Here is a 57,671-nt window from a genome sequence, read left to right as displayed (position 1 = left end):
GAATTCGTCGATGCCGAAGTTGATGAGGGCGAGCGACATGCCCAGCAGGGCGATGCAGAGCCCGGCCGGGACGAACCACCACCACGCGCCCTGGGCCAGGGCCTGGTTGGACTGCGCCCAGAACAGGACGGTCCCCCAGTTCCAGTTGGAGATGTCGGCGACGCCGATGAAGGCGAGGGTGATCTCGGAGAGGATCGCGAAGATGACCGTGCCGACGAACCCCGAGGCAATGACGGCGGTCAGGTTCGGCATCACCTCGAAGAAGATGATCCGCCAGGTCGACTCACCGGTGGCGCGGGCCGCCTCGACGTAGTCCCGGCGGCGCAGCGAGAGCGTCTGGGCGCGCAGCACCCGGGCTCCCCAGGCCCAGGAGGTCAGGGCGATGACGCCGGCGATCAGCAGGTCGCCGGTGTCGGAGACGAAGCTGGCGATGATGATGATCAGCGGCAGTCCGGGGATGACCAGGAAGACGTTGGAGAGCAGGGAGAGCACCTCGTCGGCGGTGCCGCCGAGGAAGCCGGCGCTCACGCCGATCAGTACGGACAGGATCGTCGCGATGATGCCCGCGATGAATCCGACGACGAGGACGCCTCGGGTGCCGACGAGGATCTGCGAGAGCACGTCCTGGCCGGTCTGGGTGGTGCCGAACCAGTGGGCCCCGGACGGCGGCTGGAGCAGCTGATTGCTCATCGTGTCGGGGTCGTACGGGGCGATCCACGGGCCGATGACGGCGATGATCACGAAGAAGAGCAGGATGCAGAGTCCGACGACGGTCTTGCGGCCGCGCAGGAAGCGGAACCTGCGCTTGCTTGCGGCCGGGGTCTCGGTCGCGTCGAGCACGGCGACCTCTGTGGCGGTGACGGCCATGTGTCCTAGGCCTCCCTTCGGGTGCGGGGGTCGAGGATCATGTAGAGGACGTCGGCGAGGAGGTTCGCCGCCAGGACGGACAGCGTGATGATCAGGAAGACGCCCTGCATCAGGGGGTAGTCCTTGGCGCCCACGCCCTGGAAGAGCTGGTAGCCGATGCCCGGGTAGGAGAAGACCATCTCCACCAGCAGCGTGCCGCCGACGATGAAGCCGAGCGAGAGCGCGAAGCCGGAGATGTTGGGCAGGATCGCGTTGCGGGCGGCGTACCCGAACATCACCCGGCGCTCGGAGAGCCCCTTGGCCTGGGCGACCATGACGTAGTCCTCCGAGGAGACCGTCACCATCATGTTCCGCATGCCGAGGATCCAGCCGGCCACCGCGCTGAGCACGATGGTGAGGCCGGGCAGCACGCCGTGGTAGAGCGCACTGGAGATGAACGGCCAGTCGAAGGCGGGCACCAGCGAGTTGTCGTAGCCGCCGGCGGCCGGGAAGAGCGGCCACTTCACGGCGAACAGCGAGATGGCGATGAGGCCGAGCCAGAAGTACGGGATGGCGGAGATGAAGGTGGTGACGGGCAGCAGGCTGTCCAGCCAGGAGCCGCGCCGCCAGCCGGTGAACACCCCGATGCCGGTGCCGAGCACGAAGCTGATCAGCGTGGTGATGCCGACGAGCGCGAGCGTCCACGGCAGCGACTGGGCGATGACCTCGCTGACCGGCGTCGGGAAGAAGGTGAAGGAGAGGCCGAGGTCGCCGTCGAGCAGATGGCCCCAGTAGTCGGTGTACTGCTGCCACAGCGACTGGTGCTTGTCCAGGCCGAAGAGGGCCTTGAGGGAGTCGATGGCGCTGGTGTCCAGCTGTCCCTGGAAGCGGGCGATGAGGGCCTGCACCGGGTCGCCGGGCATCATCCGCGGGATGAGGAAGTTGATGGTGATCGCCGCCCATGCGGTGACCAGGTAGAAGGCGAGCCTCTGGAGCAGGTACTTCACTTCGCGGCCTCCTTCTCGTGGTCGCCGTCGGCGTACAGCCAGCAGGCCGCCCACTGGCCGTCGGCCAGGTCGAAGCGGGGCGGCAGCTCGGTGCGGCAGCGCTCCATCGCCTTGGGGCAGCGCGGATGGAAGCGGCAGCCGGCCGGGGGCGCGATGAGCGACGGTGGCTCGCCGCTGCCGGTCTCCTCCTGCTCCTCTTCGGCGACCACCCGGTCCGGGTCGGGCGCCGAGGCGATCAGCAGCTGGGTGTAGGGGTGCGCGGGGCGCTGCGTGACGGTCTCACTGTCCCCGCCCTCCACGATCCGGCCCGCGTACATCACCAGCGTGGAGTCCGCGAAGTAGCGGGCGGAGGCGATGTCGTGGGTGATGTAGAGGATCGCGAGGTGCATGCGGTCCTTGAGGTCCTTGAGCAGGTTGAGCACCCCGAGCCGGATGGAGACGTCCAGCATCGAGACGGGCTCGTCGGCAAGGAGTACCTGGGGGTCGGCGCCGAGCGCGCGGGCGATGGCCACGCGCTGGCGCTGACCTCCCGACAGCTCGTGCGGGAACTTGTCCAGGTACTGATGAGGAGGAGTCAGCTGGACGCGGTTCAGCAGAGCGGTCAGATTCTGTTCCAGTTCCTCCTCGCCGCTGCCCGCCCGGCCGTGGATCTTCAGGGCGCGGGTCAGGTGGTAGCGCACGGTGTGCACCGGGTTCAGCGAGGCGAACGGGTCCTGGAAGATGAGCTGGACCCGGCGTACGTAACTGCGGAAGGACCGGCCACGTCCGGCCTTCACCGGCTGCCCGCCCAGATGGATCTCGCCCTTGGTGAGCGGATACAGCTGGGCGAGCAGTCTGGCGACGGTGGACTTTCCGGAGCCCGACTCCCCCACCAGTGCCGTGACGGTGCCGCGCCGCAGTTGCAGCGAGACGTCGTCGACGGCATGGACGGTGCGGCGCTTGCCGGTGGCGAGATCGCGGCCGGTGCGCCGGACGGCGAAGTGCTTGGTGACTCCGCGTGCTTCGAGCACGACGTGGTTCTTTTCGAGCTGTTCAGACATGGCCGGTACCTGGATCCCTGGGTGCTACTTCGACGGCTTGAGCTTCAGCACGACTTCGAGCGCCGAGCGCTGGGTGTGCTGCGGGTCGGCGTACGGGTCGGCCTCGGTGGGCCAGCCCACCCAGTTCTTGGTGGAGTACTCGGCCCCGATGGGGGCGGCGGCGGTGGGGATCATCGGCGCCTGCTCGACCATGATCTTCTGCAGCGTGTTCATGGCCGTGGTGCGGGCGGTGTCGGTCTTGGCGTTGGCGAAGTCCTTGAGCGCCTCGGTCGCCTCGGTGTTCTTGAAGCGGCCGAAGTTGCCGAGCTGGGAGGGCTTGCCGATGGGCTGGAGCAGCGCGCCGTCCATGATGTTCTGGTACATGTCGTACGGGGTCGAGCCGCTGTTGGTCCAGTGGAGGGTGGCGTCGAAGTTGCCGTTGGCCACGTCCGCGTTCCAGGCGTCGGCGGTCTGCGTCTTGACCTTGGCGTCGATGCCGATCTTCTTGATGTTGTCCTTGATGATCGCGAGGCCGGTGATGTAGTCGTTCCAGCCGGCCGGGTCGGTGAAGGTCAGCTTCACCGCCTTGCCGCCCGGGTCCTTCAGCACGCCGCCGCTGAGCGTGAAGCCGGCCTTCTCCAGGACCTTCTTGGCCCCCTCGACGTCCGGCTCGGTGGTGGCGGCCTTGTAGTCGGGGGCGATGAAGGACTTGCCCGCGGGCAGCGGGATGCCGGTCGGGTTGGTGATCTCCGGGTAGAGGGTCGCCTCGGCCTGGGTGTAGATCGCGTTGCGGTCGACGACCATCGCCATGGCCTTGCGCAGCGCCGGGTTGTCGAACGGCTTGCGGGCGGTGTTGAACCACAGGCCGTGGATGCCGAGCCCGGACGGGAACCACAGCTTGTGGTTCTTCGGGTCCTTGGCGATGTACAGCTGCTTGTAGTTCGGCATGAAGACGAACGACCACTCCAGCTTGCCGCTGGCCAGCGCGGTGGTGGCCGCGCTGTTGTCGTTGTAGGTGCTGTAGCGCAGCTCCTTGACCTTCGTCGCGCCCTTCCAGTAGGTGGGCGTGGCGGTCAGCGTCGTGGTCTGCGGGGTGAACGTCTTCAGCTTGTACGGGCCCGAGCCGACCGGCGTGCGGTTGGGCCAGGTCTCCGGGTTCTTGACGCCTTCCCAGATGTGCTTGGGCACGATGAACTGCTGGAGGATCTTGTTCTGGTTGACGTACTGCGAATCGTCGAAGGTCAGGACGACCTTCTTGCCCTGGACCTCGACGCCGCCGAACGCGATGCCGTCGCCGTTGAGCGCCGGGTGCTTCTTCAGCAGGTTGAAGGTGAACGCGACGTCCTCGGCGGTCAGCGGCTTTCCGTCGGCCCACTTGGCCTTGTCGTTCAGGGTGAAGGTGACCTTGGTGTAGTTGAGGTCCCACTTCCAGTCCGTCGCCAGCCACGGGTCGGCCTTGTCGGCGGGCCGGATCTGGCTCACCATCGCCAGCGGCTCGTAGATCATGAAGCGGTATCCGAGGGTGGCGCCCGCCGAGGTCGCCAGGAACGGGTTGCTGTTGTTCGTCTGCGGCCCGTCCGGCTTGCCGATGTTCAGGACGCCCGACGCGGCGCCGCCGCCCTTGTTGGCGTTCGAGTTGGCTGACGAGCATCCGGCGGCGAGCGCGACCACCGCGGTGGCGAGCGCGACCGCTCTGAACGTGTGCTGACGGCGTGCGGACATGGCGACTCCAGGAGGGACTGGCGGGTCTGGGAGATCCGGGAACGGGCAGCGCTCGGCGCGCCGGGTACGGGCGGTGCGGGTGCGCGCAGCCGGCTGCTGCACGGATTACGGGGAGCGGCGGGCCTGGCCGGCCCGGCCGCTAGGGCGCCGAGTGGCGCACGACCAGTTCGGTGGGCAGCACGAGTGGTGCGTCGGGTACGGCGGTGCCGCCGAGGTGGGAGAGCAGCATCCGAGCGGCCGTCTCACCCATCTGCCGGGTGGGCTGGCGCACGGTGGTCAAGGGCGGTTCGGTGTGCTCGGCCATCGGGATGTCGTCGAAGCCGACCACGGCGATGTCGCCGGGAACGGACCGTCCCGCGGCGCGCAGCGCCCGCAGCACGCCTGCCGCGGTGATGTCGTTGTGCGCGAAGACCGAGTCGAACTCCGTGCCGGAGGCGAGGAGTCGCTCCACGGCCAGCCGGCCGCAGATCTCGGTGAAGTCCCCGCGGACGACGAGGTCGGTGGGCAGGACGGAGACGAATCCCGCAAGCCGGTCGCGTACGCAGCCGAAGTCCTGGGGGCCCGTGATGACCAGGGGCCTGGTGCGGCCGGCAGCCTGCAGATGGCGGGCGGCCGACGCGCCTCCTTCGTGGTTGGTGGTCACGACGGAGGGGAACTCGGGATGGTGGCCGCGATCGTCGATCAGCACGATCGGCAGGCCCGCGCGGTGGAGTGCGGTGAGGTGGTCGAGGGTGTTCTCGGGTTCGACCACGACCAGTCCGTCGAAGGCCCGCGCCGACACCTGGCTGGTGAAGCGCTCCACGGACTCGGCCCCGCGGTTGCAGGTGAAGAGCAGCAGCCCGTAGTCGGCGGCCTCGACGGTGTCGACGACGCCCTGAAGCACCTCGCCCATCCACGGCCAGGTCAGCGAGGGCACCAGCATGCCGACCGTACGGCTGCTGCCGCGGGCCAGACCGACGGCGCCCGAACTGGGCACATAACCGAGCTGTGCGATCACTTCACGAACACGGGCAGCCGTTGAACCGTCCACTTCGCCCTTGGTGTTGATGACCCGGGAGACGGTCGTCTTGCTGACGCCGGCCTCACGGGCGACATCAGCGATGGTGACACGCATCGAGGGCCTCCAGGACACAACAGGACAGAGCGTGCGGCCGGTTGTGGAACCGGTACCGCAACCGGTTCCGGAACCGGTACCGGCGTTGGTGGCGTGAGTTAACCCCGCTGGAACAGAGGCGTCAATACTTCACACCGAGATTGGTCCGTACCCATTCCGCGAGCAGCGGGAGAGCCTCTTGCGTTCAAGTTTTGAACGCACATACCTCTTGACGTGGGCACGTAATAGCAGTTCACTCACGCCCCATTCGACGGCAAGTTCCCCACACTCCCGCCGAGGAAGGCATCAGCCATGATCCGAACAGGAAGAGCCGTACGGGTGCTGCTCGCCGCAGCGCTCGCGACCGCGGGCCTCACCGGGCTCTCGTCCCCCACCGCCCAGGCCGCGGGCGAGACGGTCAACATCGCCCTGACCACCACCGACGACTCCGGCGGCCGGCATGTCACCCGCGGCCTGGAGGCCCAGACCCCGGTCGCCTTCGAGGCCGGGAACGGCGGCGGCGGTACGAGCATCACGGTCGACGAGGACACCAGCTACCAGACGTTCACCGGCGGCGGCGCCTCGTTCACCGACACGGCCGCGTACCTGATGAAGAGCAGCGGGGCGCTGAGCCGGGCGACCCTGGACGCCACGATGAAGAAGCTGTTCTCCCCCACGGACGGCATCGGGCTCTCGTTCGTACGCAACCCGATGGGCGGCTCGGACCTGGCCAGGACCGGGTACACCTACGACGACGTCCCCGCCGGCCAGACGGACCCGACGCTCGCGGAATTCTCGATCGCACACGATCTTCAGGACGTGCTGCCGCTCACCGAGCAGGCCAAGGAGCTGAACCCGGCCCTGACGACGGTGGCGTCCCCGTGGACGGCACCGGCGTGGATGAAGGACAACGGTCAGCTCAACGGCGGCTGGCTGAAGGCGGAGAACTACGGCACCTACGCCGACTACTTCGTGAAGTACCTCCAGGCCTACCGGGACCAGGGTGTTCCGGTCGACTACGTCACCGCGCAGAACGAGCCGACCTGCTGCTCCGGCTACCCCTCCATGAGCTGGAACGGATCGGGGCTCGCCTACTTCACCAAGAGCGAGCTGCTCCCCAAGCTCCAGTCGGCCGGTCTGGCCACCAAGGTGCTGGCGCACGACTGGAACTGGGACACCTACGACGAGTACGCCGCGGAGACGGTGAACGACGCGGAGGTGCGCAACCACCCCAACTTCGGCGGGATCGCGTGGCACGGGTACGGCGGTGACGTGGCCGAACAGACGGCGGTGCACGACCAGTACCCGTCGGTGGACGCCTTCCAGACCGAGCACTCGGGCGGCACCTGGATCGCCGACCAGCAGCGCGAGGACATGCTGAACATCATCGACTACACCCGCAACTGGGCGAAGTCGGTGACCAAGTGGTCCCTGGCGGTGGACCAGAACCGCGGCCCGCACAACGGCGGCTGCGGCACCTGCGACGGGCTGATCACCGTGCACAACGGGGACGGCAGCAGCGGGCAGGTGGACTACAACGTCGAGTACTACACGATGGGCCACCTGACCAAGTTCGTCCGCCCCGGCGCCTCCCGGATCGCCTCAACGGCCAGCGCCACCGTGCCCAATGTCGCCTGGCGCAACCCGGACGGCTCGAAGGCGCTGATCGCGTACAACGGCAGCGACTCCGCACAGGAGATCACCGTCAACTGGAGCAGCCAGAAGTTCACTTACTCCCTGCCGGCCCGCACATCGGCGACCTTCACCTGGTAGACCCACCGCCGGAGCAAAGCGCGTGCTGTACATCTGCAACGTCCTCTCCGTCGCCGGACGCGGGTACGTCCCGGCGGCGGAGAGGCGCTCGCCCGTTACTCCGTCGGCTCGATCCCCGCCCGCAGCAGACCGAAGGTGTACGCGTCCTCCAGAGCCTGCCAGGAGGCCGCGATGATGTTCTCCGCGACGCCCACGGTCGACCAGTCGGCGGTGCCGTCGCCGGTGGTGATGAGGACACGGGTGGTGGAGTCGGTGCCGGTGCGGCCCTCCAGGATGCGGACCTTGTAGTCCACCAGCTCCAGCTTGGCGAGCTGGGGGTAGATCCGCTCCAGGGCGACCCGCAGCGCCCGGTCCAGTGCGTTGACCGGGCCGTTGCCCTCCGCGGTGGCGACGATGCGCTCGCCCTTGGCCCAGAGCTTCACGGTCGCCTCGTTGGCGTGCGTACCGTCGGGACGGTCCTCCACGATGGCGCGCCAGGACTCGGTACGGAAGTAGCGGCGTACCCGGCCCTCGGCCTCGGCCCGCAGCAGCAGCTCGAACGAGGCGTCGGCCGCCTCGTAGGTGTAGCCCTTGAGCTCACGCTCCTTGACCCGCTCGACGACGCGCCCCACGAGCTCGCGATCGCCCCCGAGGTCGATGCCGAGCTCCTGGCTCTTCAGCTCGATGGAGGCGCGTCCGGCCATGTCGGAGACGAGCATCCGCATGCTGTTGCCGACCAGCGCGGGGTCGATGTGCTGGTACAGGTCCGGGTCGACCTTGATCGCGGAGGCGTGCAGCCCGGCCTTGTGCGCGAAGGCCGAGACCCCGACGTAGGGCTGGTGGGTGGACGGGGCGAGGTTGACGACCTCGGCGATGGCGTGCGAGATGCGGGTCATGTCGGCCAGTGCGCCCTCGGGCAGCACGGTCTTGCCGTACTTGAGCTCCAGTGCGGCGACGACGGGGAAGAGGTTGGCGTTGCCGACCCGCTCGCCGTAGCCGTTGGCGGTGCACTGGACGTGGGTGGCGCCGGCGTCGACGGCGGCCAGGGTGTTGGCGACGGCGCAGCCGGTGTCGTCCTGGGCGTGGATGCCGAGGCGGGCGCCGGTGTCGGCGAGGACGGTGGAGACGACGGCCTGGACCTGGGCCGGGAGCATCCCGCCGTTGGTGTCGCAGAGGATGACGACGTCGGCGCCGGCCTCGGACGCGGTGCGGACGACGGCCTTGGCGTACTCGGCGTTGGCGCGGTATCCGTCGAAGAAGTGCTCGCAGTCGACGAAGACCCGGCGGCCCTGCTCGCACAGGAAGGAGACGGTGTCACGGACCATCTCCAGGTTCTCCTCCAGCGTGGTGCGCAGGGCGAGTTCCACATGGCGGTCGTGGGACTTGGCCACCAGCGTGATCACCGGTGCACCCGACTCCAGCAGCGCCTTGACCTGCGGGTCCTCGGACGCCTTGCCGCCCGCCCTGCGGGTCGCGCCGAAGGCGACCAGCTCGGCGTTCCTGAACTCGATCTCCTGCTGGGCGCGCGCGAAGAACTCGGTGTCCCGGGGGTTGGCGCCCGGCCAGCCGCCTTCGATGAAGCCGACGCCGAAGTTGTCCAGGTGCCGGGCGATGGTGAGCTTGTCGGCGACCGTCAGGTTGATGCCTTCACGCTGTGCACCGTCGCGCAGCGTGGTGTCGAAGACATGGAAGCTGTCGTCGGTGGGCTTGGCCTTGGTGGTCATGCTGGTCTGACTCCTGTCGGATGAGTGGATCCGGACGATCAGGCTCCACTTGCCCCCATCATCCCGCGCGCCTCGCCCCGGCCGAGGTGGGGGCCGGAAAACAAAAAACCCCTCGCGGGTGCGAGAGGTATGCGCGCGGGTCTGGGGCACGATGGCCGCGCCGTACGTGGTGGTACGGGACGGTCACTGCGGACCGGCGCGCCTGTTGCCAATAATCATGACGAACGAGGACACGGAGGCAGTCTGGCACAGGACCGCCTCCGTGCCATCTCCCGTCTCAGGATGCGGGCGTGATCGTGGTCGCTCCGGCCTGCTGCGGCTGCTCCTGCCGCGGTCCGGAGACGGTGACCCGGTTCAGGTCGATGTCACGGGTCTCGCGCATCGTCAGGTAGACGATCAGCGAGACCGCGGCGCAGCCCGCGACGTACCAGTAGAAGCCGGATTCGGCGCCGGCGTTCTTGAACCAGAGCGCCACGTACTCGGCGGTGCCGCCGAACAGCGCGTTGGCGATGGCGTACGAGAGGCCGACGCCCAGGGCGCGGATGCCGGTCGGGAAGAGCTCGGCCTTCACACACGCGTTGATGGAGGTGTAGCCGGTGACCACCACCAGGGCGAGGAGCGCCAGGCCGAGTGCGGGCCAGAAGGTGCTGGCGTGCTTGAGCATGGTCATGATCGGCACGGTCAGGAACGTCGAGCCGACGGCGAAGGTGATCAGTAGCGGGCGGCGGCCGATCCGGTCCGACAGCATGCCGGCCAGTGGCTGGATGCACATGAAGACGAACAGGGCGCAGAAGCTGACGAGCGAGGCGGTGGACTTGTCCATGCCGGCGCTCTTGGAGAGGAACTTGGTGAGGTAGGTCGTGTACGTGTAGTAGGCGACGGTGCCGCCCATGGTCAGCGCCATCACCAGGAACGCCTCGCGCCGGTGCTGCCACAGCACCTTCAGCGTGCCGCGGTCGTTCTGCTCGGCGGCGCCGGACTCGGCGTACACCTCCGTCTCCAGCATGGAGCGGCGCAGGTAGAAGACGATGGCGGCGCCGAGCGCGCCGACGACGAACGGGATGCGCCAGCCCCAGCTGTGCAGCGCCGCGTCGGACATGTTGCGCTGGAGGACGATCTGGAGGCCGAGGCCGACGAGTTGTCCCGCGGTCATGGAGACGTACTGGAAGCTGGAGGCGAAACCCCGCTTCTCGGGTGCGGATGCCTCGGTGAGGTAAGTGGCACTGGCGGCGTACTCACCGCCGACCGAGAGCCCCTGGAGCAGCCGGGCGAGCATGAGTACGGCGACGCCGCCGTATCCGGCCATGTCGTAGGTGGGCGCGACGGCGATCAGGATCGCGGAGGCCGACATGAGGGTGACGGTGAGGGTGAGCGCGGCCTTGCGGCCCCTGCGGTCACCGATGCGGCCGAGCAGCCAGCCGCCGACCGGTCTCATGAAGAAGCCGACGGCGAAGATCCCCATCGTGTTCATGAGGTTGGCGGTCTCGTTGCCCTCGGGGAAGAACGCGTCCGCGAAGTAGACCGCGAACGTCGCATACACGAACCAGTCGAACCACTCGACCATGTTGCCGGCGGAGCCGACCCAGATCTTCTTCCACTGCTCTCGTCCCATGGTTGGTCACCGTGCCCCAACGGCCGGAGAACTAACAAGGATGCGGAGGGAAACGATCGGGCGTACTTGCGTGCGTTGTGTTCACCGGATCAGTGAGTCCCGCAGGAACTCCCCCACATGGGTGAGGACTTGCTCGCGGCCGGTACCGGGCACGCCGACGGCGACATGGACGCTGAAGCCGTCCAGGAGGACGCGCAGCCGGGTGGCGAAGCGGTCCGGGTCCACGGCACGGAACTCGCCGCGGGAGATGCCCTCGGCCAGCAGCGCCACCAGGTCCCGGTGCCAGGCCCCCTCGATGGCGGCCTGCCGCCCGCGCGCGTCGGCGTCGGCGTTCTGCGAGCGGTTCCAGACCTCCAGCCAGAGGGTCCAGTGCGGGTCGCGCGGCCCCTCGGGCACGTACAGACGCACATACGCGTCGAGCCGTTCACCGGCGGACGCCTGCCGGGAGAGCAGGGCGCCGCGCTCGGCACCGAGCCGGCCCTCGCTCCACTCCAGGGTCTGCAGCAGGAGCTCGTCCTTGGTCCGGAAGTAGTACAGCAGGTGCCCGCTGCTCATCCCGACCTCTCGCCCGAGCCCGGCCATGGTCAGCCCGTCGAGCCCGCGCTCGGCGATGGTGGCCATGGCGGCGCCGAGCAGGGACTCGCGGGGCGGGGCCGTGTTGCGCCGCCGGGCGGGGGGCGGGGTCATGGAGCGGCCGGTGCGCGGAGCGTCTGGTTCACCCGTACGTTCTACCGGATCCGCCGGTCAGCCGGGTACCGCGGGCTGCTGCTGCGTGATGCAGTGGATGCCGCCGCCGCCCGCGAAGATCGTGCGGGCGTCGACCAGGGTGACCGTGCGCCCCGGGTACAGCCGGCGGAAGATGCCCGCCGCGATCTCGTCCCGGGGGTCACCGAAGCCGCACAGGACGACGCCGCCGTTGCAGACGTAGTGGTTGATGTAGGAGTAGTCGGCCCAGTGGCCCTCCTCGTCCCGTACGAGGGACGGGGCCGGCACCTCGACGACCCGCAGGGCACGGCCCCGCGCGTCGGTGCGGGAGCGGAGCAGTGCCACGTTCTCCTTGCCGAGCTCGTGGTCGGGGTGGTCCGGGTCCGGCTGGGTGTGGACGACGACGGTGCCGGGGCCGGCGAACGCGGCGACGATGTCGACATGGCCGAGGGTGCCGAAGCCGTGCGGCGGGTAGTCGCCGGTCAGCCCGCGCCTGAGCCAGATCGCCTTCGTGGTACCGAGCTTGGCGTGGATCTCGGCCTCGACCAGCTCCTTGGTCCAGCCCGGGTTCCGCTCGGGGCCGAGCTGCACGGTCTCGGTGAGCAGCACGGTGCCCTCGCCGTCGACGTGGATGCCGCCGCCCTCGTTGACCAGGGGCGAGCTGTGCACCGGGACCCCGGCGATGTCGGCGACATGGCGGGCGATCTTCGCGTCGTGCTCCCAGCATGCCCAGGCCTGCGCGCCCCAGCCGTTGAAGATCCAGTCGACCGCTGCCAGCGTGCTGCCGTCGGTGACGAAGGTCGGTCCGATATCGCGCATCCAGGCGTCGTCAAGATCCCGTTCGACCAGCTCGATGTCCGGGCCGAGGAGGGCGCGCGCATCCGGCGACTGGCCGGTGGGGACGACCATGGTCACCGGCTCGAAGCGGCGTACGGCCCGGGCCACGGCGGCCCATGCCTCGCGGGATTCGGTGAGGTCGTCACCGGTGAACGTGGCGTTGGGGCCGGGCCAGGCCATCCAGGTGCGCTCGTGCGGGGCCCACTCGGCCGGCATGCGGAAGGTCATCTCGTCGGACTCCTGAAAGCTGTGTGCCGTGAGGCGTTGCGTCGTGGGCAGGGCGGGAAGCGCCGCGCCGCTACAGGAAGTAGAGGCGGTTGAGCGATATCGAGTCGGCGGGTGCGGACCGCAGCGGCGCCCCGTCCAGCGTCACCAGGCCGCTGTCCCCGTTCACCGCCACGTCGCCGGTCCGGGAGTTGAGCCTGAGGTCCGCCGGGCCGATCCCACGGGTGCCGCGTACGGCGACCCTGCGCCGCCCGGTCGGCATCAGGTCGGAGCCGAGATCGGCCGCGGCCTTCGCCACGAAGGCCACCGAGAGATCGGCCGGGGTCGCGCCGTGCCCGCCGAACAGGGGTCCCAGGACCAGCGGTTCGCAGGTGTCGGTCGCCGCGTTGGGATCGCCCGTCACGCCCCAGGCGGGGAAGCCCGACTTCAGTACCAGCTGCGGCTTCGCCCCGAAGTACTGCGGCTTCCAGAGCACGATGTCGGCGAGCTTGCCCACCTCGATCGAGCCGATCTCGTCGGCGAGGCCGTGCGCGAGCGCCGGGTTGATCGTCAGCTTCGCCACGTAGCGCAGCACCCGGGCGTTGTCGTCGTGCGGGCCGTCGCCCTCCAGCGGGCCGAGCTCGGCCTTCATCTTGCCCGCCATGGCGAAGGTGCGGCGTACGGTCTCGCCCGCGCGCCCCATCCCCTGCGCGTCCGAGGAGGTGATGCCGATCGCGCCGAGGTCGTGCAGCACGTCCTCGGCGCCCATCGTGCCGGCCCTGATCCGGTCGCGCGCCATCGCGGCGTCACCGGGCAGGTCGGTCTTGAGGTCGTGGACGGAGACGATCATCCCGTAGTGCTCGGCCACGGCGTCCCGGCCGAAGGGCAGGGTCGGGTTGGTCGAGGAGCCGATCACGTTCGGGACGCCCGCCATCTTCAGCACGTTCGGGACGTGTCCGCCGCCGCAGCCCTCGATGTGGAAGGCGTGGATGGTCCGGCCGTCCAGGACGCTCAGGGTGTCCTCGACCGAGAGGCATTCGTTCAGCCCGTCGCTGTGCAGGGCGACCTGGACGTCGTGCTCCTCCGCGACCCGCAGGGCGGTGTCGAGGGCGCGGGTGTGCGCGCCCATGTCCTCGTGCACCTTGAAGCCGGATGCGCCGCCCTCGACCAGCGCCTCCACCAGGGGCGCCTCGTCGGAGGACGAACCGCGGGCCAGGAAGCCGATGTTGACCGGCCAGGCGTCGAAGGCACGGAACGCATGGCGCAGCGCCCAGGGGGAGTTGACGCCGACGCCCCAGACCGGGCCGAACTCCTGGCCGATGACCGTGGTGACGCCGGAGGAGAGCGAGGCCTCCATGATGCGCGGCGAGAGCAGATGGACATGGGTGTCGACGGCGCCGGCCGTCGCGATCATGCCCTCGCCGGAGACGATGCTGGTGCCGGTGCCGACGACGATGTCCACCCCGTCGAGCGTGTCCGGGTTGCCGGCCCGTCCGATCGCGTGGATCCGGCCTTCGCGGATGCCGATGGAGACCTTCCGGATGCCCTGGACCGCGTCGATGACCAGCACGTTGCTGATGACCACGTCGCAGGTGTCGCGGACGGCCGCGGCCTTGAGGTGCAGTCCGTCGCGCGCGGTCTTGCCGAATCCGGCGAGGAACTCGTCGCCGTGGCGCTGCGCGTCCGACTCGACGCGTACCACCAGACCTGAGTCGCCCAGCACGACCCGGTCCCCGGCGCGCGGTCCGTGGACCGACGCGTACTCGTAGGGGTCCATCAGGCGCCGCCCTCCGCTCCGAGATAGCCGCAGGCCGCCGCGCGCCGCAGGGCCTCCTCCTTCGCACCGGGCGCGTCCAGCGGCCCGTCGACCAGTCCGGCGAAGCCGATCGCGATCCGGTCGCCGCCGATCGGCAGCAGACCGACCTCGGCCGCGCCGCCCGGGTCGAACCGGACCGACGAACCGGCCGGAACGCACAGCCGCATGCCGTAAGCCGCCGCCCGGTCGAAGTCGAGCCGGGGGTTGGCCTCGAAGAAGTGGAAGTGCGAGGTGACGCTGACCGGGACCGTGGCGGTGTTGCGTACGGTCAGCCGCAGCGCGGGCTCCGGTCCGGTGTGCGGCGGCGCCGGCAGCACCGCGCCCGGCGCGCTGTCGCCGAGCCGCGTCCCGGTGCCGGCGCCGATGGGGTCGCTCACGACGGCGAGCCGCGATCCGTCGTCGAAGACCGCCTCCACATGCACCTCGGTGACCACGTCCGCCACTCCGGGCAGCACGTCGTCGGGTCCGAGCACCTGGCGCGCGGCGGCGATGGCCTCCGCGAGCCGCCGTCCGTCGCGGGCCGCCTCGCAGACGGTGTCCGCGACGAGCGCGGTGGCCTCGGGGACGTTGAGCCGCAGCCCACGCGCCTGGCGGGCCCGCGCCAGTTCGGCCGCTCCGAAGAGCAGCAGCCGGTCACGCTCGCTCGGGGTCAGTCGCACGTCACCACACCTCCTGTTTGACTGTCACTCTAACCATGACGACACCATCCATGGAACACCATCGGAATATCGAGACCATTGACGGCTCACACCGGACTACGTCACATTGAGCAGCACTCAAACAGTCGAACGTCAGGGGCGGCCTCATGCCGATCGAACAGCGCGGAGTCGACACCATCCCGGAGGCGGAGCGCACCAGCACCCCGCGTGACCTCGTCTCGATCCTGCTCGGGTCGAACCTCTGCCTGGGCGTGATCGTCTTCGGCTGGCTCCCGGTCTCCTTCGGACTGGGCCTGTGGCCCGCGGTGACCTCGGTCGTCGCCGGCACGGTCGTGGGGGTGGCGGTGACCGCGCCGCTGGCCCTGGTCTCGTTGCGTACGGCGACGAACCTGTCGACCTCCAGCGGCGCGGCCTTCGGCGTGCGTGGCCGGCTGGTCGGCTCGGTCGTCGGGCTGCTGCTCGCGCTGGGATACACGGCTCTCACGCTGTGGATCGGCGGTGATGTGATGGTGGGCACCCTGGCCCGTATCGCGGGGCTGCCGGCCGGTGGCCTCTCGCACACCCTCGTCTACGCGACCCTGGCGGCCTGCACCGTCGTCGGAGCCGTGTACGGGTACCGGCTGCTGCTGCGGCTGAGCAAGATCCTCGCGGTCGCCATGACCGCACTGCTACTGGTCGGCCTGATCGCCTACGCCCCGGACCTCACCACGGCGGCCCCGCCGGACGCCCCGTATCTGCTCGGCTCCTTCTGGCCGACCTGGGCGCTGTCCGCGGTGGCCGCCGGGCTCAGCGGCCCGATCGCCTTCATCACCCTGCTCGGGGACTACACCCGGTACATCTCACCGGTCCGCCACCACCCGCGCCGCGTGCTGCGGGCCACCTGTCTCGGCCTGGTCGTCGGGCTGCTCGTTCCGCAGCTCTTCGGTACGTACACGGCGCTCGCGGCTCGCGCCTCGCTCGACTACGCGGGCCCGCTGGTCGCCGCCTCGCCCGTCTGGTACCTGGTCCCGCTGCTGCTGGCGGCCACCGCGGGTTCCGTGGGCAACGCCGGGCTGATGCTGTACTCGATGGGCCTCGACCTGGACGCGATCCTGCCCCGCGCCACGCGGGCCAAGGCCACGCTGGTGGTCGCCGGGGTCGCCACGACGTTCGTGTTCCTGGGCCACTTCGTGTGGAACGCGCAGTCGGCGATGACGTCGTTCGTGCTGCTGCTGACAGCGATCGGTACGCCGTGGGCGGTGATCACGATGATCGCGCACCGGCGCTGCCGGGGCGCCTACGACGCGGAGGCCCTCCAGGTCTACAACCGCGGCACCCGGGGCGGTGTCTACTGGTTCAGGTCCGGATGGCAGCCGCACGCCGTCCTCGGCTGGGCGCTCGGCGCCGCGGTGGGGCTGTGCGGCGTCTCGACTCCGCTCTACGAGGGTCCGCTGCTGGCGCTGACCGGCGGGGTGGACTGCAGCTTCGTGCTGTCGGGGCTGGTGGGCGGGGTGACGTACGCGGTCCTGACCCGGCGCGTGACCCGTACCGCGGCCGGGCCGGACTCCGGCGCGGATCTCGTGCCGGCCGCCTCGCCCTCGGGCGCCGGCCGGGCCTGAGCAGGGCTGCCGGGCCCGGGCGAAGTCCCGCGTCACCGGCCGGCGACGCGGGGCTTCCCCCAGTACGCCCTAGCCGAGCGGGTGCATCCAGCCGTGGGTGTCCTCGGCGATGCCACGCTGGATGTCCAGCAGGCGCTCGCGGAGCTTCATGGTGACCGGGCCGGGCGTGCCGTCGCCCTGGGTCCACTCGCCGCTCGCGCTCTTCACGGTGCCGACGGGGGTGATGACGGCGGCGGTGCCGCAGGCGAAGACCTCGGTGAGGGTGCCGTTCGCGGTGTCGTCGCGCCACTGGCCGATGGAGACGCGGCTCTCCTCGGGCTCGTAGCCCAGGTCCTGCGCGAGCCTGAGCAGCGAGTCACGGGTGATGCCCGCGAGCAGGGAGCCGGTCAGGGTCGGAGTGACGATCCTGTTCCCGTACACGAAGTACAGGTTCATCCCGCCGAGCTCCTCGACCCACTTGTGCTCGACGGCGTCGAGGTAGGCGACCTGGTCGCAGCCCTTCTCGGCGGCCTCGGCCTGGGCGAGCAGGGACGCCGCGTAGTTGCCGCCGGTCTTGGCGTCGCCCACGCCGCCCGGAACGGCGCGCACCCGGTCCTCGGAGAGCCAGATGGAGACCGGCTTCACCCCGCCGGGGAAGTACGCGCCGGCGGGCGAGGCGATCACCAGGAAGAGGTACTCGTTGGCCGGCCGCACACCGAGGCCCACCTCGGTCGCGATCATGAACGGGCGCAGGTAGAGGGACTCCTCGCCGCCGTGCTCCGGGACCCAGGCCGCGTCCTGCTGGACGAGCAGGTCGCACGCCTCGACGAAGGTCTCGACGGGCAGCTCCGGCATGGCGAGCCGGCGCGCGGAGGACCGGAAGCGCTCGGCGTTGGCCTCGGGGCGGAAGGTGGAGACCGAGCCGTCGGGCTGGCGGTAGGCCTTGAGGCCCTCGAAGATCTCCTGGCCGTAGTGCAGCGTCATGTTGGCCGGGTCGATCGACAGCGGCGCGTACGGGACGAGCTGGGCATCGTGCCAGCCGCGGCCTTCGGTCCACTTGATCGTCACCATGTGATCGGTGAAGTAGCGGCCGAATCCGGGCTTGACCAGGATCGCCTCGCGCTCCGCGTCGGACAGCGGGTTCGAGGAGGGCTTGAGCTCGATCGTGGGCGTCGTCATGAGTACGTGTCCTTCACCGTTTTGTGTGTGTAGGACCACGATCACGCCAGCTCTTTTCGGACAAGTGCTAGGACGTCCGAGCTTCGCGGCAGGCCACGGTCCCGTTCGATTATCTCTCGCGGGTGGCCATGCACGAAATGACGTGAATGCGGTCCAGGATTCGATGGTGACACCCGGGGCCGCACAGGAGAAGCCGCCGGGTGCGTGTGCGACCCGGCGGCTTCGTAAGAGAGTCGTCGGATCAGCCCGCTACGCGTACCGCGAGCGCGTCGCCGATCTCGTCGGTGGTACGGGTCCCGTCGCGCTCCGCGAGGTCGGCGGAGACGGCGTCCTCGATGCGCACGGCCTGGGCCTCGTAGCCGAGGTGGCGCAGCAGGAGGGCGACGGAGAGGATCGTGGCGGTCGGGTCGGCCTTGCCCTGGCCGGCGATGTCGGGCGCGGAGCCGTGGACCGGCTCGAACATCGACGGGAAGGCGCCCGTCGGGTTGATGTTGCCCGAGGCCGCCAGGCCGATGCCGCCGGAGACGGCCGCGGCGAGGTCCGTCAGGATGTCACCGAAGAGGTTGTCGGTGACGATGACGTCGAAGCGCTCCGGCTGGGTGACGAAGAAGATCGTCGCGGCGTCGACGTGCAGGTAGTCGGTGGTGACCTGGGGGTACTCGGCCGCGACCTTGTCGAAGGTGTTCTTCCACAGGTGGCCCGCGTAGACGAGGACGTTGTTCTTGTGGACCAGCGTCAGCTTCTTGCGCGGCCGGGCGGCGGCGCGCTCGAAGGCGTCACGGACGACCCGCTCGACACCGAAGGCGGTGTTGAGGCTGACCTCGGTGGCGACCTCGTGCTCGGTGCCGGTGCGCAGCGAACCGCCGTTGCCGGTGTACGGACCCTCGGTGCCCTCGCGGACGACGACGAAGTCGATGTCCGGACGGCCGGCCAGCGGGGTCTCGGTGTTCGGGAACAGCTTCGACGGCCGCAGGTTGACGAAGTGGTCGAAGGCGAAGCGCAGCTTCAGCAGCAGCCCCCGCTCCAGGACGCCGGACGGCACGGACGGATCGCCGATCGCGCCGAGCAGGATGGCGTCGTGCCCCTTGAGGGCCTCCAGCTCCGCGTCCGGGAGGGTTTCACCGGTGCGGTGCCAGCGCCGGGCACCAAGGTCGTACTCCTTGGTCTCCAGCTTCACATCCTGCGGGAGAACAGCGTTGAGGACCTTGAGGCCCTGGGCCACGACCTCCTGGCCGATACCGTCACCGGGGATCACTGCGAGATTGATGCTGCGAGACATGACCGGCACCTTACTGCGCGTCCCACCCCATGACACGTCACGTCCACCATACGGACACATGGGCAGCTGTACGTGTAGCGTTCACCCACTCGATGGCACACCGTCAAAAAGCGGGTGGAGGTTGTCGCCCATGGACATCCCCCGTTTCGGAATCCCCGAGAAGCTCGCCGACCGCATGAGCATGGCCGAGCAGCACGACTACCTGCGCACCCGGCTCACCCGTCGTGGTGTGCTGCGCACGAGCGTGGCGACCGCCGCCGTCGCCGGTGCCGGCCTCGGCACCTCCCTTACCGCCTCGCCCGCGTACGCCGCGCCGGCGGTGCTCACCTCGCACAGCACCACCCGGGTGGACGGTTCGCTGGTGGCCCCGTTCGGCCGGCACCTGGCCTACGGGGCGGACCCGAGGACGCAGATGGCGGTCTCCTGGCAGGTCCCGTTCGCGGTGCGCCGCCCGTACATCCGCATCGGCCTGAAGCCGTGGGCGCTGAGCCGGAAGATCGACGCCGAGGTGCGCCACCTGACCACGCCGCGACTGAACGACGGGAAGATCGCGGCCGCCGAGCAGTTCTACGTACACGCGGGCCTGGAGCGGCTGAAGCCCGGCACGACGTACTACTACGGCGTCGGACACGACGGCTTCGACCCCGCCGACACCCGCAACCTGGGCACGCTCGGCACCCTCACCACCGCGCCCTCGCGCGCCGGGAACTTCACCTTCACCGCCTTCGGCGACCAGGGCGTCAGCTACGACGCGCTCGGCAACGACCAGCTGATCCTGGGCCAGAACCCCGCCTTCCACCTGCACGCGGGCGACATCTGCTACGCCGACCCGTCGGGCTCCGGCCAGACGAGCGATGTCTACGACGCCCGCACCTGGGACCAGTTCCTGGCGCAGACGGAGACCGTCTCCAAGACGGTGCCGTGGATGGTGACCACCGGCAACCACGACATGGAGGCCTGGTACTCGCCGGACGGCTACGGCGGCCAGAACGCCCGCTGGACCCTGCCGGACAACGGCCCGGACCCGGTGAACCAGCCCGGCGCGTACTCCTTCGTGCACGGCAACGTGGGCGTGATCGCGCTGGACGCCAACGACGTCAGCTACGAGATCCCCGCCAACTTCGGCATCAGCGGCGGCAAGCAGACGCGCTGGCTGGACCGGCGCCTGGGCGAGCTGCGGGCCCGGCACGACATCGACTTCCTGGTGGTCTTCTTCCACCACTGCGCCTTCTCCACGACCAACGCACACGCCTCGGACGGCGGGGTGCGGGACACCTGGGTGCCGCTCTTCGAGAAGCACCAGGTGGACCTGGTGATCAACGGGCACAACCACGTCTACGAGCGCACCGACGCGATCCTGAAGAACTCGGTCAAGCGGAAGGTGCGGATCGGTGAGCGCACCGACCCGAAGCGGGACGGCATCGTGTACGTCACCGCGGGTGGCGCGGGCAAGGCGCTGTACGACTTCCCGGCTCCCGACAGTTACGAGGGGCATGTCGCGGACCAGGAGAGCGTGAACACCTATCACGTGGTCAAGGGCGGCGGGAAGGCCACCGAGACCGTCGAGTGGTCACGCGTGCGCTACACCGGCTTCTCGTTCCTCGCGGTGGAGGTGGAGGCCGGGCGGCACGCCCGGATGAAGGTCACCGCGCTGGCCGAGTCCGGCGAGCGCGTCGACCACTTCGAGATCAGCCGCGACTGATCCGCACATCACGGCCCGGTCAGTGACCGGTGGAACCGCCGTTGTCCCTGCGGTCGAGGGCCCGCTGCAGGGCGGCGGCGGCATTCTGCCGCTCCGACTCGCTGGGGCGGTGGGTGTGGCGGACGCGGTGGGCGATGGTCTCGGCCATGGTGGATCGACTCCTTGAGATCGCGAGGATTTCGAGATCGAACAATCGTGAAGATGATTTCGAGATCAGGGATTTCGAGGCGCCGGAAGGGGCGGGAAGCGGACGCCGCAGGGATTGCCTGCTTCAGGGCGCGCACTCACGACCGCCAGTCGCTGGTTCAGCGAGACGTTCGGCTTCTACAAAGTTAGGGCAGCCCGGCCGTTCTGTCTCCACAGTTACTCGGACTTCCTACTATCTGAGACGGAGGTTTACGCGCGCTCATCCCCCGCTCACTCTCAGCTCCCTGATGAGCGCCCGGACGGCGAGCGATCGTGCCAGCTCAGGGGTGGTGACGTAGCCCACGGACCGGGTCGGGCGCTCCGGCCCGAGAGCGGTGATCGCGACGGTGTCCGGTGCTCCTTCCAGGGACAGACCGGGCATGATCGCCATGCCGAGACCACGGGACACCATCGAGAGCACCGCTCCGTCGTCCTCGGCCTCCACCGTCGCGTGCGGGATCCAGTCCTGGGCGGCCCACCAGTCACGGGTGTACGAGGTGCAGCTCTCCGCCCAGTCGAGCAGCGGGAGCGTCCGCGGCGCCGGATGACCGGCCGGATGCACCAGGGCGTACTCCTCCTCCCGCAGCACTCCCCCGACCAGTTCCTTCGGTACGGGGGAACTCGCGCCGATCGTCGCGATCCCCAGGTCTGCGCGGCCGTCCAGAACCTCGCCCGCCGTGCCCCGGCCCACCTCGCGCACCACCCGCACCCTCGTGTCGATGCCGGGGTGGCGGGCCCTCAGCCCTTCCAGGGCGGAGGGCAGCAGATGGAGCGCGGCGCTGCGGAAGGCGGCGATCCGCAGCGGGCCCGTCACGGCGCCCGCTCCCTCCGGGCCGGCTGCCGCCGCACGCGCCTCGTCACCCATCAGCTCCAGCAGCCGCAGGACGCGGCGGGCGTGCGCGACGGCACTCGCGCCCGCCGCTGTGGGCCGGGCGCCCATACGGCCCCGCTCGAAGAGGACGGCGCCGATCCTGCCCTCGCTGGTGCGGACCGCGTGAGAGACGGCCGACTGTGTCATGCCCAGCGCCTCGGCGGCGCCGGAGAAGCTGCCGGCCCTCTCCACCGCGACCATGATGCGCAGCTCGTGCGGGCTCAGATCGGTCATGGTGCGGATCCCCCTCTTTCCATGCATGCCGTTTCCATGAATGCCGTGCATGGAAACGGTCTTTCCATCGACGCAACCCCCTGCCGCACCGTTCGATTCCTTCCTAGCGTCACTGCCATGACGACGACACGCACGGCCCGCACCATCCACTTGACCACCCGCCCCGCGGGATTCCCCACGGCCGATCTCTTCTCCACGGTCGAGACCCCGGCCCCCGCACCTGGTCCGGGCGAGGCTCTGGTGGAGAACCTCTACCTCTCCGTGGACCCGTACCACCGCGAGGAGATGGACGGCGGCTGGGAGCTGAACACCCCGCTGGAGGGCCGGACCATCGGCCGGGTCGTCGCCTCCCGCGACCCCTCTCTCGCCGAGGGCGATGTGGTCTTCCACCGGCACGGGTGGCGCACCCACGCCCTGGTCACCGCCGGTGTCCACGGCACCCGCAAGCTCCCCTCGTACGAAGGGGTGCCGCTGACCGCCCATCTGTCGATCCTCGGCGGCACGGGCCTGACCGCGTACGTGGCGCTCACCCGCACGCTGGAGTTCCGGGCCGGCCAGGACCTCTTCGTCTCGGCCGCCGCGGGCGGGGTCGGCACTGCGGTGGGCCGGATCGCCCGGCTCCTCGGCGCCGGACGGATCGTCGGCAGCGCGGGCTCGGCCGCGAAGGTCGCCCGGCTCACCGGTGAACTCGGTTTCGACGCTGCCTTCGACTACCACGACGGGCCCGTCGCCGAACTCCTGGCGAAGGCGGCCCCGGACGGGATCGACGTCGCCGTCGACAACGTGGGCGGGGACCATCTGGAGGCCGCGATCTCGGCGCTCCGCGACCACGGCCGGATCGCCTGGGTCGGCGCCATCGCCCAGTACCACTCGGCCGGCCGCCCGCCCGCCGCCCCGCGCAACCTCTTCGACGTGGTGGAGAAGAGCCTCCGGCTCGAAGGCGTGCTGGTCCGCAACTACAACGACGTGCAGGGAGAGTTGGAGGAGCTGCTCGTCCCGCACCTTCAGAGCGGCCGGATCACCCCGGATGTCACAGTCGTCGACGGGTTCGAGCGGACCGTGGACGGCTTCCTGGGAATGCTGCGCGGGGAGAACACCGGGAAGATGCTGATCCGCACCGCCGGATAGGGGCCGGGCGGCTCACCTCGGCCGCGGTGCGAAGTCCTGCACACCCACCACGCGCAGCAGTTGAAGCCGCTCGTACGACTCGCTGCCCGGCCGGGCGGTGTGGATCACCAGGTTCTGCCCGCAGGCGGCGCTCAGCAGCACCTCGCACTGCAGCTCCAGCCCCCCGACCACCGGATGCAGGAACCGCTTGACCTCCGAGCGCCGCACCGCCACCCGGTGCTCGGCCCACAGCACCCGGAACTCCTCGCTCGCCCCGCGCAGCTCCCGCACCAGGGCGGCCAGGCGCGCGTCGTCGGGGCGGGTCGCGAACACCGCGCGGAGCTGGGCGACATGGATCCGGGACTGTGCCCCGTGGTCCTCGGACGGGTACAGCTCCCGAGCGGCCGGTTCGGTGAACCACGCCCGGATGTGGTTGTGCCCGGGACCGGCCTCGCCGACCAGGGCGATGGCCAGGGCGTTCTGCGCCAGCACCTCGCCCCGGTCGCTGAAGATCTGGGCGGGGGCGTCGTGCAGCCGGTCGAGGACCATCAGCAGCCCGGGCCGCACATGCTGGGTGGGCCCGCTCCGGTCGCGCGGCGGTTCCTCGCCCGCGAGGTGGAAGAGGTGATCGCGCTCGTCCTCACTCAGCCGGAGCGCCCGCGCCAGCGCGGACAGCATCTGGCGTGAGGGACGTGAACCGCGGCCCTGCTCCAGGCGCGTGTAGTGGTCGGCGGAGGCACCGGCCAGCTGGGCGACCTCCTCGCGCCGCAGCCCCGGCGTACGCCGGCGGGTGCCTGCGGTCAGGCCGGCGTCGGCCGGTTCGAGGCGGGTGCGGCAGCGGCGCAGGAAGTCGGCGAGTTCAGGTCGGTCCAGGTCCACTCCCCCATCATCGGTGCGGCACCTGGCGTTATCCAGGGACCGCCGGTCCCCGGATGACCACGTCTCTCCCGCCGCCCGCGGGCCCGCCGCAGAGTGGGACCCGGATCCGCCGGCACCCGGCGGAACGGACGGAGGGAACCGATCATGCTGACTCTGGTGACAGGCGCGACGGGCCAGGTGGGCCGGCGCTTCGTGCCCCGGCTGCTCCGGCGGACCGCCCCCGGAGACACGGTCCGAGTGATCGTGCGGGACGCCGGGCGGGGCGAACGGTTCGCGGCGCTGGGGGCGGAGGTCGTGGTGGGCGATCTGCTGGATCCGGACGCTGTGGCGAAGGCGGTGGCGGGCACGGACGCGGTGGTGAACGTCGCGGGGGCGTTCCGCGAGGTGACCGACGACGAGATGTGGGCGGTCAACCGCGACGCGGCCCTGCTGCTGGGGCGTACGGCGGTGGAGGCGTGCACCGGCCGGTTCGTCCAGGTCGGCACCAATCTCGCGTACGGCAGGGGGCGCGGCAGGCCGCTCACCGAGGACGACGGCACGGTGCCCGGCGGCGCCAAGTGGGGTGCGTACGCCGAGGCCAAGGCGGCCGCCGAGGAGGGCCTGATGGCGCTTCACCGCGAGCACGGGCTCGATCTGCGGGTCGTGATCCCGCCCTTCGTCTACGGGGAGGGCGATCCGCACCTCGCGGAGACGATGCAGTGGGCGGGTGGCTGGGCGGCCTCCCAGCGGCTGGCCGTGGTGCACCACGCGGACATCCGCCAGGCGCTGTTCCGTCTGCTGTACGCCCCGGGCCTGGCCGGCCGCCGCTACAACGTCTCGGACGACGCCCTGGTGACGGCGGCGGAGCTGCACGAGATCAACGGGGTGCCGCTGCCCGCGGACATGGCGGACCGTGTCGACCCCGACCCCTGGTACGGAGTGCTCTCCAACAGGCGCGCCCGCGACGAGCTGGGCTACCGCCCCCTCTACCCGTCGGTCTGGACGGCCAGGGACGCGGGAACGCTGTGAACGAGTCCCGCCCGGCGGCCAAATCGAGCCCGTCCGGCGATTGAGGACAAAGCGTCCACCCGGACGCCCCCGGGCCTCAACCGCACCCCCACCCCGTGCCCGCCCATGGAAACCGCCTCCCGGCCGGCAGGGGAACCGGTCGGGAGGCGGAGTTCAGGGCGGGGCGGAGCCCCGGAGAGCCGTCAGCCCTGGTGCGGGTAGATGTAGTCGGTCGGCGGGACCAGCGTCTCCTTGATGGCCCGGGTCAGGGTCCACCGCTGGAGGTTCTGCGGGGCGCCCGCCTTGTCGTTCGTACCCGAGGCACGGCCACCGCCGAAGGGCTGCTGGCCGACGACGGCGCCGGTCGACTTGTCGTTGATGTAGAAGTTGCCCGCGGCGTACCGCAGCTTCTCCATCGTGTACGCGGCCGCGGCACGGTCGTTCGCGATGACGGAACCGGTCAGGGCGTAGTCGGAGACCGACTCCATCTGCTCCAGCATCGCGTCGTACTTCTCGTCCTCGTAGACGTGGATCGCGAGGATCGGGCCGAAGTACTCGGTCGTGAAGACCTCGTTCTCGGGGTCGCTGCACTCGATGACGGTCGGGCGGACGAAGTAGCCCACCGAGTCGTCGTACGTGCCGCCCGCGACGATCGTGCACGCCGGGTCGGCCGCGGCGCGGTCGATCGCGGCCTTGTTCTTCGCGAACGAGCGGTCGTCGATGACGGCGCCCATGAAGTGCGACAGGTCGGTGACGTCGCCCATGGTGATGGAGTCGACCTCGGCCGCGAACTTCTCCTTGAAACCGGAGTTCCAGATGGAGGCCGGGACGTACGCCCGCGAGGACGCCGAGCACTTCTGGCCCTGGTACTCGAAGGAGCCGCGGGTCAGCGCGGTCTTCAGGATCGCGTGGTCGGCCGAGGGGTGGGCGACGACGAAGTCCTTGCCGCCGGTCTCGCCGACGAGCCGCGGGTAGGTGCGGTAGTTGGCGATGTTGTTGCCGACCGTCTTCCACAGGTGCTGGAAGGTGGGAGTCGAGCCGGTGAAGTGGATACCGGCCAGGTCGCGGTGGTTCAGGGCCACCTCGGAGACGGCGATACCGTCGCCCGTCACCAGGTTGATGACGCCCTTGGGCAGGCCGGCCTCCTCCAGGAGCTGCATGAGCAGCACGGCGGCGTGGGTCTGCGTCGGGGACGGCTTCCAGACCACCACGTTGCCCATGAGGGCGGGGGCGGTGGGCAGGTTGGCCGCGATGGCCGAGAAGTTGAACGGCGTGATCGCGTAGACGAAGCCCTCCAGCGGGCGGTGGTCCATGCGGTTCCACACGCCCGCGGAGTTCGCCGGGGGCTGCTCGGCCAGGATCTGGCGCGCGTAGTGCACGTTGAAGCGCCAGAAGTCGACGAGCTCACAGGGACAGTCGATCTCGGCCTGCTGGGCGGTCTTGCCCTGGCCGAGCATCGTGGAGGCGGCCAGCGTCTCGCGCCAGGGGCCGGAGAGCAGCTCGGCGGCGCGCAGGATGATGGCCGCGCGGTCGTCGAAGGCCATCGCGCGCCAGGCCGGGGCGGCGGCGAGAGCGGCGTCGACCGCGTCCTGCGCGTCCTGCTCGGTCGCACCCGCGTACGTGCCGATGACGGCCTTGTGGTTGTGAGGCTGTACGACGTCGAAGCGCTCGCCGCCGCCCATCCGCTTCTCGCCGCCGATGGTCATCGGCAGGTCGATCGGGTTCTGGCCGATCTCCTTGAGCTTCGCCTCCAGGCGGGCGCGCTCCGGGGAGCCCGGGGCATAGGAGTGGACCGGCTCGTTGACCGGCGCGGGGACCTGGGTTACAGCGTCCATGGTTACCGTGGCTCCTTAATGAGAGAGGTGGAGGGGCTCAGCCCTTGGTGAGGATGGAGCGGCCGAAGAACAGCAGGTTGGCCGGCTTCTCCGCGAGGCGGCGCATGAAGTAGCCGTACCAGTCGGTGCCGTACGCGGTGTAGACACGCATGCGGTGACCCTCGGCCGCGAGCCGGATGTGCTCGTCGCTGCGGATGCCGTACAGCATCTGGAACTCGTACTCGTCGAGCTTGCGCCCGGCCTTGCGGCCCAGCTCCTGAGCGATGGCGATCAGGCGCGGGTCGTGGGACCCGATCATCGGGTAGCCCTCGCCGTCCATCAGTGTCCGCAGGATGCGGACGTACGCCTTGTCGGTCTCGGCCTTGTCCTGGTACGCGACGGAGGCGGGCTCCTTGTAGGCGCCCTTCACGATGCGCACGCGGCTGCCGGCGTCGGCCAGCCGGCGCGCGTCGTCCTCGGTGCGGAAGAGATAGGCCTGGATGACGCATCCGGTCTGCGGGTGGTCCTTCCGCAACTCCTCGTGGATGGCGAACATCGAGTCGAGGGTGGTGTGGTCCTCGGCGTCCAGGGTGACCGTGGTGCCGATCGCGGCTGCGGCCTCGACGACCGGGCGGACGTTGGCGAGGGCCAGCTCGTGGCCGTTCTCCAGTGCCTGGCCGAACATCGAGAGCTTGACGGACATCTCCGCCTTGGTGCCCAGGCCGAGGTCCTTGAGGCGGCCGACGAGCTCCAGGTACGCGTCACGGGCGGCGGCGGCCTGCTCGGGCGTGGTGATGTCCTCACCGACCACGTCCATGGTGACTTCGAGACCCTTGCCGGCGGCGTCCTCAATGATCGGGACGACCTGCTCGACCGTCTCACCGGCGATGAACCGGCCGACGACCTGTTTGGTGCCCGGGGCTGCCGAGATGAAACGGCGCATCTTGTCGCTGCGTGACGCGGCGAGAATCACGGGACCCAGCACGGGGCACCTCCACGGAAAGTACGAACGAAGGCCGTACCGCGCAAATGAAACAGAAGGAACAAACGCGATACAGCACGGAGAACCACCGTGAAATCTAAGGATCTCTCCGATCCTGGGCCATCGACAGCTGTCACGCATCCGTGCCCTGGATCTCAGACATATGTCTGAAGGGGTGCGAGAATGACCGGGTGAAGGGCGATTACCAGGAGCTGGTCGACGAGATCTCGGGGCTGCTCGGCGCTCCGGCGACGCTGGAGAACCGGGATTTCGGGCTGGTCGCCTTCGGCGCGCACGACAGCGACGACGACACGGCGATGGACCCGGTCCGCACCCGCTCGATCCTGACCCGCCGCTCGACCCCGGCCGTCCGTGCCTGGTTCGAGAACTTCGGCATCACCCGCGCCACCGGCCCCGTCCGCATCCCGGCCACCCCGGAGGCCGGCGTCTACCGGGACCGGATCTGTCTGCCGGTACGCCATCGGGGTGTGGTGCTCGGTTACGTATGGCTGCTGGACGCCGACCCCCGGCCGACCGACCGGCAGCTGGACGCGGCGATGGAGGTGGCGGCCCGGATCGGGGCGCTGCTCTCCGACGAGGCACGGGCGGGCACGGATCTGTCGCGGGAGTTCGGCGCGGTACTCACGGCCGGGCGCGGCTGGCAGCGCGATATGGCGGTGGCCGCGCTCGGCGAGGCACTCGGCCCGGACGCGGAGGGGCTGCACACCGTGGTCTGCGTGACCCCGTGGCCGGACGATCCACCCTCGGTGCGCACGGTGCCGTCGGCGGCCGCCCTGTCCGGTGCCCCGTCCACGGTCGGGGCGGGCCCGCCCGCCCTGGCCGCGCTCGTCCGGCTCCGGTCCCCCGAGGTCCTGGACCCGGCGCTCACCGCCGCCGGTCTGCTGCGCGCCACGGCCGGGTCCGGCGCCACCGCCGGGATCGCGGTGCCGCGCCGTGGACTGGCGGAGGTGGCCGACGCCTGGCACGAGGCGTCGGCCGCGAACCGGGCGGCAGCGGCGGAGTCCCGCTTCGGCCCGGTCGCCCAGTGGTCGGCCATCGGCCCGTACCGCCTGCTGACCGCGCTCGTCCCCGACACGCTGCCCGACCACACGGTCCGCCCACTTCTCACCCCGCCGCACCGGGATCTGGCCCGCACCGCCGAGGTCTTCCTCGACTGCGCGGGCCAGGCGTCCAGGACCGCCGCCGAGCTGGGCATCCACCGCCAGACGCTGTACTACCGCCTCTCCCGGGTCCAGCAGCTCACCGGCCTCGACCTGAACGACGGGGAGGACCGGCTGCTGCTGCACATGGCCCTGAAGGCGTCCCGGCTCTGAGGGTGCGGGCCTTTTGTCCTCAATCGCCGGACGGGCTTGGGTGCGGGTCCCCCGCGGGGGTGCGTCTGCCCGGTGGGTGGGGGTCCGGGGTCCCTCCGGGGCGTCTCCTCAAACGACGAACGTTCCGCGGGTACGCGAGGGGGGCCGGGTATCTGTTCGTCGTCCTGCGGGGACTCCCCTGCACGCCCCCGGACCCGGCCGCCGTGCGTCTGCAACGGTCATCGAGCCGGTGTGCGGACGCGGGTGATGCAAGGGGTGGGGACGTGCAGGGGAGTCCCCGCAGGAAATGGCGTACGACCCGGCCCCCCTCTCGGACCCGGGTGAACACGCCATTTCTGAGGAGACGCCCCGGAGGGGCACCACCCCCCACCCACCGCGCAGAGCGCACCCCCGCGGGGCACCCGCACCAAATCAAGCCCGTCCGGCGATTGAGGACAAAAGGCCCGCACCCCGGAAAGGGGCGCACAAGCACAACCCCGCGCGCCCGCCCGGCCGAGGGCTACGCGCGTCCGGCCAGGACCGCCTTCAGGCCCTCCGTCAGGTCCCGTGCCGACGGGGCGCTGTCACGGTCCATCAGCCACTGGACCATGACCCCCGCGAGCAGCGCCTGACAGAACAGCCCCGCCACCCGCGCCTTCTCCGGCTCCGTCTCCGGGTCGATGCCCAGCATGTTCTCCGCGAGCCCGTCGCGGCCCTCGCGCTGTGGGCCGGCGAGGGCCTTCTGCAGCTCGGGGTCGGAATCGATCCTGGAGACGACCTCCATCTGGAGCTTCCAGACGGAGCGGGTCTGCTCATAGCTGCCGATCACCCGTTCCCAGGTCTCACGGAACTGGTCGAGCGGCGCCGGCGGCGTGGCGGCCGGCTCCTCGGCGCTTTCGCCGTCTTTGGTCAGCACATCACCCCACTCCTCCGTCACCCTCAGGAAGGCGAGGTTGAGCAGGGCCTCCTTGGAGCCGTAGTGGTAGCCGATGGAGGCGAGGTTCGTACCGGAGGCTGCCACGATGTCGCGTGCCGTCGTCCGGGCGTACCCCTTCTCCAGCAGGCAGCGCTTGGCGCCTTCGAGCAGATCCTCACGATGTCCCATGACAGCAGCGTACCCGACACCTATACGCACGTGTAAGACGCGCGTCTGGATGCCGGGTACGGGGACTGCGGGACGGCTCAGTCGGTCAGGTTCACCGAACGGGCCGAGACCGCGCCGATCTCGGCCGAGATCTCGGCCAGCACGGGCACCGGGACGTCGTCGTCGACGGTGAGGACGACCAGCGCCTCGCCGCCCACATCGGCCCGCGAGACCTGCATACCGGCGATGTTCAGACCGGCCTCGCCGAGGATCTTGCCGACCGCGCCGACGACACCGGGGCGGTCGTCGTACCGCAGGACGACCATGTGGTCGGCGAGCGCGAGGTCCACGTCGTGCTCGCCGATCGCGACGATCTTCTGGAGGTGTTTGGGACCGGCCAGCGTGCCGGAGACCGCGATCTCCTCGCCGCTGGCGAGCGTGCCGCGCACGGTGACCACGTTGCGGTGGTCGGGCGACTCGGAGCTGGTGGTGAGGCGGACCTCGACACCGCGCTCCTGCGCGAACAGCGGGGCGTTCACGTACGACACGGTCTCGTCGACCACGTCCTCGAAGACGCCCTTGAGCGCGGAGAGTTCGAGCACCTTGACATCGTGCTGGGTGATCTCGCCGTACACCTCGACGTCGAGGCGGGCAGCGACCTCGCCCGCGAGCGCGGTGAAGATCCGGCCGAGCTTCTCGGCGAGCGGCAGCCCGGGACGGACGTCCTCGGCGATGACGCCGCCCTGGACGTTGACCGCGTCCGGCACGAGCTCACCGGCCAGCGCGAGGCGCACCGACTTGGCGACCGCGATGCCCGCCTTCTCCTGGGCCTCGTCGGTGGACGCGCCGAGGTGCGGGGTGCAGACGACCTGGTCGAACTGGAACAGCGGGGAGTCCGTGCAGGGCTCCTTGGTGTACACGTCGAGGCCGGCGCCGGCCACGCGGCCCTCCTTGAGGGCGGAGGCGAGCGCCTCCTCGTCGACGATGCCACCGCGTGCGGCGTTGACGATCCGCACCGAGGGCTTCACCTTGTGCAGCGCCTCGTCGCCGATCAGGCCGAGCGTCTCCGGGGTCTTGGGGAGGTGCACGGTGATGAAGTCGGAGACCTCCAGCAGCTCGTCCAGCGAGAGGAGCTTGACGCCCATCTGCGCGGCACGCGCGGGCTGCACGTAGGGGTCGAAGGCGACGATCTTCATGCCGAAGGCCGACATGCGCTGGGCGACCAGGACGCCGATGCGGCCGAGGCCGACGACACCGAGGGTCTTCTCGCTCAGCTCGACACCGGTGTACTTCGAGCGCTTCCACTCGCCGTTCTTGAGGGCGGTGTTGGCCTGGGGGATGTTCCGCGCGGTGGCGACCAGCAGACCGCAGGCCAGCTCGGCGGCGGTGACGATGTTGGAGGTCGGCGCGTTCACGACCATCACACCGGCCTTGGTGGCCGAGGAGACATCGACGTTGTCCAGACCGACGCCCGCGCGGGCGACGACCTTCAGCTTCTTCGCGGCCCCGATGGCCTCGGCGTCGACCTTGGTGGCGGAGCGCACCAGGATGGCGTCGACATCGGTGATCGCGGGGAGGAGCTCGGCGCGGTCCGCGCCGTTGCAGTGCCGGATCTCGAAGTCCGGGCCCAGGGCGTCCACCGTGGCGGGCGACAGCTCTTCAGCGATGAGTACGACAGGTTTCGAGCTCACGTGAGTCCTCACAGATCCAGTGCGGACGGCCGTCCCGACGGCCGCAGGCGGTGGAGGGGCTTGCCGCGTGGAAGACGCACGACACTGTGGGCCTGACGCGTGTATGTGTGCAGAAGTGTAGTCATGCGCGACGGCGCATACTGCGCCCCGTTGGAAGGATCACCCACATGAGGCTGGACGACTTGTACACACGTACGACGCCGCCTCTTCCAGCGGTGAAGCAGGAACAACGCCCGAGGGGCGGGTCCGGGACCCGCCCCTCAGGCGTCGGGGTTACGCGTCGTCGTCGTTGACCCAGCTCATGAGCTTGCGGAGCTCACGGCCGGTGGTCTCCAGCAGGTGATCGCTGTCGGCCTTCTTGTACTCGTTGTACTTGGGCAGACCGTTGTGGTACTCGGCCATCCAGTTCTTGGCGAAGGTGCCGTCCTGGATCTCGGCGAGGATCTTCTTCATCTCGACCTTGGTGTCGGCCGTGATGATGCGCGGGCCGCTGACGTAGTCGCCCCACTCGGCGGTCTCCGAGATCGACCAGCGCATCTTGTCCAGGCCGCCCTCGTACATGAGGTCCACGATGAGCTTCAGCTCGTGGAGGCACTCGAAGTACGCGATCTCCGGCTGGTAACCGGCCTCGGTCAGGGTCTCGAAACCGGCCTTGACCAGAGCGGCGGTGCCACCGCAGAGAACGGCCTGCTCGCCGAAGAGGTCGGTCTCGGTCTCCTCGGTGAACGTGGTCTTGATGACGCCGGCGCGGGTGCCGCCGATGCCCTTGGCGTACGAGAGGGCGAGCTCCAGGCCCTTGCCCGTCGCGTCCTGCTCGACGGCCACGATGCACGGAACGCCGCGGCCCTCCTCGTACTGCCGGCGGACCAGGTGGCCCGGGCCCTTGGGCGCGACCATGCAGACGTCGACGTTGGCCGGCGGCTTGATGAAGTCGAACCGGATGTTCAGGCCGTGGCCGAAGAACAGCGCGTCGCCGTCCTTGAGGTTGTCCTTGACGGACTCCTCGTAGACCTGGGCCTGGAGCGGGTCCGGAACCAGGATCATGATGACGTCGGCCTCGGCGGACGCCTCGGCCGGAGTCACCACGCGCAGGCCCTGCTCCTCGGCCTTCGCCTTGGACTTCGAACCCTCGTGCAGACCGACACGGACGTCGACACCCGAGTCGCGCAGCGACAGCGCGTGGGCGTGGCCCTGGCTGCCGTAACCAAGGACCGCGACCTTGCGGCCCTGGATGATGGACAGGTCGGCATCGTCGTCGTAGAACAGCTCGGCCACTGGGTCTTCTCCTTGGTGTGCAGGTGTTGCGTCCCACCGTACGGCGGGGTGCGTCAGATACGTTTTCGGGTCTCGCCATACGAGCGGCGCGACGGACCCGCGATGATTACGCCGTGCGGTCGAGGGCGCGCAGGGACCGGTCGGTGATCGAGCGCGCGCCACGTCCTATGGCGATGGTGCCGGACTGGACCAGCTCCTTGATGCCGTACTGCTCCAGCATCTTCAGCATCGCCTCCAGCTTGTCGGCTCCGCCGGTCGCCTCGATCGTGACGGCCTCCGGGGAGACGTCCACGGTCTTGGCGCGGAACAGCTGGACGATCTCGACGATCTGGGAACGGGTCTCGCTGTCGGCGCGGACCTTCACCAGGACGAGCTCGCGCTGGATCGCAGCGACGGGCTCGAGTTCGACGATCTTCAGGACGTTGACCAGCTTGTTGAGCTGCTTGGTCACCTGCTCGAGCGGCAGGCCCTCGACATTCACCACGATGGTGATGCGGGAGATGTCGGGATGTTCGGTGGTACCGACCGCGAGCGAGTCGATGTTGAAGCCGCGGCGGGAGAACAGGGCGGTGATCCGGGCGAGGACACCGGGCTTGTTCTCGACCAGGACGGAGAGCGTGTGCTTGGTGGACATGGAGGTCGGTCTCTCTCTGTCTCTCAGTCGTCTTCGTTGTCGCCGAAGTCGGGACGGACACCGCGGGCTGCCATGACCTCGTCGTTGGAGGTGCCGGCGGCGACCATCGGCCACACCATGGCGTCCTCGTGGACGATGAAGTCGACGACGACCGGACGGTCGTTGATCGCGTTGGCCTCGGCGATGACCTTGTCCAGGTCGGCCGGGTCCTCGCAGCGGATCGCGTAGCAGCCCATCGCCTCGGACAGCTTGACGAAGTCGGGCACCCGGGTGCCCTTCGCCGCGTTGCCGTCGGTGTCGGCGCCGGAGTGCAGCACGGTGTTGGAGTACCGCTGGTTGTAGAAGAGGGTCTGCCACTGGCGGACCATCCCGAGCGCGCCGTTGTTGATGATCGCGACCTTGATCGGGATGTTGTTGAGCGCGCAGGTGGTGAGTTCCTGATTGGTCATCTGGAAGCAGCCGTCACCGTCGATCGCCCACACCGCGCGGTCCGGCATACCGGCCTTCGCGCCCATCGCCGCCGGCACCGCGTAACCCATCGTCCCGGCGCCGCCGGAGTTCAGCCAGGTGGCGGGCTCCTCGTACTGGATGAAGTGCGAGGCCCACATCTGGTGCTGGCCGACGCCCGCCGCGAAGATGGTGCCCTCGGGGGCGAGTTCGCCGATCCGCTGGATGACCTGCTGCGGCGAGAGGCTGCCGTCGTCCGGCAGGTCGTAGCCGACCGGGTAGGTCTCGCGCCAGCGGTTGAGGTCCTTCCACCAGGCGGCGTAGTCGCCGGTGTGGCCCTCGGTGTGCTCGGCCTGGACGGCCTGGACGAGGTCGGCGATGACCTCGCGGGCGTCCCCGACGATCGGCACGTCCGCCGCGCGGTTCTTGCCGATCTCCGCCGGGTCGATGTCGGCGTGCACGATCTTGGCGTACGGGGCGAAGCTGTCCAGCTTGCCGGTGACCCGGTCGTCGAAGCGCGCCCCCAGGGCGACGATCAGGTCGGCCTTCTGCAGCGCGGTGACGGCGGTGACCGCACCGTGCATGCCGGGCATCCCCACGTGCAGCGGGTGGCTGTCGGGGAACGAACCGAGCGCCATCAGTGTGGTGGTGACGGGCGCTCCGGTGAGCTCGGCCAGCACCTTCAGTTCGGCGGTGGCTCCGGCCTTCATGACACCGCCGCCCACGTACAGCACCGGGCGCTTGGCCTGGGTGATGAGCTTGGCGGCCTCACGGATCTGCTTGGCGTGCGGCTTGGTCACCGGGCGGTAGCCGGGCAGGTCCATCTGCGGCGGCCAGGAGAACGTGGTCTTCGACTGGAGGGCGTCCTTGGCGATGTCGATGAGCACCGGTCCCGGGCGGCCGGTGGAGGCGATGTGGAAGGCCTCCGCGACCGTGTGCGCGATGTCCTCGGCGCGGGTCACCAGGAAGTTGTGCTTCGTGATCGGCATCGTGATGCCGCAGATGTCGGCTTCCTGGAAGGCATCCGTACCGATGGCCTTCGAGGCCACCTGGCCGGTGATCGCGACCAGCGGCACGGAGTCCATGTGCGCGTCACCGATCGGGGTGACGAGGTTGGTCGCGCCGGGACCACTGGTCGCCATGCAGACGCCGACCTTGCCGGTGGCCTGCGCATAGCCGGTGGCCGCGTGGCCCGCACCCTGCTCGTGGCGGACCAGGACGTGACGGACCCGGGTGGAGTCCATCATCGGGTCGTACGCCGGAAGGATGCAGCCGCCGGGGATGCCGAATACCGTGTCGGCCCCGACTTCCTCGAGAGAACGGATGAGGGACTGCGCGCCCGTGAGGTGCTCAACGGCGGCGGAGGACGGTCCGCCGGTACGGGCCCGCGGCTGGGGATGGTGGGCCCCGGTGGCCTGCTCGGTCATCGGCATTCTCTTCTCGAAGCTGAGGGTTTTTGCGAGTGTTTTACGACGTTTTGCGTGGTCCGGTGCAACAAAAAACCCCTCGTGCCGTGAGGCAAGCGAGGGGAGCGCGCCGGTGCGGTCTGCAGAGTGTCATCGAAGGACTCTGCTTCAGCCGACGCGCTTTCCAAGTACGAGAATTCGGGTGCGCATGGCATTGACCCTCTCTCCGACGCACTTGACGTGTCAAGTGGGTGGGACGGGCGTCTCAGAATGTGAGCCGGTGAGCAGGGGGATGGAGCCGCCCGCCAGGACCGGCTGTACGGCCGGACTGCCGGGCACCGGGAACTGGCCGCGGACCAGGGCGCGGCGGAGCCGGTATTCGTCCAGCGGCCCGGAGAACGCCATGCCCTGGCCGTGCGTACAGCCCATGGCGCGCAGAGCGAGGACCTGTTCCGGTACGTCGACGCCGTCGGCCACGGACTGCATGCCGAGGTCGCACGCGATCCGCAGCAGCCCGCTGGTGATCTTGTGCAGCCGGGCGGACTCGACGACTCCCTCGACCAGCCCGCGGTCCAGTTTCAGTACGTCGATGGGGAGCCGGCGCAGGGCGTTGATCGCTGCGTAGCCGCTGCCGAAGCCGTCGAGCGCGATCCGCACGCCGAGCCGGCGCAGGGCGACCAGCCGCTGTTCCAGCTCGTCGAAGGGGACCCGGGGGTCGCTGTCGGCGACTTCGATCATCAGCGCTCCGGACGGCAGCCCGTAGCGGGTGAGCAGCGCCTCGACGGAGCCGAACGGCATGCCCTTGTCGAGCAGCCGGCGGGCGGAGAGCCGGACGGCGACGGAGACCTGGTGTCCGGCACGGGCGCGGTCGGCGGCCTGCTCGACGGCCTCTTCGAGGAGCCAGCGGCCCAGCTCTGCGGTGCGGTCGCTGTCCTCGGCGACCCGGAGGAATTCAGCGGGGGTGAACAGGACCCCCTGAGCGGAGCGCCAGCGGGCCTGGGCGGCGACGGCCGCGACCGTACCGCTGGTCAGATGCACCACGGGCTGGTGGAGGAGCGCGAACTCCCCCTCGTGCAGCGCGGTGCGCAGTCTGGCCGCCAGCTCGGAACGGCGTACCACCTCGGCCTGCATCTGCGGCGCGTACAGCTCGACGCGGTCCTTGCCGCCCGCCTTGGCCCGGTACATGGCGAGGTCCGCGTTGCGCATGAGGTCGTTGGGGGTGATGGCCGGCTCGGCGAAGGCGACACCGATGGAGGCGGTGACCCGGACCTCGCCGGCGCCGATGCGGTAGGGCTGGGAGAGCGTGAGGCGCAGCCGGTCCGCGATCTCGTGGACCTGGTACTCGCGGGCGGTCTGCTCACGGCTGCCGTCGCCGACGATGAGGGCGGCGAACTCGTCGCCGCCGAGCCTGGCTGCGGTGTCCCCCGCCCGGACGGAGTCCTGGAGGCGGCGGGCGGCCTGGATGAGAAGCTCGTCGCCCGCCTGGTGGCCGAGGCGGTCGTTGGCCGCCTTGAAGCCGTCCAGGTCGATGAAGAGCACGGCCGTGCCCGCGTCGCCCGACCTGCGGCCGGCGAGGGTCTGCCGGACCCGGTCGGTGAACAGGGCCCGGTTGGGCAGGTCGGTGAGCGGATCGTGCTCCGCATTGTGCTGCAACTGGGCCTGGAGCCTGACCCGTTCGGTGACATCGCGGCTGTTGAGGATCAGCCCGCCCTGGTGGCGGTTGACGGTCGACTCGACGTTCAACCACTCACCGCTGCCCGACCTGAAACGGCACTCGATACGGGTGGTGGGCTCCTCGCCCGGCGGAGCGGCCAGGAACCGGCGCACTTCGTGCACCACCCGGCCCAGATCGTCGGGGTGGATGATCGAGGCGAGCTCCGCGCCGATGAGATCGTCCGCCTCGCGCCCGTAGACACCGGAGGCGGCGGGGCTGACGTAGCGCAGTATGCCGGTCGGGGCGGCGATCATGATGACGTCGCTGGAGCCTTGCACCAGGGAGCGGAAGTGGTTCTCCTTCTGCGCCAGTTCCTGGGTGAGGGCGATGTTGTCGACGAGCATGATGCCCTGCCGGACGACCAGCGCGAGCACCACCGTGCACCCGGTGAAGACCACGACGCGGTCCACCCTGCGGCCCTCGATGACGTTGTAGAGGATGCCCAGGGTGCAGACGGCGGCGGCGAGATACGGCGTCAGCGCGGCCAGCGAACCGGCGATGGGACGGCTGGTGGTGCGCGGCGCGGACCGCTGCTCGACAGCGTTGTCCTCCTCTCGCCCGGCTCCCCAGGGGGCGTAGGCGAGGAGCAGCGAACCGGCGAACCAGCCCGCGTCGAGCAACTGGCCGGAATGGTAGGTCTGGCGCAGCAGCGGTGAGGTGAACAGGGCGTCGCACAGGACGGTCAGGGCGAGCGCGGCGATGGCCGTGTTCACCGCGGCACGGTTGACGCTGGACCGCCGGAAGTGCAGCGCGAGCACCATGGAGACCAGCACGATGTCGAGCAGTGGGTAGGCGAGCGAGAGTGCGGCCCGGGCCACACTGGCCCCCTCGACGTCGGCCAGATGTGCCGTATGGGCGAGGGCGAGGCTCCAGGAGAGAGTGAGGAGCGATCCCCCGATCAGCCAGGAGTCGAGGGCCAGGCAGACCCAGCCGGCCCGCGTGACGGGGCGCTTGGCGAGGACCAGCAGCCCCACGATGGCGGGTGGCGCGAAACAGAGGTAGAAGAGGTCGGCGAGGGAGGGGTTGGGCACCGGGACCCCGCGGACGAACTCGTACCAGCCCCAGACCGCGTTGCCCCCGGCGGCCATCAGCGAGGAGAGCGAGAACAGCAGCCAGGCCGGCCGGAAGCGGTTGTCCGCCGCGCGGGCGAAGAGGAAGCAGGAGACGGCAGCGGCCAGGGCTGCGCCGCTGAGGCCGAAGTCCCCCATGAAAAGGGCCAGTTGTGTCGACCTCCAGCCCACGGCCGCGCCCACCGCGTAACCGGCGCAGATGAAGCCGAGGACGAGCTGCGGGAGCAGAGCGGGCGCCCTGCCGACGGCCGGCCGCCGGGCGAGGAGCGCCGCGCGGGTGCTCACCGGCGCGCTCACCGGGGTGCCCCCGAGGTTTCCGGACGGCCGCGGCGCCGGCGCACCGGCCGCATCGCCGACCGCTTTCGGCCGCCCCGCCGTGTCGGATCGTTCACCCATCGGCCGTACATCGCCCGTCGCCCCCTCGCGTGTGGCTTCCTCCCCGGCGCCGTCCCTTCCACGGCGCAGCCTCCCTTTCGGGACGATACACCAGACTCGTCACACAGGGACATAGTTCCTCTACTCTCCGTGACGACCTGGGCAGTTGTCGCCACCGAGCGCTGCAGAACGTGCCCGCAGCGTGTTCAGCCGGTGGTGCGCACGACGTTGCGGACCGGTTCCCCCGCGGCGAAACGGCTGACCTGTCCGGCGATCAGACGCCTGGCGCGTGGCCGGAACGCCGAGGTGCTGCCGCCCACATGGGGAGTGATCAGGACGTTCGGAGCATGCCAGAGGGAATGGCCGGAAGGGAGCGGTTCCGGGTCGGTGACATCGAGTGCGGCGTGCAGCCGGCCGGACTCGAGTTCGGACAGCAGCGCCTTGGTGTCGACGACACCGCCACGGGCGACGTTCACCAGCAGTGCGCCGTCCGGCATGGCCGCGAGGAAGTCCGCGCCCACCAGCCCTTGTGTGGAGGGGTTCAGCGGAGTGGACAGGATGACGATGTCGGCCTCGGGCAAGAGTGCGGGCAGATCGTCGAGCGTATGTACGGGCCCGCGTGCGGTGGTCCGGGCGGAGCGTGCGACGCGCGCCACCCGCGCGCACTCGAAGGGCGCGAGCCGGTCCTCGATGGCGGATCCGATCGATCCGTACCCCACGATCAGCACGGACTTGTCGGCGAGCGCCGGGTAGAACCCGGAGCGCCACTCCTCCTTGTCCTGGCCGTGCACGAACCCGGGGAAGCCGCGCAGCGAGGCCAGGATCAGCGCGAGGGTCAGCTCGGCGGTGGACGCCTCGTGGACCCCCTTGGCGTTGCACAGCCGCACCCCGGCGGGCAGCCGGCCGAGCTCCGGCTCGACGTGGTCGATGCCCGCCGAGAGGGTCTGCACGACCCGCACCGCGGTCATCCCGGCGAGCGGCCGGACCGCGACCTCCGGGCCCTTCATGTACGGCACGACGTAGAAGGCGCAGTCGGCGGGGTCGGCCGGGAAGTCCTGCGCGCCGTCCCAGAAGTGGTAGTCGAACCCCTCGGGAAGCCCTTCGATCTCATCGGCCGGAATGGGCAGCCACACATCGGTGGCGGTGGCGGGATTCACGGTGGAAGTCATGGTCAGGAGGCTATGCGAAGGCTCAAGGGGAGCAGAGGTTAGTTTGGGGTACGGAGCCCGGTCGCGTGCCGGCGGGCGGGGCCGAGGGCCTGCCCGGCCCTGATCCGCCGGACAGGTCCTAGGGAGGGTTCGGGGAGTTGGAGCGCAGGAGTCTCGGTGCGGCGGCGCTCGCCGTGAGCGCGGTCGGTCTCGGCTGCATGCCCATGAGCTGGGCGTACAGCGCCTCGAAGCAGCGTGGCGATCATGCCCTGCGCGCTGTGCACGCGGCGCTCGACGCAGGCGTCCAGTTGCTCGACACGGCCGACATGTACGGCCCGTTCACCAATGAACTGCTGGTGGGACGGGCGCTGAAGGGGCGCCGTGCGGAGGCCTTCGTCTCCACCAAGTGCGGGCTGCTGGTGGGCGATCAGCACATCGTGGCCAATGGGCGGCCGGGCTACGTACGGCGGGCCTGCGACGCCTCGCTGCGCCGGCTGCAGACCGATGTGATCGATCTGTACCAGCTGCACCGGGCCGACCCCGAGGTGCCCGTCGAGGAGACCTGGGGCGCGATGGCCGAGCTGGTGGCCGCGGGGAAGGTCCGGGCGCTCGGACTGTGCGCGATGGGAGCGAGGGCCGCGCGCCGGCCGGGTGCGCGGATGCATGACGGAACGATCCGGCAACTGGAGCGGGTACAGCAGGTCTTCCCGGTGAGCGCGGTGCAGGCGGAGCTCTCGGTGTGGTCTCCCCAGGCACTGGAGTCGCTGCTTCCGTGGTGTGCGGCGCGGGGTGTGGGGTTCCTGGCGGCGATGCCGCTGGGCAACGGCTTCCTGACGGGCACGCTCACTCCTGGGCAGGGCTTCGAGCCGGACGACCTGCGGGCCAGGCACCCCCGGTTCACCGCCGAGATGATGGCGGCGAACCAGCCGGTGGTGGTGGGACTGCGGCGGGTGGCCGAGCGGCACGGGGCGACGCCCGCGCAGGTGGCACTGGCCTGGGCGCTGCGGCAGGGACCGCAGGTGGTTCCGGTGCCGGGGACCAAGCAGGAACGGTGGGTGGTGGAGAACGCGGGGGCGGCAGGGCTGACGCTGACGGAACAGGACCTGGCGGAGATCGACCGGCTGCCGCCGGCGCGGGAGTCGTGGGACTGAGCGCGGGGTCGCGGCGGCCGGTCATGGGTGACTGCCCGCCGGCCGCTGATCGAGAAAGTCGGCTGTCATCGGGAACCTGAGGCCGGGCCGCGGTGTATGAACGGTAGACAGGCGGCCGTCGAAGGGATCGGTGCGGTGTTCGGATCTGGGCAGGACCCGATGGGGCGTCACATGACGCGTCACGGGAGCGGTCGCGTTGCGCGGCAGCGGACGGCGGCCGGAGTCACGGGGGCGGGAGTGCGGCGCGGGGCGCTGGCGCTGCTGGCGAGCGGTGCCCTGGTGCTCGCGGCGGGGTGCTCCTCGGAGGAAGGGGCGCAGAGTACGGCGGGCCAGGGGGCGAGCTCAGCGGCCGGGTCCCCCAAGGGCAGACCGAGCAATACGGCCTCGCCGTCCGCCTCACGCCCCGCGGTCGAGCTGCCGCCGGCGAAGGGCTCCGCGAAGGTGGTGTCGACCCTCACGGAGGGGCTGGACTCGCCGTGGGGCCTCGCGGCCCTGCCCGACGGTGATCTGCTGGTTTCCTCGCGCGACAAGGGGACGATCACCAGGGTCGACGCGAAGAGCGGGAAGAAGACGCTGCTGGGCACGGTGCCGGGAGTGGCTCCCGCCGGCGAGGGCGGACTGCTGGGTATCGCGGTCTCCCCCGCCTTCGGCACGGACCATCTCGTGTACGCGTACTTCACGACCGCCTCGGACAACCGCATCGCCCGGATGCTCTACGACGAGAAGGGGACGACAGCCGGACAGCAGCTGGGCGCTCCCGACACGATTCTGCGGGGCATTCCGAAAGGCTCCATCCACAACGGCGGACGGATCGCCTTCGGCCCGGACCACATGCTGTACGCGGGGACGGGCGAGACCGGGGATCACGGCTTCGCGCAGGACAAGAAGTCGCTGGCCGGCAAGATCCTGCGGATGACGCCGGACGGCGAGCCGCTGCACGGTAATCCACAGGCCGACTCCGTGGTGTATTCGTACGGTCACCGCAATGTGCAGGGGCTGGCCTGGGACAGCCGGAAGCAGCTGTGGGCGTCCGAATTCGGCCAGGACACCTGGGACGAGCTGAACCGGATCGTGCCGGGCGGAAACTACGGCTGGCCGGAGGTCGAGGGGAAGGCGGGCAAGAAGGGGTTCGTCGACCCCGTGGCACAGTGGAAGACATCCGAGGCGTCCCCGAGCGGTATCGCCTTCGCCAAGGGCTCGATCTGGATGGCCGGTCTACGGGGTGAGCGGCTCTGGCGGATTCCGCTGTCCGGTGACGAGAACAAGGAACCTCTGGCGGCCCCGCAGTCGTTCCTGAAGGGGAAGTACGGCCGTCTGCGCACGGTGCTGGCGGCGGGCGGCAACAAGCTCTATCTCGTCACGAGCGAGACGGATACCCGTGGCACCCCGAAGCCGGGAGACGACAAGATCCTGGTGGTCGAGGTGCGGTAGCGGCTACAGCAGGCGGAAGGGTGCGCGGCCCGTGTTCAACTTCTTCGAGGAACTCTTCGCACCCGGCCGGAAGCACGCCGCGGAGGAGCAGCGCCGGCTGGAGCTGAGCCGGGTCGATCTCGGCATCGGCGACCCGGCGCGCGGCCCGATAGACCTCACCTCGGGCAAAGTGGTGGTCCGCCGGCCGGACACCGGCGGCGAAGACCCCGGGGCCCCGGACCTCACGGACCAGGACGCGTCGGCCCCGGACCCGGGGGACGTCGCCGCTGCGGATCCGGCCCTCGGGGACGCAGCCTCCGAGGACCATGCGCCCGAGGGCGCGGAGCAGGGCCGGGGCCAGGGTCAAAGACCCTGAGGCCCGTCATCGAACTGCCGTCGTCGCCCGGAGGGCGGCGGCCGCGCGGCGTCAGGTGCTTCCCCAGGCTCTCGGCTTCGCTCGACCAGGGCAGGTCCCATTCCTCGGCGTACGCACCCTAGGAGCCCGTCGGCGTGCGGTAGAGCCGCAGCCGGTGGGCGAGCGCGGCGGCCTCGCCCCGGCTGGCCACCCCGAGCTTGGCCAGGATGTTGGAAACGTGCACGCTCGCCGTCTTGGGCGAGATGTACAGCTCCTCGGCGATCCTTCGGTTCGTGTGGCCGGCGGCGACGAGCCGGTGCACGTCCTGTTCGCGCCGGGTCAGCCCGAAGGACTCCACCGCGGCGGCAGCAGCGGCACGGAGCTGCTCCTCGGAGTGGCCCCGGCCGGACTGCTCGTCGGTGGCGCCGTCCGGGACGGTGACGGCCACCAGGATCTCGTCGCCGGAGCCTGAGCCGAGGCCGGAGCCCGTGCCCGAACCGGGGCCGTGCGACGCGTCGGGGGAGGCAAGGCTGATGCGGGCGCGGCCCGCCAGCAGCTCGATGGTCTCGGTGAGCGGACGCGCGCCGAGGCGACGGGCAGCGCCGTGCGCCTCACGCAGCAGGGCGGTGGCCGTGGACCGGTCGCCGGAGGCCACGAGCAGTGCCTCGGCCCAGTGGTGGCGGATCTGGGCCAGTTCGTACGGCCGGTTCAGGGGGGTGAAGGCCCGGGCGGCGAGGGCCCAGTGCTCGGGGGTGTCAAGGCCTTCGGCCCGGGCCAGTTCGGCATCGACGAGCAGTCCGTAGGCCGCCCATACGGGGACGACCATCGGCAGCCGCTTGAGGTGGCTGCGGATCAGGGCGAGGTTCGCCGGGCGGCCCGGTTCGGTGGCGGGCAGGCCCCGGGCATCGGCCTCGGCCGCGGCCACGACGTGCAGCAGGGGCAGGGCGTAGCGCTGGGTGCCGGTCGGGAAGCCCGCCTCCGCCTGGGCCTCGAAGGCCGCCCGGGCCTCGGCGAGGCGCCCCTGCTGCACGGCGAGGGCGATGGTGTGGCGGACCACGTTGATGACGTGCTGGGGCTGCGGGTCCCGGGACCCGAAGCTGCGTTTGTTCAACGCGAGTTGCCGTTCGGCCTCGCTGAAGTCACCTCGCGCCAGCGCCACGTCGGTGCGGCGTGCGGCGACCAGCCCCTGGGCCTTGTGGGACTGCGCCGTGCGGGCGGCGGCCTCGGTGGTGGTCAGGGCCTCGTCCCAGTGGCCGAGCGAGAACAGGGACATGGCCTGGTTGGTGCGGACCCAGGCCTCCGTGTCGGCGATGCCGTGGCTGTGGCAGATCTCGATCCCGTGGTCGGCGGCGGCCACGGCCTCCAGGGAGCGGCCCATCGCTTCGAGAGTGGAGGGGAGGTTGATGTTGGCGCGGCCCATGATGCCGACGAGGCACAGTTCGTCGGCCCGGTCGCGGACGGCGTACATCTCGGCGATGCCCTCGTCGGCGTCTCCGGCGTCGGCGGTCAGCCAGCCCCGGGTGAGGCGCGCGTGCAGTTCGATGTACTCGTCGCCGACCAGCCGGGCGTATTCCACGGCCCGGTCGGCCGCGGCGAGGGTGTCGGCGCCGGGGCGGTGCAGGGCCCCCCAGCCGGCCACGCTCATCAGGACGTCCGCGTGGACGGCCGACGGGGGCAGCCCGCGGACCAGCTCCTCGGCGGTGGCCAGCTCCTCCCAGCCGTCACCCCGGGTGAGGTCCTGGATCAGGCGGGAGCGCTGGACCCAGAACCAGGCGGCTCGCAGGGCGTCGTCCTCGCTCTGAAGGATGCGCAGGGCCCTCTTGCAGATGGCGAGGGCCCGTTCGCGTTCGCTGCCGAAGCGGGCGGCGACGGTGGCCTCGGCCATCAGGTCGAGATAGCTCAGCGGGGTGGCGCTGTCGCGGCCGCATGCCGGGTAGACCTCGGCGTAGTCGATGGGGCGCAGCGTGCTGCGTATCGCCTCGGGAGCGTCGTCCCACAGCTCCATCGCGCGTTCCAGCAGCCGCAGTTGCTCGGCGAAGGCATGGCGGTGACGTGCTTCGACCGAGGCCTTCAGCACGGCGGGCAGGGCCTTGGCGGCATCGTGCGCGCCGTACCAGTAGCTGGCCAGGCGGGTGGCGCGTTCCCCGTCGCGGACGAGGGTGGGGTCGGCCTCCAGGGCCTCGGCGTACCGGCGGTTGAGCCGGGAGCGTTCGCCCGGCAGCAGGTCGTCGCTGACGGCCTCACGGACCAGGGAGTGCCGGAAGCGGTAGCCGTTGCCCTCCGGGGTGGTGAGCAGCAGATTGGCGCCGACCGCTCCCCGCAGGGCTTCGATGAGGTCGTCCTCGGTGAGACCGGCGACGGCGGCCAGCAGTTCGTACTCGACGGCGGAGCCGCCTTCGGCGACGATCCTGGCAACCCGCTGGGCGTCGTCGGTGAGCGCCTCCACCCGCACGAGGAGGAGGTCGCGCAGTGAGTCGGGTACTCCTGCCCCGTCACCGCACTCCAGACTGCAGGCGAGCTCCTCGACGAAGAAGGCGTTGCCGTCGGAGCGCTCGAATATCTCGTCCACCAGGGCCGGTTCGGGGGTGTCGGCGAGGATTCCGGCGAGCTGACGGCGGACCTCGGACCGGTTGAAGCGGGCGAGCTCGATACGGCGGACGGTCCGCAGCCGGTCCAGTTCGGCGAGGAGCGGGCGCAGCGGGTGGCGGCGGTGGATGTCGTCGGCGCGGTAGGTGCAGACCACGACGAGGCGGCCGCTGCGCAGCGTACGGAACAGATAGGCGAGGAGGTGCCGGGTGGAGGCGTCGGCCCAGTGCAGGTCCTCCAGGACGAGCACGACCGCGCGCTCCGCGGAGATGCGCTCCAGCAGCCTGACGGTGAGCTCGAAGAGTCGGGCGGTGCCGTGCTCGTCGGCCGAGTCCCGTCCCGGCTCGCCGAGTTCGGGAAGCAGCCGGGCCAGCTCGCTCTCCTGTCCCGCGCAGGCCGCGGCCATCTCGTCGGGCAGCGCGCGGCGCAGGGCGCGCAGCGCCGTGGAGAAGGGTGCGTACGGCAGGCCGTCGGCACCGATCTCCACGCAGCCGCCGACGGCGACGACGGCCTCGCGGCGGGCGGCCACCGCGAGGAACTCCTCGACCAGCCGGGTCTTGCCGACACCCGCCTCGCCACCGATGAGCAGCGCCTGCGGTTCTCCGCCGGAGCCGCCGGCCGGGCCGGCGGCTTTCTCGGTGGCACGGGCGAGCGCATCGGTGAGCGAGGTGAGTTCACCTGCACGGCCGACGAACACGGGACTGACTGACCTGGTCTCCACGTCGCCGAGCATCGCACACGGGTCCGACAACGCGGATCCCGGAAGCCGGACAGACACTGCCTTTCGGCCCTACGCGGCGTGCGCGAAGCGTTCCCGGCCCCCGTCCGCGCTCACCTTCCTCTCGCGGTCCTCGCGTGCCGTACCGCGGGCGGCGCGGCGGGCTCGACGTGCCTCCCGGAGGAGCCGCTCGTTGTCGGCGCGGCGGATCAGGTCGGCCTGCACGATCTTGTGGAGTTCCAGCGCGTACATGCGATTCCCCCTGGTGACGAGGGCCTTTCGGGCCCGGTGGCGGCAGTTCGTCTGCCGTGCCACCACTTTCGTCCCCCAGGGGGTGCCGCCGCATCGGGCGAGTTCCGCATCTTCGACGGGCCGGGGCCTTAGGCGGGTGCCTACGCCACCGCACAAGTGCGGTGCGCATGACCGCAGATGCCTTAGGCCGCGCCGGCAGCCGCCGTACGGGAGGCGGGTTGCCTGCCCGGAGTCACCTGCCCGGAGTCAGCTTCCCGCCGCCGGCGCGGCCGCTGTGGGCAGGGCGACGATGAGGTCGAAGTACATGCCCAGGGAGATCAGCACGCCGAGCACACCGAGCGCGATTCCGCCCTTGGCCACCGCGCGGACCCAGCCGGCCTGCGGGTGGACGGAGGGGGTGCCGAACGCGGGCCGGACCAGCACGTAGACGCCGACCAGCAGCGCGACCAGCCCGAAGATGCCGTTGACCAGTGCGGTGGAGTGCCAGGCGTCGCCGTAGATCTCGGAGATCTGCTGCGCAGCGGAGCCGCCGGAGGAGGTCTTGATCTGTCCGATCAGCGTCTCGCGCTCCGCTGCGACCCGGCCGCTCCAGGCGCCGGAGAGCCCGACGATGCCCAGGCCCACGGAGACGACGGCCGCTGCGGCGGTGCCGAGACCCGCGGACTGCCGGTCGGACTCGTCGGCCAGGTCGGAATCGAGGTCCTGCTCCGCCGGGTCCAGGTCCGCGTCGGTGTCCGCGTCCGCCGCGGGCGTGGCCGCGTCCCGGCCGGTGGCCGTCTTGTCGTTGCGCTCCGCCGCGTCCTTCGTCCCGGCGGTGTCGGTGACGGCCTTCGCCGTCGTGTCCTCTCCGTCGCCCTCGGCGACGGGAGCTGTGGGAGTAGTGGGAGTGGAGGAGTTCATCTGCCGCACGCTAGGGGGCCCGGATGAGAACCTTCTTAACGCCGGGCAAGGCCCCGCTCCCCCGGCCCGGCTCAGCCCTGCCGGGCGCGCCTTTCCGGACCGGCCGGGACCGGATCACCGAGTCATGTCTCACACCGCGGCTCCACGCTGTCGCGTCTCCCACCGCGGCTCGGAACTGTCGCGTCTCCCACCGCGGCTCAGAGCTGTCGCGTCCCACATCACGGTCCGCGCTCGTCAGTGGACGCGTTGCGCGGCCGGTACGGATTCCTGGTCCTTGCTCGCGCCCGCCCCGGGGATCCTCGCGTGCGGTGCCCGGCAGCCGGGGGGTTCGATGCTGAGCCGCGGCAGTCTGCGGTCCAGCCAGCCCGGCAGCCACCAGTTCGCCCCGCCCAGCAGATGCATCAGTGCGGGCACCAGCAGCGTACGCAGGACGAAGGCGTCCAGGGCGACGGCCGCCGCGAGCGCGATACCGAACATCGCGATGACCCGGTCGCCACTGAGCACGAAGGCGAGGAAGACCGAAATCATGATCACCGCAGCCGAGTTGATCACCCGGCCGGTCTCGGCGAGGCCGACCCGGACCGCCCGCCGGTTGTCGCCGGTCTCCAGCCACTCCTCGTACATCCGGCCGACCAGGAACACCTGGTAGTCCATGGAGAGGCCGAAGAGCACGGAAACCATGATCACCGGCAGGAACGGTTCGATGGGGCCTGCGCTGCCGAGTCCCAGCAGGTCGCTCCCCCACCCCCACTGGAAGACCGCGACGACCACGCCGAAGGAGGAGGCGACCGCCGCCACGTTCATCGCCGCCGCCTTGAGCGGGATGCCGACCGAGCGGAAGGCCATCAGCAGGAGCAGACAGCCGAGCCCTATGACGACGCCGACGAAGAGCGGGAGTTTGCCGATGATGATCTGCGCGAAGTCGTCGTAGCTGGCCGTCACGCCGCCCACATGTGTCCGGAGCGAGGTGTTGTCGGCCGCCCTCGGCAGGACGTCCGCGCGCAGCCGGTCGACGAGCTCACTGGTCCGCTGGGACTGCGGCGCCGAGTCCGGGACGACGGTGACGTACGCGGTGTCGCCGCTGGAGTTGTACGCGACCGGGTAGGCCCAGGCGACGCCGTCGGTGGTGCGCAGCGTCGCGGGCAGCGCGTCCATCGCCAGCCGGTCGTCGGCGCCGTCGAGCTGTGCGGCGATGGTCAGCGGTCCGTTGACGCCGGGGCCGAATCCGTGTCCCAGCAGGTCGTACGCCTGCCGGGTGGTGGTGGACTTCGCGTTGTTCCCCTGGTCCGAGCTGCCCAGGTGGAGCGAGAAGGTGGGCACGGCCAGGACCAGCATCACCGCCGCCGCGACTGCGCCGAGCAGCTTGGGGTGCCGCTCGACGAAGGCGGACCAGCGGGCGGCGAACCCGGTGGGCAGGGCCGGCTGCGGGCCGTGCGCGGCCAGTTGTCTGCGCTCGCGCCCGCCCAGCGCCCGCAGACCGATGAGGGACAGCAGGGCCGGCAGCAGGGTCACGGAGGCCACGACGGTCAGCAGGACGGTGAGCGAGGCGGCGACCGCGACACCGTTGAGGAAGCTCAGCCGCAGGATCAGCATGCCCAGCAGGGCGACGCAGACGGTGGCCCCGGCGAAGACGACCGCCCGTCCCGTGGTGGCGACCGCGTGCTGCGCCGCCTCGGGGACGGACATGCCGCGCCGCAGCCCTCGGCGGTGCCGGGTGACGATGAACAGGGCGTAGTCGATGCCGACCCCGAGCCCGACGAGCATGCCGAGCATCGGGGCGAAGTCGGCGACGGTCATCACGTGTCCGAGCAGCACGATGCCCGCGTAGGCCGTTCCGACGGAGACCAGGGCGGTGGCGATGGGCAGCATGCTGGCGGCGAGTGAGCCGAAGGCGAGGAAGAGCACGCCGGCTGCGACGACGACGCCGACGGCCTCGCTGAGGTGTGCGCCGGGTGCCTCGGTGAGGGCGACGGCCGAGCCGCCGAGCTCGACCCGCAGGTGTTCACCCGCGGCGGCCTTCGCGGTACGGACGACCGCCTCGGCCTGTTCCGCCGGTACGTCGTCGGCCTGCCGGTCGAAGGTGACCGTGGCGTAGGCGGTCCGGGCGTCCGCGCTGATCTGTCCGGCGCCCGCCTGGGTGTAGGGCCCCTCGACCGCGCCGACACCCGGCAGCCGTTCGACCGCGTGCAGGGTCCTGGTCATCCGCTGTTCGACATCGGCCGCCCGCACGGTGGAGTCGTCGGTGTGCCAGACGATGGTGTCGGTGTCACCGCCGAGATCCGTGAAGCCGCTCTTCAACAGCGCGGCGGCCTTGCCGGATTCGGTGCCCGGCGCCTCGTAGTCGTTGGTGTACGCGCTCCCCGCGAACGCCGCGGCGGCGGCCGTGCCGCCGAGGGCGAGCAGCCAGATGAGGACGGCGACGAGGCGGTGCGCGATGCACCAGCGGGCGATGGCTGCCAAGGGACGTACTCCCTGCGGGTTCGTGGTCTCTGCGACGGCTCGACAGAACCGTCCGCAAGAGAACGCATGACCTTGAGAACCGTCACTCTGACAGCCAACTGTGATTATTTGCCCGATTCGTGGCCTTACTCACAGGGGATGGATCCTCATATGAGCGACATCGCCTCGGCCGTACGGCGGTGGCACGGAGGGCGGGTGCCCCGGGCGGAGCCGGGTCCGACGGCCTCCCGGTCAGACCCCGATCACCCGCAGCGCCCCCCAGAGCGCGACCGTCGACACCGCCAGCGTCGCCGGTACGGTCAGCAGCCCGAGTCTGGTGAAGTGGCCGAGCTCCGGCGCCGCGTCGTGCTTGTGCAGGATGCGGCGCCACAGCAGGGTGGCGAGCGAACCGACGTATGTGAGGTTCGGCCCGAGGTTCACCCCGATCAGCGCTGCCAGCAGCGGCCCCGGGCCGGCCGCCGCGACGACCGGGAGCAGGGCGAGGATCGCCGGCAGGTTGTTGATCAGGTTGGCGAGCACGGCCGCCACCACGGCCACCGCCAGCAGCGCCGGCAGCGAGGAGCCGCCCGGGAGGAGCCGGTCGATGCCGGCGCCCAGGCCGTGGTCGACGACCGCCTTGACGACGACGCCCAGAGCGAGGACGAACAGACAGAACGGCACGTTGGCGGAGTGTGCCAGCCCCTTCACCGTGGTCTCCCGTTTCGCCAGCGCCCGGACGGCCAGTACGGCGGCGCCCGCCAGCGCCGCCCACAGCGGCTCCGCGCCCGCGAACGAGGTCACGACGAATCCGCACAGGGTCAGCACCAGGACGACCAGGGTGAAGACGGGGAAGCCGGGCCGGTCGTCGTCCGGTTTCGGCGGGTGCGCTCCGGCCGCCGCCAGATCGGCCGCGAAGAACCGGCGGAAGGCCACGTACTCGACGGCGATCGCCGCCAGCCAGGGGAGCGTCATCAGCGCGGCGAAGCGGGTGAAGGAGAGGCCGCTGGCCGTGAACGCCAGCAGGTTCGTCAGATTCGATACGGGCAGCAGCAGCGACGCGGAGTTGGCGAGGTGCGCGCACGCGTACACGTATGGGCGGGGCCGGGCTCCGACGCGGGCCGCGGTCGCGAGGACGACGGGCGTCAGCAGGACCACGGTGGCATCCAGACTGAGCACCGCCGTGATCACGGAGGCGACGACGAAGACGCCACCCAGCAGCGGACCGGTCCGCCCGCCGCAGAGGCGGGCGACCAGGTCGCCCGCGGCGGTGAAGAGCCCCTCGTCGGCGCAGAGCTGCGCCAGCACCAGGATCGCGGCGAGGAAGCCGACGACCGGCAGCAGGCTGCTCACCTGGGACCGGGCCTGGGGCCAGGAGACGGCGCCGACCGCGATCACCAGTACCGCGGCGGGTACGGCGACGGTCGCCTCGGGCAGACCCCGGGGGCGTACGACGGCGAACGCCAGCACCCCCAGCAGGAGAGCGACGGAGACGATCTCGGCGGTGACGGCGTTCAGTGGGCTCTCCGGAGCGGTGAAAAGGGGGCGGCACACCCGGTGGCACCGGATGCACCGCCCCCCTGAGGACGTACGGGAGGGACGGGCTCAGCCCTCGACGCCGAGCTTCTCCAGGATCAGCTCACGCACCCGCGCCGCGTCCGCCTGGCCGCGGGTGGCCTTCATGACGGCGCCGACGAGCGCGCCGGCTGCGGCGACCTTGCCGCCACGGATCTTGTCCGCGATGGCGGCGTTGCCCGCGATGGCCTCGTCGACGGCCGTGGACAGCGCACCCTCGTCGGAGACGACCTTCAGGCCGCGCTTCTCGACGACGGTGTCCGGGTCGCCCTCGCCCGCGAGAACACCCTCCAGGACCTGACGGGCCAGCTTGTCGTTGAGGTCGCCCGAGGCGACGAGCTCGGCGACCCTGGCGACCTGCGCGGGGGTGACGCCCAGCTCGTCCAGGCCCCGGCCCGTCTCGTTGGCGTTACGGGCCAGCTCGCCCATCCACCACTTGCGGGCCTGGTCCGAGGGCGCGCCCGCCTCGGTCGTGGCGACGATCAGGTCGACCGCGCCCGCGTTGAGGATGGACTGCATGTCGTGCTCGTTGACGCCCCACTCCTCCTTGAGCCGGGCGCGGCGCAGCCGCGGCAGCTCGGGGAGGCCGCCCCGCAGTTCCTCGACCCAGGTGCGGGCCGGGGCGACCGGTACCAGGTCGGGCTCCGGGAAGTAGCGGTAGTCCTCGGCGTTGTCCTTGATGCGGCCGGCCGTGGTGGAGCCGTCCTCCTCGTGGAAGTGCCGGGTCTCCTGCACGATCGTGCCGCCGGAGTTCAGCACCGCGGCGTGGCGCTGGATCTCGAAGCGGGCGGCCCGCTCGACGGAACGCAGCGAGTTCACGTTCTTCGTCTCGGAACGGGTGCCGAACTTCTCCCGGCCGTGCGGGCGCAGCGACAGGTTGACGTCGCAGCGCATCTGGCCCATTTCCATCCGGGCCTCCGAGACGCCGAGCGCCTTGATGAGCTCGCGCAGCTCGGCGACGTACGCCTTGGCGACCTCGGGGGCCCGGGCGCCCGCTCCCTCGATCGGCTTGGTGACGATCTCGATGAGCGGGATGCCCGCGCGGTTGTAGTCGAGCAGCGAGTGGGACGCGCCGTGGATACGGCCGGTGGCACCGCCGACGTGGGTCGACTTGCCGGTGTCCTCCTCCATGTGGGCGCGCTCGATCTGCACCCGGAAGATCTCCCCGTCCTCCAGCTGGACGTCCAGATAGCCGTCGAAGGCGATCGGCTCGTCGTACTGGGAGGTCTGGAAGTTCTTCGGCATGTCCGGATAGAAGTAGTTCTTCCGGGCGAAGCGGCACCACTCGGCGATCTCGCAGTTCAGCGCGAGACCGATCTTGATGGCGGACTCGACGCCGATCTCGTTGACGACCGGCAGCGCGCCGGGCAGTCCGAGACAGACCGGGCAGGTCTGGGAGTTGGCGTCCTGCTTGAGCTCGGTGGAGCAGCCGCAGAACATCTTGGTCTTGGTGCCGAGCTCCACATGGACCTCAAGGCCCATGACGGGGTCGTACGTCGCGAGGGCGTCCTCGTACGACTCCAGGTCAATGACAGCAGTCACGGTGAAAACTTTCCCTCTCAGCCCAGCAGGACGTCGTCGTCGCCGAGACGCTTCAGTTCGCGATAGAGGATCGCGAGGCCGGTGACGATGGCGGCGGCGGATACGGCGGCGTCGATCAGACGCAGAGTGTCGTTGTCCTGGCGGGCCATCTTCACCTGCTTGAACACGCTCAGCGCACCGAAGGCGGTGGTACCCATGGACACGTACGCGCCGGTCTTGGACTTCTTGAAGTTCTTGGCCTTCTTTGCCATTGCACTCACAGTGACGGAGCCTCCTCAAGCAGCGGGTGTCCCCACTTTTCCACGAATGCGGCCTCGACGGCGGCTCCGACCTTGTACAGCCGGTCGTCCTTCATGGCGGGGGCGATGATCTGCAGCCCGACCGGCAGGCCGTCCTCCGGCGCCAGTCCGCAGGGAAGCGACATGGCGGCGTTGCCGGCCAGGTTGGTCGGGATGGTGCACAGGTCCGCGAGGTACATCGCCATCGGGTCGTCGGCGCGCTCGCCGATCGGGAAGGCGGTGGTGGGCGTCGTCGGGGAGACGATCACATCGACGCCGCCTTCTCCGAAGGCCTTCTCGAAGTCCCGCGTGATCAGGGTGCGGACCTTCTGCGCCGAGCCGTAGTACGCGTCGTAGTAGCCGGAGCTCAGCGCGTACGTACCGAGGATGATGCGGCGCTTGACCTCGTCGCCGAAGCCGGCCTCGCGGGTGAGCGCGGTGACGTCCTCGGCGGACTTCGTGCCGTCGTCGCCGACCCGCAGGCCGTAGCGCATGGCGTCGAAGCGGGCGAGGTTCGAGGAGCACTCGGACGGCGCGATGAGGTAGTACGCCGAAAGGGCGAGGTCGAAGGACGGGCAGTCCAGCTCGACGACCGTGGCGCCGAGCGACTTCAGCAGCTCGACCGACTCGTTGAAGCGCTGGACGACACCTGCCTGGTAGCCCTCGCCGGAGAACTGCTTGACGACGCCGACGCGCATGCCCTGGACGGACCCGTTGCGCGCCGCCTCGACGACCGGCGGGACCGGGGCGTCGATGGACGTCGAGTCGAGCGGGTCGTGTCCGGCGATGGCCTCGTGCAGCAGCGCCGCGTCCAGAACCGTACGGGCGCAGGGCCCGCCCTGGTCGAGCGAGGAGGAGAACGCCACCATGCCGTAACGGGAGACGCCGCCGTAGGTGGGCTTGACGCCGACGGTGCCGGTGACGGCGGCGGGCTGGCGGATCGAGCCGCCGGTGTCCGTGCCGATGGCGAGCGGGGCCTCGAAGGAGGCGAGCGCGGCCGAGGAGCCGCCGCCGGAGCCGCCCGGGATGCGGGTGAGGTCCCACGGGTTGCCGGTCGGGCCGTAGGCGCTGTTCTCGGTGGAGGACCCCATGGCGAACTCGTCCATGTTGGTCTTGCCGAGGATGACGACGTCGGCGGCCTTCAGCCGCTTGGTGACGGTCGCGTCGTACGGCGGGACCCAGCCCTCGAGGATCTTCGAGCCGACGGTCGTCGGCATGTCCTGCGTGGTGAAGATGTCCTTGAGCGCGAGCGGGACGCCGGCCAGCGGGCCGAGCTTCTCGCCCGCGTCCCTCTTCGCGTCGACGGCCCGGGCCTGCGCGAGCGCGCCTTCGCGGTCGACGTGCAGGAAGGCGTGGACCTTCTCGTCGACGGCCTCGATCCGGGCCAGGTGGGCCTCGGTGACCTCGACGGCCGTGAGCTCTCCGGAAGCGATCTTCGCGGCGGTCTCGGCGGCGGTGAGCTTGATGATGGTGCTGATGTCCGTCATGGCTTTTTAGTCCTCCCCCAGGATCTGCGGCACCTTGAAACGCTGCTGCTCCTGGGCCGGGGCGCCGGAGAGCGCCTGCGCGGGGGTGAGCGAGGGACGGACCTCGTCCGCCCGCATGACGTTGGTCAGCGGCAGCGGATGGGAGGTCGGCGGTACGTCTTGGTCGGCGACCTCGGAGACGCGGGCGACCGCGCCGATGATGTCGTCGAGCTGACCGGCGAAGTGATCGAGCTCTTCGCCCTTCAGCTCCAGACGCGCCAGCCGGGCGAGGTGGGCGACCTCCTCGCGCGTGATGCCAGGCATGCAGCGATCCTCAGGGGTTGGTGTGTGGTTTTGGCCCAATCCTATGGTGTCCCCCGCACCAGCCATGGCCACCCGGGGAACGCCTGCTCAGCAAGGCGGGATCAGCCCCGTCCCACCGGGACCGATACCGGGCGGCACCGAAATCGAGCCCGTCCGGCGATTGAGGACAAAGCGGCCACCGGGCGCCTCCGGTCACCCCACCGCGGCCCCCGGCCCCGCGTCCCCGCGCTACGTCGCCGCGGGCCGCGAGTCGACCGTCCGCCCGGAGGGCCGCTGCTCCAGCTCGGGCGTCGCGGCAGCGGGGGCACTCGCCGAAGCCGCGGCGGCAGCCGCAGCCGCGGCCAGCTCCGCCGGCCGCCGCCAGCCGTGCTCGCCCCGCGCCCGCAGCCACGCGGTCGTCTCCTGCGGCGGCATCGCGGCCGCCACCAGCCACCCCTGCACCGCGTCGCAGCGCAGATCCCGCAGCCGCTCCCAGGTCTCGTCGTCCTCGACACCCTCGGCCACCACCAGCAGACCGAGCGAATGAGCCAGGTCGATCGTGCAGCGGACGATCTCCGCGTCCTCGTGGTCGATGGCGAGGCGGGCCACGAAGGACCGGTCGATCTTGAGCTCGCTGACCGGGAGCCGGCGCAGGTGGACGAGCGAGGAGTACCCCGTACCGAAGTCGTCCAGGGACATCTTCACGCCGTGGCCGGTCAGCCCGGCCAGGGTGTCCGCGGCCCGTTGCGGGTCCTCCAGCAGCACGTGCTCCGTTATCTCCAGCTGGAGCGCGCCGGCCGGGACGCCGTGCCGGGCCAGCCGGGCCGCGACGCTTCCCGCGAACCCCGGGGTGTGCACATCGCGCGGGGAGACGTTGACCGCGACCGGGACGAACAGCCCCTGCGCCCGCCACCTGGCTACCTGCGCCAGGGCCGTCTCCAGCACGTACTCGGTGAGATGCGGCATCAGCCCGGACGACTCGGCGATGGCGATGAACTCGTCCGGAGGGACCCGTCCCCGCTCGGGGTGCACCCAGCGGACCAGTGCCTCCAGACCGGCCACCTGGCCGTCGAAGCGGACTTTCGGCTGGTAGTGGAGCTCCACCTCTCCGGCGTCCAGCGCGCGCCGCAGATCACCGAGCAGCCCGAGCCGGTCCGGGGTGTTGCTGTCGCGCTTGGACTCGTACACCTCGACGCCCGTGCGGTCGCGCTTGGCCTGGTACATCGCCACGTCCGCCCGCCGCAGCAGCCCCTCCGCGTCCAGTGCGTGGTCGGGGTGGACGGCGACGCCGGCGCTGGCCTCCAGCACCAGGGTGAGCCCGTCCAGGTCCAGCGGGGAGGAGAGCCCCGCGACCAGATGGCGGGCGACCCGCTGGACGCTGGTGGTGGAGTCCGCGGCCGGCAGCAGCACGGCGAACTCGTCGCCGCCGAGCCTGGCGGCCTCCGCCCCGCGCGGCAGGGCAAGGCGCAGCCGTTCCGCTATCTGCAGCAGCAGCCGGTCCCCGGCCAGATGGCCGAGCGTGTCGTTGACCGCCCGGAAGCGGTCGAGGTCGATCAGGACCAGGCCGACCCGGGTACCGAGGCCCTCGGCCTCCTCCAGGGCCGTCCAGGTGCGTTCCAGCAGCCACTGCCGGTTCGGCAGCCCGGTCAGCGGATCCCGCAGCTGTTCCTCGGCCCTGGCACGGGCGATCCAGAGCGTGGAGTCCAGCGCGATCAGCGGGACCGCGAAGAGCGGCAGCAGTACGGGCATGGCCATGGCGACGACGCAGATCAGCGGCGCGATGCCGAGCAGGGCGACCGCGACGAGGCCCTGCCGGAGCAGGGCGGTGCGGGCGGCGGTCGGCAGCCCGCCGCCCTGCGGAGACCGGGCGTACCACAGCAGGACCCGGGTGACGAGCAGATAGGTGGAGGCCGCAAGGAGGACTTCCGGGACGGCGTCGATGCCCCAGTCGAGTGGCTGCCACGGCGACTCGACGGTCTGCACCTCACCGAACGCGGCCATCACCAGCGCCGCCGCGCCCACTCCCAGGATGTCCACCGCCCCGTGCAGCAGCCCCTGCCACCAGCGGTGTCTGCGGGCCATCCCGACGAGCACGACCACGACCAGGCTGACCAGGCCCGCGGGCACCCAGCCGTAGAGCAGCAGCACGGCGAGCGTGAGCGCGGCCCCTGAGCCGGTGCCGCCCCACCAGCGGTCGCGGCCGAGCGCGACCAGATGACCGACGACGATCCCGGTGAGCACGGCGAGCGACCAGCCGGCCCTGCCGTCCGGGAAGAGGGCGTGCCCGCCGCTCACGGTCCGGTAGAAACCGGTGGCGAGCTGGACGGTGGCGAGGGCCACGACGACGGCACCCACTTTGGGCGTGAGTCCGGCGAAACCCTGCAGCCGCGACACCGGTGCGGCGTTCTCGGTCGGTTTCATTCCGTCCCTCTCACAGCCGGCGGTGCCGATGTCACCTGATGGTTCCGTTCCGTGCCACGGCGCCCGGCACGCCCGGTGGCCGGGCTCCGCAGGCGCATCCCTCAACAGTAGGCCGCAGAAGGCTTCCAGGGGCAGCGGTCTACATCTCTTGCCCGAATGCGAACCGACCACCCGTCAGCATCTGCTATGCGCCGACCGGGTGAATCCGGACGAGTACCCACAGCCCCCCCCCCCTTCGCGTTGTTGGGGGCGCCGAACGGGGCTCCCGGGCTGCCGGGTGGGGCTGGCGTCGCCCCGGGACGAGGTCAGTGTAGGGGGGGGGTTGGAC

General features: G+C 70.5%; 43 protein-coding genes and 1 pseudogene (1 of these 44 running past the window's edge). 9 read left to right on the top strand and 35 right to left on the bottom strand.

Annotated features, from left to right (window positions below; translation table 11 throughout):
* The 5 genes from ACFVW8_RS13015 to ACFVW8_RS12995 all read right to left on the bottom strand — a co-directional run.
* On the bottom strand, nucleotides 1-867 hold the 5' portion of the coding sequence (locus ACFVW8_RS13015) for an ABC transporter permease (RefSeq protein ID WP_389689127.1). 144 nt of this gene lie to the left of the window's left edge; only the first 867 of its 1,011 coding nucleotides appear in the window; it begins with the start codon at nucleotides 865-867; its stop codon lies off the left edge, out of view.
* A 5-nt stretch (nucleotides 868-872) separates the two neighbouring features.
* Entirely contained in the window at nucleotides 873-1,853 is a 981-nt protein-coding gene (locus ACFVW8_RS13010; protein ID WP_389689125.1) for an ABC transporter permease, read from the bottom strand.
* On the bottom strand, nucleotides 1,850-2,893 hold the full coding sequence (locus ACFVW8_RS13005; protein WP_389689123.1) for an ABC transporter ATP-binding protein: 1,044 nt from the start codon (nucleotides 2,891-2,893) through the stop codon (nucleotides 1,850-1,852). The genes ACFVW8_RS13010 and ACFVW8_RS13005 overlap by 4 nt, the downstream gene beginning before the upstream one ends.
* Before the next feature lie 24 nt (nucleotides 2,894-2,917).
* On the bottom strand, nucleotides 2,918-4,594 hold the full coding sequence (locus ACFVW8_RS13000) for an ABC transporter substrate-binding protein (RefSeq protein ID WP_389689121.1): 1,677 nt from the start codon (nucleotides 4,592-4,594) through the stop codon (nucleotides 2,918-2,920).
* Between the two features lie 139 nt (nucleotides 4,595-4,733).
* Nucleotides 4,734-5,708, bottom strand: a complete 975-nt coding sequence (locus ACFVW8_RS12995) for a LacI family DNA-binding transcriptional regulator (RefSeq protein WP_389689119.1) — start codon at nucleotides 5,706-5,708, stop codon at nucleotides 4,734-4,736.
* Nucleotides 5,709-5,999: 291 nt separating this feature from the next.
* Between ACFVW8_RS12995 and ACFVW8_RS12990 the strand changes: the two are divergent.
* A pseudogene (locus ACFVW8_RS12990) lies at nucleotides 6,000-7,457 on the top strand (glycoside hydrolase family 30 beta sandwich domain-containing protein); the annotation flags it as partial.
* A 98-nt stretch (nucleotides 7,458-7,555) separates the two neighbouring features.
* Here the strand turns inward: ACFVW8_RS12990 and cimA are convergent.
* The 6 genes from cimA to ureA form a co-directional block, all read right to left on the bottom strand.
* Complete coding sequence (gene cimA / locus ACFVW8_RS12985) at nucleotides 7,556-9,163, bottom strand: citramalate synthase (RefSeq protein WP_389689117.1); 1,608 nt, start codon at nucleotides 9,161-9,163, stop codon at nucleotides 7,556-7,558.
* Between the two features lie 277 nt (nucleotides 9,164-9,440).
* Complete coding sequence (locus ACFVW8_RS12980; protein WP_389689116.1) at nucleotides 9,441-10,775, bottom strand: MFS transporter; 1,335 nt, start codon at nucleotides 10,773-10,775, stop codon at nucleotides 9,441-9,443.
* A gap of 81 nt (nucleotides 10,776-10,856) precedes the next feature.
* On the bottom strand, nucleotides 10,857-11,462 hold the full coding sequence (locus ACFVW8_RS12975; protein ID WP_389689114.1) for a TetR/AcrR family transcriptional regulator: 606 nt from the start codon (nucleotides 11,460-11,462) through the stop codon (nucleotides 10,857-10,859).
* 57 nt (nucleotides 11,463-11,519) lie between these two features.
* Entirely contained in the window at nucleotides 11,520-12,545 is a 1,026-nt protein-coding gene (locus ACFVW8_RS12970) for an agmatine/peptidylarginine deiminase (protein WP_389689112.1), read from the bottom strand.
* A gap of 70 nt (nucleotides 12,546-12,615) precedes the next feature.
* The gene (locus tag ACFVW8_RS12965; RefSeq protein WP_389689110.1) at nucleotides 12,616-14,298 is read right to left on the bottom strand and encodes an urease subunit alpha; all 1,683 of its coding nucleotides are present in this window, start codon (nucleotides 14,296-14,298) and stop codon (nucleotides 12,616-12,618) included.
* Nucleotides 14,298-14,996: an urease subunit gamma gene (ureA, locus tag ACFVW8_RS12960; protein WP_389689108.1), complete on the bottom strand. Its 699-nt coding sequence runs from the start codon at nucleotides 14,994-14,996 to the stop codon at nucleotides 14,298-14,300. Before ureA ends, ACFVW8_RS12965 begins: the two co-directional genes overlap by 1 nt.
* 146 nt (nucleotides 14,997-15,142) lie before the next feature.
* On the opposite strand from ureA, the gene ACFVW8_RS12955 reads away from it, so the two are divergent.
* Nucleotides 15,143-16,594: a cytosine permease gene (locus tag ACFVW8_RS12955; protein WP_389689106.1), complete on the top strand. Its 1,452-nt coding sequence runs from the start codon at nucleotides 15,143-15,145 to the stop codon at nucleotides 16,592-16,594.
* A gap of 69 nt (nucleotides 16,595-16,663) precedes the next feature.
* Here the strand turns inward: ACFVW8_RS12955 and ACFVW8_RS12950 are convergent, their stop codons facing one another.
* Complete coding sequence (locus tag ACFVW8_RS12950) at nucleotides 16,664-17,752, bottom strand: branched-chain amino acid aminotransferase (RefSeq protein WP_389689104.1); 1,089 nt, start codon at nucleotides 17,750-17,752, stop codon at nucleotides 16,664-16,666.
* 241 nt (nucleotides 17,753-17,993) lie between these two features.
* Nucleotides 17,994-19,031, bottom strand: coding sequence for a 3-isopropylmalate dehydrogenase (locus ACFVW8_RS12945; protein ID WP_389689102.1), 1,038 nt, complete (start codon nucleotides 19,029-19,031; stop codon nucleotides 17,994-17,996).
* A gap of 130 nt (nucleotides 19,032-19,161) precedes the next feature.
* On the opposite strand from ACFVW8_RS12945, the gene ACFVW8_RS12940 reads away from it, so the two are divergent.
* The gene (locus tag ACFVW8_RS12940; protein ID WP_389689100.1) at nucleotides 19,162-20,733 is read left to right on the top strand and encodes a purple acid phosphatase family protein; all 1,572 of its coding nucleotides are present in this window, start codon (nucleotides 19,162-19,164) and stop codon (nucleotides 20,731-20,733) included.
* A 19-nt stretch (nucleotides 20,734-20,752) separates the two neighbouring features.
* On the opposite strand, the gene ACFVW8_RS12935 is transcribed toward ACFVW8_RS12940, so the two are convergent.
* Both ACFVW8_RS12935 and ACFVW8_RS12930 read right to left on the bottom strand, forming a co-directional pair.
* Entirely contained in the window at nucleotides 20,753-20,881 is a 129-nt protein-coding gene (locus ACFVW8_RS12935; protein WP_389689098.1) for a hypothetical protein, read from the bottom strand.
* A gap of 258 nt (nucleotides 20,882-21,139) precedes the next feature.
* Nucleotides 21,140-22,024 carry a LysR family transcriptional regulator gene (locus ACFVW8_RS12930; RefSeq protein ID WP_389689096.1) on the bottom strand — a complete coding sequence of 295 codons (885 nt, stop codon included), beginning with the start codon at nucleotides 22,022-22,024 and terminating at the stop codon, nucleotides 21,140-21,142.
* 117 nt (nucleotides 22,025-22,141) lie between these two features.
* On the opposite strand from ACFVW8_RS12930, the gene ACFVW8_RS12925 reads away from it, so the two are divergent.
* Nucleotides 22,142-23,152: an NADP-dependent oxidoreductase gene (locus tag ACFVW8_RS12925; protein WP_389689094.1), complete on the top strand. Its 1,011-nt coding sequence runs from the start codon at nucleotides 22,142-22,144 to the stop codon at nucleotides 23,150-23,152.
* 12 nt (nucleotides 23,153-23,164) lie between these two features.
* On the opposite strand, the gene ACFVW8_RS12920 is transcribed toward ACFVW8_RS12925, so the two are convergent.
* Nucleotides 23,165-24,004 carry a helix-turn-helix transcriptional regulator gene (locus ACFVW8_RS12920; protein ID WP_389689155.1) on the bottom strand — a complete coding sequence of 280 codons (840 nt, stop codon included), beginning with the start codon at nucleotides 24,002-24,004 and terminating at the stop codon, nucleotides 23,165-23,167.
* A gap of 150 nt (nucleotides 24,005-24,154) precedes the next feature.
* On the opposite strand from ACFVW8_RS12920, the gene ACFVW8_RS12915 reads away from it, so the two are divergent.
* Entirely contained in the window at nucleotides 24,155-25,018 is an 864-nt protein-coding gene (locus ACFVW8_RS12915) for an NAD-dependent epimerase/dehydratase family protein (RefSeq protein WP_389689092.1), read from the top strand.
* A 182-nt stretch (nucleotides 25,019-25,200) separates the two neighbouring features.
* Here ACFVW8_RS12915 and pruA read toward each other — a convergent pair whose 3' ends face one another.
* Both pruA and ACFVW8_RS12905 read right to left on the bottom strand, forming a co-directional pair.
* Entirely contained in the window at nucleotides 25,201-26,832 is a 1,632-nt protein-coding gene (pruA, locus tag ACFVW8_RS12910) for an L-glutamate gamma-semialdehyde dehydrogenase (protein WP_389689090.1), read from the bottom strand.
* Nucleotides 26,833-26,869: 37 nt separating this feature from the next.
* On the bottom strand, nucleotides 26,870-27,796 hold the full coding sequence (locus tag ACFVW8_RS12905) for a proline dehydrogenase family protein (protein ID WP_389689088.1): 927 nt from the start codon (nucleotides 27,794-27,796) through the stop codon (nucleotides 26,870-26,872).
* Nucleotides 27,797-27,984: 188 nt separating this feature from the next.
* Between ACFVW8_RS12905 and ACFVW8_RS12900 the strand changes: the two genes are divergently transcribed.
* Nucleotides 27,985-29,127: a PucR family transcriptional regulator gene (locus ACFVW8_RS12900; protein WP_389689086.1), complete on the top strand. Its 1,143-nt coding sequence runs from the start codon at nucleotides 27,985-27,987 to the stop codon at nucleotides 29,125-29,127.
* Nucleotides 29,128-29,626: 499 nt separating this feature from the next.
* Here ACFVW8_RS12900 and ACFVW8_RS12895 read toward each other — a convergent pair whose 3' ends face one another.
* The 7 genes from ACFVW8_RS12895 to ACFVW8_RS12865 all read right to left on the bottom strand — a co-directional run bounded on the left by ACFVW8_RS12895 (nucleotide 29,627) and on the right by ACFVW8_RS12865 (nucleotide 39,971).
* Nucleotides 29,627-30,211: a TetR/AcrR family transcriptional regulator gene (locus ACFVW8_RS12895; protein ID WP_389689084.1), complete on the bottom strand. Its 585-nt coding sequence runs from the start codon at nucleotides 30,209-30,211 to the stop codon at nucleotides 29,627-29,629.
* Between the two features lie 77 nt (nucleotides 30,212-30,288).
* On the bottom strand, nucleotides 30,289-31,881 hold the full coding sequence (serA, locus tag ACFVW8_RS12890; RefSeq protein ID WP_389689082.1) for a phosphoglycerate dehydrogenase: 1,593 nt from the start codon (nucleotides 31,879-31,881) through the stop codon (nucleotides 30,289-30,291).
* 273 nt (nucleotides 31,882-32,154) lie between these two features.
* Nucleotides 32,155-33,156 (bottom strand): ketol-acid reductoisomerase, encoded by a 1,002-nt coding sequence (gene ilvC, locus ACFVW8_RS12885; RefSeq protein WP_389689080.1) that lies wholly within the window; start codon nucleotides 33,154-33,156, stop codon nucleotides 32,155-32,157.
* Nucleotides 33,157-33,262: 106 nt separating this feature from the next.
* Complete coding sequence (gene ilvN / locus ACFVW8_RS12880; RefSeq protein ID WP_389689078.1) at nucleotides 33,263-33,790, bottom strand: acetolactate synthase small subunit; 528 nt, start codon at nucleotides 33,788-33,790, stop codon at nucleotides 33,263-33,265.
* A gap of 23 nt (nucleotides 33,791-33,813) precedes the next feature.
* A complete protein-coding gene (locus ACFVW8_RS12875; RefSeq protein ID WP_389689076.1) occupies nucleotides 33,814-35,670 on the bottom strand; it encodes an acetolactate synthase large subunit in 1,857 nt (618 codons plus the stop codon).
* Between the two features lie 216 nt (nucleotides 35,671-35,886).
* A complete protein-coding gene (locus ACFVW8_RS12870; protein WP_389689074.1) occupies nucleotides 35,887-38,712 on the bottom strand; it encodes a putative bifunctional diguanylate cyclase/phosphodiesterase in 2,826 nt (941 codons plus the stop codon).
* Between the two features lie 296 nt (nucleotides 38,713-39,008).
* Nucleotides 39,009-39,971, bottom strand: a complete 963-nt coding sequence (locus ACFVW8_RS12865; RefSeq protein ID WP_389689072.1) for a 2-hydroxyacid dehydrogenase — start codon at nucleotides 39,969-39,971, stop codon at nucleotides 39,009-39,011.
* Nucleotides 39,972-40,108: 137 nt separating this feature from the next.
* On the opposite strand from ACFVW8_RS12865, the gene ACFVW8_RS12860 reads away from it, so the two are divergent.
* The 3 genes from ACFVW8_RS12860 (at nucleotide 40,109) to ACFVW8_RS12850 (ending at nucleotide 42,887) form a co-directional block, all read left to right on the top strand.
* Nucleotides 40,109-41,101, top strand: a complete 993-nt coding sequence (locus ACFVW8_RS12860) for an aldo/keto reductase (RefSeq protein ID WP_389689070.1) — start codon at nucleotides 40,109-40,111, stop codon at nucleotides 41,099-41,101.
* A gap of 252 nt (nucleotides 41,102-41,353) precedes the next feature.
* Nucleotides 41,354-42,532 carry a PQQ-dependent sugar dehydrogenase gene (locus ACFVW8_RS12855; RefSeq protein ID WP_389689153.1) on the top strand — a complete coding sequence of 393 codons (1,179 nt, stop codon included), beginning with the start codon at nucleotides 41,354-41,356 and terminating at the stop codon, nucleotides 42,530-42,532.
* Between the two features lie 31 nt (nucleotides 42,533-42,563).
* Nucleotides 42,564-42,887 carry a DUF6191 domain-containing protein gene (locus ACFVW8_RS12850; protein WP_389689068.1) on the top strand — a complete coding sequence of 108 codons (324 nt, stop codon included), beginning with the start codon at nucleotides 42,564-42,566 and terminating at the stop codon, nucleotides 42,885-42,887.
* Between the two features lie 118 nt (nucleotides 42,888-43,005).
* On the opposite strand, the gene ACFVW8_RS12845 is transcribed toward ACFVW8_RS12850, so the two are convergent.
* From ACFVW8_RS12845 to ACFVW8_RS12800, 10 genes are all read right to left on the bottom strand, one after another.
* Nucleotides 43,006-46,185 (bottom strand): AAA family ATPase, encoded by a 3,180-nt coding sequence (locus ACFVW8_RS12845; RefSeq protein WP_389689151.1) that lies wholly within the window; start codon nucleotides 46,183-46,185, stop codon nucleotides 43,006-43,008.
* Between the two features lie 57 nt (nucleotides 46,186-46,242).
* The gene (locus ACFVW8_RS12840) at nucleotides 46,243-46,422 is read right to left on the bottom strand and encodes a hypothetical protein (RefSeq protein WP_389689066.1); all 180 of its coding nucleotides are present in this window, start codon (nucleotides 46,420-46,422) and stop codon (nucleotides 46,243-46,245) included.
* Between the two features lie 246 nt (nucleotides 46,423-46,668).
* Entirely contained in the window at nucleotides 46,669-47,322 is a 654-nt protein-coding gene (locus ACFVW8_RS12835; RefSeq protein WP_389689064.1) for a hypothetical protein, read from the bottom strand.
* Between the two features lie 234 nt (nucleotides 47,323-47,556).
* Entirely contained in the window at nucleotides 47,557-49,782 is a 2,226-nt protein-coding gene (locus ACFVW8_RS12830; protein WP_389689062.1) for an MMPL family transporter, read from the bottom strand.
* Nucleotides 49,783-50,013: 231 nt separating this feature from the next.
* Nucleotides 50,014-51,312: an SLC13 family permease gene (locus ACFVW8_RS12825; protein WP_389689060.1), complete on the bottom strand. Its 1,299-nt coding sequence runs from the start codon at nucleotides 51,310-51,312 to the stop codon at nucleotides 50,014-50,016.
* Nucleotides 51,313-51,363: 51 nt separating this feature from the next.
* Nucleotides 51,364-52,875 carry an Asp-tRNA(Asn)/Glu-tRNA(Gln) amidotransferase subunit GatB gene (gatB, locus tag ACFVW8_RS12820; protein ID WP_389689058.1) on the bottom strand — a complete coding sequence of 504 codons (1,512 nt, stop codon included), beginning with the start codon at nucleotides 52,873-52,875 and terminating at the stop codon, nucleotides 51,364-51,366.
* A gap of 17 nt (nucleotides 52,876-52,892) precedes the next feature.
* On the bottom strand, nucleotides 52,893-53,126 hold the full coding sequence (locus ACFVW8_RS12815) for a hypothetical protein (protein ID WP_389689149.1): 234 nt from the start codon (nucleotides 53,124-53,126) through the stop codon (nucleotides 52,893-52,895).
* Nucleotides 53,127-53,131: 5 nt separating this feature from the next.
* Nucleotides 53,132-54,640 (bottom strand): Asp-tRNA(Asn)/Glu-tRNA(Gln) amidotransferase subunit GatA, encoded by a 1,509-nt coding sequence (gatA, locus tag ACFVW8_RS12810; protein ID WP_389689056.1) that lies wholly within the window; start codon nucleotides 54,638-54,640, stop codon nucleotides 53,132-53,134.
* A gap of 6 nt (nucleotides 54,641-54,646) precedes the next feature.
* The gene (gatC, locus tag ACFVW8_RS12805) at nucleotides 54,647-54,943 is read right to left on the bottom strand and encodes an Asp-tRNA(Asn)/Glu-tRNA(Gln) amidotransferase subunit GatC (RefSeq protein WP_003966094.1); all 297 of its coding nucleotides are present in this window, start codon (nucleotides 54,941-54,943) and stop codon (nucleotides 54,647-54,649) included.
* Nucleotides 54,944-55,171: 228 nt separating this feature from the next.
* On the bottom strand, nucleotides 55,172-57,343 hold the full coding sequence (locus ACFVW8_RS12800) for a putative bifunctional diguanylate cyclase/phosphodiesterase (RefSeq protein WP_389689054.1): 2,172 nt from the start codon (nucleotides 57,341-57,343) through the stop codon (nucleotides 55,172-55,174).
* Nucleotides 57,344-57,671: the final 328 nt, after the last annotated feature.

It is taken from the genome of Streptomyces sp. NPDC058221, assembly GCF_042882365.1.
Taxonomy (GTDB): Bacteria; Actinomycetota; Actinomycetes; order Streptomycetales; family Streptomycetaceae; genus Streptomyces.
Note: the sequence above shows the minus strand (reverse complement) of the source record. Positions and strands in the feature narration are given on the sequence as shown.

Coding starts and splice junctions, on each gene's coding strand:
- ACFVW8_RS13005 (WP_389689123.1), bottom strand. CDS start 2,893: ATGTCTGAACAGCTCGAAAAGAACCACGTCGTGCTCGAAGCACGCGGA.
- ACFVW8_RS13000 (WP_389689121.1), bottom strand. CDS start 4,594: ATGTCCGCACGCCGTCAGCACACGTTCAGAGCGGTCGCGCTCGCCACC.
- ACFVW8_RS12995 (WP_389689119.1), bottom strand. CDS start 5,708: ATGCGTGTCACCATCGCTGATGTCGCCCGTGAGGCCGGCGTCAGCAAG.
- cimA (WP_389689117.1), bottom strand. CDS start 9,163: ATGACCACCAAGGCCAAGCCCACCGACGACAGCTTCCATGTCTTCGAC.
- ACFVW8_RS12980 (WP_389689116.1), bottom strand. CDS start 10,775: ATGGGACGAGAGCAGTGGAAGAAGATCTGGGTCGGCTCCGCCGGCAAC.
- ACFVW8_RS12975 (WP_389689114.1), bottom strand. CDS start 11,462: ATGACCCCGCCCCCCGCCCGGCGGCGCAACACGGCCCCGCCCCGCGAG.
- ACFVW8_RS12970 (WP_389689112.1), bottom strand. CDS start 12,545: ATGACCTTCCGCATGCCGGCCGAGTGGGCCCCGCACGAGCGCACCTGG.
- ACFVW8_RS12965 (WP_389689110.1), bottom strand. CDS start 14,298: ATGGACCCCTACGAGTACGCGTCGGTCCACGGACCGCGCGCCGGGGAC.
- ACFVW8_RS12955 (WP_389689106.1), top strand. CDS start 15,143: ATGCCGATCGAACAGCGCGGAGTCGACACCATCCCGGAGGCGGAGCGC.
- ACFVW8_RS12950 (WP_389689104.1), bottom strand. CDS start 17,752: ATGACGACGCCCACGATCGAGCTCAAGCCCTCCTCGAACCCGCTGTCC.
- ACFVW8_RS12945 (WP_389689102.1), bottom strand. CDS start 19,031: ATGTCTCGCAGCATCAATCTCGCAGTGATCCCCGGTGACGGTATCGGC.
- ACFVW8_RS12940 (WP_389689100.1), top strand. CDS start 19,162: ATGGACATCCCCCGTTTCGGAATCCCCGAGAAGCTCGCCGACCGCATG.
- ACFVW8_RS12935 (WP_389689098.1), bottom strand. CDS start 20,881: ATGGCCGAGACCATCGCCCACCGCGTCCGCCACACCCACCGCCCCAGC.
- ACFVW8_RS12930 (WP_389689096.1), bottom strand. CDS start 22,024: ATGACCGATCTGAGCCCGCACGAGCTGCGCATCATGGTCGCGGTGGAG.
- ACFVW8_RS12925 (WP_389689094.1), top strand. CDS start 22,142: ATGACGACGACACGCACGGCCCGCACCATCCACTTGACCACCCGCCCC.
- ACFVW8_RS12915 (WP_389689092.1), top strand. CDS start 24,155: ATGCTGACTCTGGTGACAGGCGCGACGGGCCAGGTGGGCCGGCGCTTC.
- pruA (WP_389689090.1), bottom strand. CDS start 26,832: ATGGACGCTGTAACCCAGGTCCCCGCGCCGGTCAACGAGCCGGTCCAC.
- ACFVW8_RS12895 (WP_389689084.1), bottom strand. CDS start 30,211: ATGGGACATCGTGAGGATCTGCTCGAAGGCGCCAAGCGCTGCCTGCTG.
- ilvN (WP_389689078.1), bottom strand. CDS start 33,790: ATGTCCACCAAGCACACGCTCTCCGTCCTGGTCGAGAACAAGCCCGGT.
- ACFVW8_RS12875 (WP_389689076.1), bottom strand. CDS start 35,670: ATGCCGATGACCGAGCAGGCCACCGGGGCCCACCATCCCCAGCCGCGG.
- ACFVW8_RS12865 (WP_389689072.1), bottom strand. CDS start 39,971: ATGACTTCCACCGTGAATCCCGCCACCGCCACCGATGTGTGGCTGCCC.
- ACFVW8_RS12845 (WP_389689151.1), bottom strand. CDS start 46,185: ATGCTCGGCGACGTGGAGACCAGGTCAGTCAGTCCCGTGTTCGTCGGC.
- ACFVW8_RS12840 (WP_389689066.1), bottom strand. CDS start 46,422: ATGTACGCGCTGGAACTCCACAAGATCGTGCAGGCCGACCTGATCCGC.
- ACFVW8_RS12835 (WP_389689064.1), bottom strand. CDS start 47,322: ATGAACTCCTCCACTCCCACTACTCCCACAGCTCCCGTCGCCGAGGGC.
- ACFVW8_RS12815 (WP_389689149.1), bottom strand. CDS start 53,126: ATGGCAAAGAAGGCCAAGAACTTCAAGAAGTCCAAGACCGGCGCGTAC.
- gatA (WP_389689056.1), bottom strand. CDS start 54,640: ATGACGGACATCAGCACCATCATCAAGCTCACCGCCGCCGAGACCGCC.
- gatC (WP_003966094.1), bottom strand. CDS start 54,943: ATGCCTGGCATCACGCGCGAGGAGGTCGCCCACCTCGCCCGGCTGGCG.
- ACFVW8_RS12800 (WP_389689054.1), bottom strand. CDS start 57,343: ATGAAACCGACCGAGAACGCCGCACCGGTGTCGCGGCTGCAGGGTTTC.